Source organism: Desulfuromonas sp. (assembly GCA_002869615.1).
GTDB lineage: Bacteria > Desulfobacterota > Desulfuromonadia > Desulfuromonadales > UBA2294 > BM707.
Genome location: PKUH01000106.1, coordinates 57,672 through 115,342, shown reverse-complemented (window position 1 = coordinate 115,342; position 57,671 = coordinate 57,672). Strand labels below are relative to the sequence as shown.

Genomic DNA, 57,671 nt, shown 5'->3' with positions numbered 1-57,671 from the left:
TTGATAGAGTTTCCCTCTGGGCTAATGCCGAGAGGCTATGGCAGGATAATGTTTCAAAAGTGCCAACCTCTTCCCGAGCCAGGTACTGGTTGGCCCGGGAATATCTGAAAAACAATCAATTCGCAAAAATTGTCGAACTACTGCAACCGGCTGAAACTGTTTTTTTGGATGAGAACAACCTGTTCCCTCTGCATATTCTTAGTGAGGCATATTTGCAACTAGGACTTCATGGCAAGGCGCTTGACCTGATGACCGAAGCTCAAAAAAAGTCCCCGGGGGATGCAACCGTCGAATTTTATAAAAGTAAAATTGCATACGATCAATCGGATATGGATCGAGCTCAAGAGCTAATCGAAACAGCGCTCAGAAAAAATCCAGGCAATATTCGTTTTATTCTTTTCAAGGGTAAAATACTTCGAAGTCGTGGACGACTTATCGAGGCTGCTGCCAGCTTTAACAAGGTATCCAGAGAGAAGTCTTGTCCAATTATACTGCTGGACAGTTGTAGGGAATATGTCGATGTGGCAAAAGCAGAATACGAAAGCCTGCTTCCCGAATTGGAGGGGATACGGGCAAAAGCTCGAATCAGGGCAGATGCTGAACCGAACAATCCAACAAGAAGAGGTGAGTATGCTGTTCTTTTGCAGCAGTTGGGCTTCTATGACAAAGCGATTGAGCAGTATGGTTTGCTTGAACGTCATTTCGGCGAGAATTGGCAGATATATTACAACTATGCGCAGATATACACTATTCTTGAACGTCGAGATTTAGCGGAGGCGAATTTTAAAGCGAGTTTACGATTGAATCCGGAGAGTAGCAGAGTCCTTAATAGTTATGGTTTGCTGAGTAAAAATATGGAAAAATATGATCAGGCAGTAGCTCTTTTTTTAAATGCGATCAAACAGCGTCCGGATTTCGCTTATGCTTATTTTAATTTAGCTGAAACATATTTTAAAATGGGCCAAAAAGAAAATGCTCGAAAATATTTCGGTATAGTTTTCAAGCGCTTCCCTGAGCTGAGGCCTGTTGCATCACCTTATCTCGAGTTCCTCTAGGGTGATATGGTTCACGTAAACTTTCTTTCGGTTCTGTCATGATTTGCTGCAAAAGGCTTCTTGATTATCCATGAAAACCATGTTTGTAACACCACCGGTATCGTTTCGGGAGCGCTATGGGAAACTTTCCGGAGCTGGAAGTTCAGCGCCGGCATTGGGCATCCTTCTTCTTGCGGCGGTCGCGAGGGAAGCTGGCCATGAAGTCGCTGTTATCGATGCTGCCGCAAGGAACATGGATCTGAATGCAACACTGCACGAGATCAATGCTTTTTGCCCCGAAGTTCTGGGAATATCTTCTACGACGCTTTCTATCAGTCATGCAAAATCTTTAGCAGCGATCATCAAAGAGGCGTTTCCCGATATTATTATCATATTGGGTGGACCGCATGTTTCCGCGGTTCCTGAATTAACTCTAAACAGGTTGCCTGATATCGATATTGCCGTCCTCGGAGAAGGCGAGGAAACAATTGTTTGTCTTTTGCAGGCTATCAAAGAGAGTAAGCCGTTGGCTGACGTCGAGGGGATTGTTTACAGGGACACAGCTGGTGACCTGATCCGAACGAAAGCGCGCAGCCCTGTCAATGAACTTGACTCATTACCTTATCCGGCGTGGGATCTACTTGAGGGTTTCCCTGAGAAGTACACATCTCCGGCTTTCAAGGTTCGAAAAAAGCCATCCGTCTCACTGGTCAGTTCAAGGGGATGTCCGAATGAATGTATTTTTTGTGATAGATCTGTTTTCGGGAAAAGCTGCCATGCTTATTCCGCAGAATATATTGTCCATTTAATAGAGTACCTGTATGTTGAGTTTGGGGTTCGCGAGTTCAGTTTCGAAGATGATACGTTTATAACCTTTAAAAAAAGATTGTTTGAAATTTGCCATAAACTTATTGCTTTGAACTTAGATATTTCGTGGTCTTGTCTTGGACGGGTGGATCATGTGACCAGCGAAGGTTTGAGATTGATGAAAAAAGCCGGCTGCTGGCAAATAAGTTATGGCATTGAAAGTGGTAGGGATGAAATACTCAGAATTATAAATAAAAACATAAACCTCAGCCAGATAAGAAGTGCGGTGGAGTTGACTCGAAAAGAAGGCCTGAACGCGAAAGGATTTTTTATCGTTGGAAATCCTGGAGAAACGCGTCAAACACTTCAACAGACTCTCTCTTTGATGTTGGCTTTACCACTCAATGACATTAGTGTTGCCATGTTGACTCCTTTCCCGGGGACTGAAATTGAAGCGCGTGTTGAAGAGTTCGGAAAGTTTTCCGGGGATTGGGAAAAGATGAATTTGTTGAATACAGTGTTTGTTCCGTACGGTCTTGAGGCGCGAGATTTGAATGCTGCGCAACGGGAGATGCTCCGGCGTTTTTATCTGCGTCCCCGTGTTTTTTTTGATTATCTGGGCCGACTGATTAGTAATCCGAGATTATTTGGGGTGGTCTTTTCCGGGTTCTGGTCTTTATGGTCAAGTGTCAGGTCGTCGAATACCAAGAATTTATAGTTTGTGGATTTTTGTGAGGTATTAATTGCAAAGAGAAGGGTCTTTAAAGAACGAACGTGTACTCGTCATCATCCCGGCTTTTAATGAAGCGCTGAACATCAGTCGGGTCGTTGCTGGAGTTAAGACAACCATCGGAACGGCCGATATTCTGGTCATTGATGATGGCTCCCAGGACGATACGGCCGAGTTGGCTCGTAGCGCCGGAGCAAGAGTGGTTTCGCATCCCTTTAATATGGGATACGGAGTAGCAATTCAGACCGGTTACAAATATGCCTTGATGAATAATTACGAATATGTTGTTCAGGTTGACGGTGATGGGCAACATGAACCTGATTCGATTCTGGATGTTCTTCATCCGGTTATCCTTGGTGAGGCTGATTTTGCTCTCGGCTCAAGATTCCTGGGAACCAAGTGTTATGTACCTTCATTTTCCCGCAAGATCGGCATGTTTGTTTTCAGGAAAATCGTTTCAATTATTATCAGGAAACGTATCAGTGATTGCACCTCCGGGTTTCTGGCTTTTAATCGGCATGTTATGTTGTTTTTTGTGAAGGATATCTTCCCCTGCGATTATCCGGACGCAGATGTTTTGATCAGTCTCCACAGGGCTGGTTTTAAGATAAAGGAAGTTGCCGTGGAAATGCATGAGAACACTCAAGGGAGATCTATGCATAGCGGACTTAGCCCACTGTATTATACATTTAAAATGCTTCTCTCAATCTTGGTAGTTCTGTTAAGAAGCCGAACATTTTATCGGGGAGAAAAGAATGACTCCTGATCAGAAAGTATTCGCATTTATTGTTTCGATCCTTATTTTTGTTTTTGTCATTGAGCTTGTCCGCCGGCGAAAAGTACGAGAAGAATATGCTGTTTTATGGTTATTGACGGCAGTAGTCATGCTTCTAATGGTTGTCAGGTATGATTGGCTTGTTTCAATTACCAATTTGATAGGAGCGGTTTTGCCAACAACCACGCTCTTTGTGTTTTCAATCATCTTCCTCTTATTGATTTCGGTCCAGTTTTCGATCAAGCTCTCGGAGCTGTCAGACAAAGTCAAAAACCTTGCCCAGGAAAATGCTCTTCTAGGTGAGCGCATTGAGCAGCTGTCTGAAAGAGAACCATAGCAGAGATCTATAACCATCAGGAAACGTTGTGGAAGATTTTTTAACCACAGTAGTTAAGCTGGGCTTCAATAAAATACGTGGTATCCTGATCGCGCAACTGTGTCAGTTCAAAGTTGAATTGGCGATTAATAATTGCAAACACTCATCTCAGCCAAAATCAGAATACGGAAATAAATAGTGAAGTCACTTCCATAAAGGTTTTTATTTACATGAAACTATCAATTGTTACGACTTTATATTGCTCAGCTAACCACATTAGTGACTTCTATCAAAGAGCAACCGCTGCGGCCAAGGAACTGGTTGGTGAAGATTTTGAACTGGTATTTGTAAACGATGGCTCACCCGATAACAGTATTGAATTGGCCATATAAATATCAAGGCAGGACCAACATGTCGTCGTTGTTGATCTCTCGAGGAACTTTGGCCATCATAAAGCAATGATGACTGGCTTGTCTTATGCGAGAGGAGATAAGGTGTTTCTTATAGACAGTGACCTGGAGGAATCTCCCGAATGGCTGCTTAGCTTTGATGAACAATTAGAGAAAGAAAAATGTGACGTTGTATATGGTGTTCAGGAAAGCCGGAAGGGCAGTTTGTTTGAAAGGTTAACCGGATCATTTTATTACTGGGTTCTTGATAGAACGATCAACATTGATCATCCCAAAAATATTACTACCGCAAGGCTTATGAAAAAACCTTATGTAGAGTCCCTTATGCTGTACCGTGAAAGGGAAATCGTTATGTCAGGATTGTGGGTTTTGACGGGGTATATTCAAAACCAGCAATTCGTACAAAAAGAATCAACCAGTGCAACGACCTATAGTTTAGTGCATAAACTAGCCCATCTTGTGAACGTTGTAACCTCATTTAGCAGTAAACCTTTAATGTCTATTTTTTTTACAGGTTCTTTAATTTTTTCGGGTTCAGTAATGTATGCCTTGTTTCTGATAATAAACAGGCTCTTTTTTTCGATCCCGGTAGATGGGTGGACATCGATTATGGTTTCGATTTGGCTTCTTGGCGGCCTGATTATCTTGTTTGTCGGTGTAATTGGGATTTATTTGTCGAAGGTATTTATCGAAACAAAGCAAAGACCTATTTCCATTGTGAAAAATATTTACGGTCTTAAAAGACCAGAATAGTCATTCTCAGCTTGGCGTATGGCCTTTCTGGAAACTTAGGTAAGTGTTTATAAGGAGGCTCCGGAGCAACTTTTATGAAACTTTCAGACTATGTTATGTCTTTTATCCATGAGCGCGGGATAATGCATGTCTTTGGCTATCAGGGGGGGGCGGTCACTCACCTTGTAGATTCATTACACAAAATTGATGGTCTTTCATACGTGCAGAATTACCATGAACAAGCTTCGGCTTTCTGTGCTGACGCCTATTCAAGAATTAATAGAAATTTTGGAGTTGCGCTTGCCACAAGTGGCCCGGGTGCAACTAATTTAATCACGGGGATTGCTAATGCCTATTTCGACTCAATCCCATGCCTTTTCCTGACCGGGCAGGTAAGTACTCACGCTATCAAATCGAAATCAGAAATAAGACAACAAAGCTTTCAGGAAACAGATATCGTTTCGATTGTATCGCCAATCACCAAGTTTGCCAAAACCATCGTTGATCCCCAAACCATTCGGTACTATTTGGAAAAAGCTGTTTTTACGGCAACTACTGAACGTCCAGGTTCCGTGCTTCTTGATCTGCCACATAACGTACAGGCAACCGATATCAATCCGGAAAGCCTCGATAGCTTCTTTGATTCAAAGGAATATAAGGCCTGTGACAGAAATCAAAATAGTCGGATCCCGGATGTGCTTAGGGAAATTGCAGGATTGTTGTCAGGGGCCAAAAGGCCATTGGTGTTAGCCGGGGGGGGCGTCGCCGCACTAAAAGACAGGGAAATCTTCAAGCAAATGGTTCGAGCTTTTGATTTGCCTGTTGTTTGTTCTTTGATGGGACTTGGCGCAATTGATCACTCCGAAAGACACTACTTCGGTTTTATCGGTTCTTACGGAAATCGTCATTCAAATATGGCAATAGCCAAGTCCGATTTGCTGTTGGTTTTGGGATCCCGATTGGATGAACGCCAAACCGGTCCCAGGAGGGACCTGTTTGCGAGAAATGCGCGTGTCATTCATGTCGATATTGATCCTGACCTGTTGGACCATCATGTTGACACGGATATTTGTGTCTGCGCTGATTTACAATCTTTTCTGTCGGATCTTCTTGGATTGGCCCCTGCAGAGCCACCGGATAACGGAAATTGGATTAATCAGGTCCATTTAGTTGCAAAAGAATTGGCGACGGAGAGTGCACATGATCAAGATTATATAGATCCGAATCATTTTATCCGTTATTTAAGCACGAAACTGTCGAAAGACGCAGTCGTATGTTCCGATGTTGGGCAAAATATGATGTGGGTAGCTCAATCTTTGGACATGACAGTAGATATGAGATTACTCAACTCCGGTGGGCATGGTGCAATGGGGTATTCTTTGCCTGCAGGCATAGGAGCTTATTGTGCAGACCAAAACAGGCAGGTGGTGTGTATAGCCGGGGATGGTGGCATTCAAATGAATATTCAGGAACTGCAAACCATAGCCCGGGAAGGCTTGCCGATAAAGATTATCGTAATGAACAACCAGTCGCTAGGGATGGTCCGCGGTTTTCATGAGAAGTATTTTGATAATAAATGTTATGGTACGGCGCTCGGCTATTCAAATCCTGATTTTAGTAAGGTTGCTTGTGCCTTCGGGCTTGAATATACGAAAATAGAAAGCAAAGACAATTTCAACCTTCTTGATGACGGGTTGAAAGGCGCCAGCCCTCACTTGATCGAAGTCATTTTGTCTCCGGAATCACAAACGATTCCGGAACCGGCGCCAGGACCTCGAGGCATTGAAGACCAGTTTCCTTTGATTGACCGGGAAAAACTTGCACGGCTTCTTTCTGATTGAAACTCGAAATATATGTTGCGAGATTTTTGTTAAACAAGCTCTGCCGTAAATGTGTCGTGGCGAGTATTTTGAAAGCGATTCTGCCAAAGTGAAAACCTATAATGTTCTGGTGACAGCCGTTGGTGCAATTATCGGTTACGGAATTGTTCGAGCCTTGAAGGCGGGTCGATATTCTGTGCGGGTTGTCGGCATGGATGTTTTTGCCGATGCTGTTGGTAGGCAGTGGTGTGACGATTTTATAGAATCGGTCCCTGCAGTAGATCCGGATTACCCCGGGTTCCTGTTAGAGGTTATGCGCCGGTTTGATATCGACCTGGTCTGTTTTGGAGTTGAACAAGAAGTCTTGCGGGTCATGTTCGAGAGACAGGTTTTCGGCGATAAATTTGCTAAAATGGTTATGAATGCCGAACAACTGGTCACATTGTCGCAGGACAAATGGCGTATGCATGAATATTTGCAGACGCAAGGTTTTCCGGTCATTCCTAGCCGGATTTCCGGGTCATATAATGACGCCGTTGCTGAACTTGGCTCCCCGTTTTTGTTGAAACCGAGATGTTCTACCGCATCGAAAGGTATTTGCGAAATTCAATCGTCGGAGGACTATGAGTACTGGAGAAGGAAAACTGCTGAGGATTTCATGGTCCAGCGCATAGTTGGTAGCATTGAAAGTGAATATACGGTTGGTGCTTTTGGTCTCGGCGACGGGTCAATTTCCCAATCTGTCACATTTGTTAGAAAGTTGGGGCGGGACGGATCGACCGTTAAAGCGGCCACAATCGAAAACGAAAATATCGATCAATGTGTCATGGAACTGTGTCATTTATTCAAACCCGTCGGTCCGACCAACTTTCAATTCAGGGAACACGAAGGTGAGTTTCTATTGCTCGAGATAAACCCGCGTTTTTCATCTTCCCTTTCATTGCGTGCGGCTTTCGGGTTTAATGAGCCGGAAATGTGTATAGAATATTTCATCGAAGGTAAAAAGCCTGAGGTGGCCAGGCTGTCCAAAGGAAAGGCGGCCAGGTATATTGAAGATGTTGTTGAGTTTTCATGATTGCTGTTATTTCAGATGTTCATGGGAATTTTCCGGCCCTAGAAGCTGTTCTGGGAGAAATAGACAATTTCGGTTGCCAGCGGATTGTCTCCCTTGGTGATGTTGCCGGCTATTACTGCTATATCAATGAATGTATTGATATCCTCAGGGAAAAAAATGTCCAGAACGTTCTGGGGAATCATGATTTCTATCTGGTCTGCAACGAAAAATGTCCGCGTTCGAACTCAGCAAATCTTCTACTTGAGTCCCAACGGAAAATTATTAGAGCAGATAATCTGGAGTGGCTTCGGAGATCGGTAGCAACTTTTCGGATTGATGCTGCCTCGTTTGTCCATGGTGGATGGGATGATCCACTAGATGAATATATGCTGGATGTCAACGAAGAATATTTCCAGAATCGTGGATCACGTTATTACTTTTCCGGGCACACCCATATTCAAACTTTGAAGATTTTTAACAATGCTCTATACTGCAATCCCGGTTCAGTCGGTCAGCCGAGAGACGGAGACCCCCGGGCCGCTTTTGCACTATATGACGGGCAAAATGTATTTTTGAAAAGAGTGGACTACGATATAGACCGCGTTGCATCAAAAATGCAGGAGTATGGGTACGATGACTATTTCTACAAAGGTTTATATACCGGCGACAAAATAGGGCATCAGGTTTAATAAAGAGCTGAAAATTGCAGAGGAAAATTTATGAAGTGGAGAAAGCTGGGTCGAATATATTGTCTTGAAAATGTTGCAGATTGGGCTGTCTCCCATTGTGCAAATCCATTTCCGGAACATCTCCAAGATGATGTTTTCAGGATATATTTCAGTTGCCGTGATGCCGAAAACCGCTCGAGTATAACGTGCCTTGATTTTGATGTCGTAAAATACGAAATCATTTCCCACCCCTCCGTGCAGGTTCTTGGCCCGGGCGATCCGGGACTGTTTGACGATAGTGGCTGCTCAATAGGTTGTATCGTTAATATGCCCGGAAATAAAAAGTACCTTTATTATATGGGGTGGTGTTTGAGCGTAGTTGTCCCCTGGAGGAATACTAATGGGCTGGCGATTTGTGAAAACGACAGGAACGAGTATGTCAAATATTCGACAAGACCGATTATGGGGCTGACCGAAGAGGACCTTTACACAATATCTTATCCGGCCATTTTGAAGGTCGGGGATACTTACAAAATGTGGTACGGTTCTAACCTGAAGTGGGGAAAAGCCAAGGAGTCCATGAATCACGTTATCAAATATGCTGAATCGCGTGACGGTATCCACTGGGATACCTCCAATCATGTTTGCATAAAAGGCAAAGACGAATCGGAATATGCTTTCGCCCGATTCTCTGTTTTGCATGAAGACGGCATTTATAAAATCTGGTATTCCTATAGAGGCCAAAAGTATCGAATTGGTTATGCAGAATCGAAGGATGGTTTAGAGTGGGAACGTATGGATGACCTGGTTGGGATTGATGTTTCTGATGAGGGTTGGGACTCCGAAATGATCGAATATCCGGCGGTCTTTGATCATAAGGGGAAAAGATACATGCTTTATTGTGGTAATGAGTTTGGCAAGACCGGTTTCGGAATGGCAGAACTGGTGCAAAAATAAATAAAGCTCGAATGATCTGAGACGAAATAAACATCGCATATTCAAGCTAATAGAATTAAAGGAAGGCCATGATTACCAAGGAATACGCAAAACGTTACGCCGAAGACAAAACCTCCGCAGTTTATCCGGTTGAATTTGTTGTAAGGGCTTTTCTGGGGAACTATCCTGCAACATGTATTAACGACGACAACTTCGAAGGCAAAAAGATTCTTGATATTGGGTACGGCGATGGACGGAACATGCCACTTTTGAACAATATCGGAATGGAGATCCACGGGATTGAAATTGCTGACGAAATTAACCAACATGTTAGAGACCGCCTGGATGCTCTGGGTATTAATGCGACCTTGAAAAAAGGTGCCAATGCAAATATACCATATGAAGACGGTTTTTTTAACTATGTGTTGGCATGTCATGCCTGTTATTACGTTGAGCAGGGAGATACATTCGACACCAACCTCGACGAAATTTCTCGTGTTCTGGAACCCGGAGGGAAATTTATAGCTTCTTTGGCAATGACCGGGTCGTACATTTTGAAAGATGCGAAACAACTAGACCCCGGCCACTATGAAATTACCAATGACCCTTATGGCTTGCGGAATGGGACAATCTTCAGAGCATTTGATTCCGAAATAGAGATCAAAGAAGCCCTCTCACCTTTCTTTAATGATATTGTGGTCGGTTATTGTGATGATCTATTCTGGGGCTTACATCAGAAGGTTTGGACCGTAATCTGCAAAAAAAAATAATTTCATATTTAATGAAGCACTTTTGCGTAACGTCTTAAACTGTCTATCGACTCCAAATATCATGCTGATTGAAAAATTTTCAGGTTTGCCTTTAGGTCAAATTTTTCGATATGGAGCTGTGGGGCTTTTTTCGAATCTGTTGGGTTACTTAGTCTATTTATTTGTGACTTGGCAGGGGGTTGACCCTAAACTAGCTGTAACTATTCTGTATCCTGTCGCTGCAACAATTGCTTATATTGGCCATTCCCACTATTCATTTTCTTATGAAGGTGAGCATATAAAGGGGATTGCTAGATATGTTGCAGCGCATTCTTGCGGGTATTTATTGAACCTTGCTTCACTATTCTTCTTTGTTGATATGTTTTCTTTCCCTCATCAGCTCGTTCAATTTTGTAATATCTTTTTGGTGGCTGGTTTCCTTTTTATAACTTTCAGGTATTTTGTTTTTGCTGATAAACGCAAAAAAGAGTTTTTAAATTAATGACCTTGTAATGTATTTCTTCTTGTTATTTTTGAGGACTGGAAGGACACAAACATGTTGCTTGCTCTGGATATTGGCACAACCTCAATAACCGCAAGAGTTTTAAGCGAAAGTGGTTGTTGTCTGCTTGAAAAACAGGTATTGAATCCACAAATTCAATTTGGATGTGATGTTTTGCGACGAATTGATGCTGCGCTTCATGGTGAGTCAGAAAAGCTTCAAAAAGTATTGGTCGATGGCATAAATAATCTGGTTATTACATTGCTGGAAGAGGCTCAAATCAGGCCTGATTTGATTTCGGCTTTTGCTGCTGCCGCTAATCCGGCAGTAAGCATTCTTATTCAAAATAAGTCGGTTAATTCGATTCTCACCCCACCTTATAAACCAATCGATTGCTCGGCAATTATGATGAAACCAGACGAGATAGGTTTAGATCTGCCGGTGCCTCTTTACCTTTTTCCTTTGGTTAATGGATTTGTCGGAGGAGACCTTGTCGCTTTTCTTTTTGGGCAAGACATGCCGAATGAAAATACACTCTACATAGATATAGGAACAAATGGTGAAATTGCCCTTTTTTCCAACGGGAATTGGTGGGTCACTTCGGTTGCCGCGGGTCCAGCTTTCGAGGGGGGCGATATCCGCGCTGGAATGTTATATGGTTCTGGCGCGATATATGGTTGTAGGTTAAATAATGAACGGTTTGATTATGAAGTCGTTGGAGATATTCCCCCGAGAGGGATATGTGGCAGCGGTCTGGTTGAGATTATTGCGACATCACTTGAGAGTGGTTTGATCGATCGGCATGGCAGTATTGTTGAACCTGAACATGTAAAGACCAATCTGTCACGTTACATTGTCTCTCTAGATGGCAATCTAGCATTGCAGCTTTACCGGGATGCGAAAACTTCTATCCTCTTGGAACAAAAAGACATTCGCAACTTCCAGCTGGCCAAGGCTGCTGTCTTTTCCGGAGTTAACTGTTTGCTGAAAAAGGCCGAAATAGAGGCGGGTGAAATTGCCGATATTGTCATCACCGGAGCCTTCGGTTTTTCACTAACGAAAAAGACCCTGAAAAGAGTTGCCATGCTGCCGGAAAACATGATAGATAAGGTGCGTTTCGAGCCGGGCGGCGTGCTGCAAGGGGTCCAGCGGATGTTGATGCTCGATGATGGCCCCGAGCGTGTCGAAAATTTAGCCAAAAAGCTGAAGCCTTACCCACTGTCCGGGACCCCGGCCTTCGAAAAAGCATTCTTGTCTGCAATCGATTTCTAATGCCGTAAACTGCGGCATTTTCTGTTTTTAAATAGATACGGATAGCGAAAGGAATGAAAAGATGGCAGTGATTCAACGGGCCCTGATCAGTGTGTCGGACAAGGCCGGTATCGTCGATTTTGCAAAGGAGCTGAGCCGGTTCGATATCGAAATTCTCTCGACCGGTGGAACCGCCAGGATGCTGCGCGAGGCCGGTCTTGACGTCAAGGATGTCTCTGATTTTACCGGTTTCCCGGAAATGCTCGACGGCCGGGTCAAGACCCTGCATCCGAAGGTGCATGGTGGTCTGCTAGGGATGCGGGAAAATCCCGAGCATGTTGCCAAGATGGAAGAACATGGCATCGAGCCGATCGACATGGTTGTGGTCAATCTCTACCCCTTCGAGGCGACTGTCGCCGATCCCGACTGCTCCCTCGAAGATGCTATCGAGAATATCGATATCGGTGGCCCGACCATGCTTCGTTCGGCTGCCAAGAATAACAGGGACGTGACTGTTGTGGTTAACCATAACGACTATGCGGCCGTGCTCGAGGAGATGAATTCAAGTGATGGGGCAGTCTCGCGTGAAACCAATTTCAAGCTGGCGGTCAAGGTTTATCAGCACACCGCTGCCTATGATGGAGCCATCTCCAACTGGCTCGGCTGTCGCACCGGAGATGAGCCGACCACCTTCTCCGACACCCTGACCGTTCAGTACAAGCGCAATGAAGTGATGCGCTACGGCGAAAATCCGCATCAGAAGGCAGCCTTTTACGTCGAGAAAGATATCTCCGAGTCCTCGATTGCCACAGCCCGGCAGCTTCAGGGCAAGGCGCTCTCCTACAACAATATTGCCGATACCGATGCGGCGCTTGAATGCGTCAAGCAGTTCGATGAGGGGCCGGCATGCGTGATCGTCAAGCACGCTAACCCCTGCGGCGTCGCCTACGGCGCAACTCTGCTCGAAGCCTATGAGCGGGCCTTTAGCACCGACACCGAGTCGGCCTTCGGCGGGATCATCGCCTTTAATCGTGAACTCGATGCGGCAACCGCGCAAGCGATTGTCGACCAGCAGTTTGTCTAGGTGATTATCGCTCCCGCGGTTTCGGATGAAGCGGTTGCTGTCGTTGCCGCCAAGAAGAATGTCCGGCTGCTTGCGTGCGGCGAATGGCCGCAAGAACCGGCTGCCCGGTTCGACTACAAGAAGGTCAACGGCGGCATCCTCGTTCAGGATTGCGATCTCGATCTCTACAGCGAGCTCAAGGTGGTCAGCAAGCGCCAGCCGACCGAAAAGGAGATGGAGGATTTGCTCTTCACCTGGCGGGTCGCCAAGTTTGTCAAATCGAACGCCATCGTCTACGGCAAAGACGGTATGACTGTCGGCGTTGGAGCCGGTCAGATGAGCCGGGTCAACTCGGCCCGCATCGCTGCGATCAAGGCGGAACACGCCGGGCTCGAGGTCAAGGGCTCGGTTATGGCCTCCGATGCCTTCTTTCCGTTCCGCGATGGGATCGACAATGCGGCCGAAGCGGGCATCGCCGCGGTTATCCAGCCGGGTGGCTCTATCCGGGATGAGGAAGTGATTGCCGCCGCGGATGAGCATGGCATGGCGATGGTGTTTACGTCGATGCGCCATTTCAGGCATTAGTTCTTTCTGTTCGAAATTTTCAGAGATTGGAATGTTTTTTCAGGGAAAGGAGAGTTTAGGGCGAGATAACAATCATTTATGGTTGATGGTGATGTTGCTTTCGCTATATTCGCTGGTCATTTACGGGTTGACCCTGAAAAATGGTTTCGTATGGGACTCAAATGGTGTTTTCGTTGATAACGCCCAAATCAAGTCCTTTTCAACCGCAATAAAATCGTTTTTCGGCTCTAAATTTATCGGTGAAAATTTCACTTATGCGGGTGCAGAGGTGAAAACACTTGAATATTATCGACCACTCACCACGCTATTTCATTATATTGAATACAGTGTTTTTGCTGACAATGTATTCTGGTATAAGTTCGTAAATCTCATACTTAATTCATTCGTTGTTGTCGCAGCATTCTTCCTGGTTCGCGAACTGACTCAAAGTAATAAGCTTGCATTCGTTTCCAGTTTGTTCTATGCATCTATTCCCGCCCGGGGTGAGGTCGTCTACTGGGCCTATTCCGACTCTCATATCTTTGCCGCATTGTTCATTCTTTTGGCACTTATCCTTTATATCAAGAAAAGGTATGTTGTTGCCTGCCTGGTCTTCTTGGCAGGCATATTATTCCAGGAAGCTGTTATTCTCCTTCTGCCTATATTGATCACATATGAATATTCATATGTGAAATTTTGCGATTTGAACATTCTGAAAAGGCTGGTTCCTTTTAGTGCTCTTGTGATCATCTATTTGTTTGTAAGGGCGGTATTCGTCGGTCAGATCCCCCTGAAAGACTTGCATGCCCTAGGGTATTTGAACCTTGCTTCCGAAGTTGTTTACAGGCACATCAAAATTTTTTTTCTGCAGGACAATGCCGTTACTATCTATCGCTATGACCAGAGTTTATTCTCATCACAAATCCTTCTTTTCAAAGTGCTTTTATTGTTTTTTGTCGGCGGAGTTCTCCTGTATTTTTTTCTAAAAAATCGACAAATGTTTTTTTGGCTCGTTTTGTTTTTCGTGGTCCTGCCGCTCTCGGTAGTTGGTGGTTCTTATTATTATTATGCTGAAAAAGCACTGTATCTTTCTTCACTCGGGCTGGCTGTTTTCCTTGTCTTTGGCGCGTACAGGATTAAATCGAACATTGCTCTCTGCTCCATTGCTTTTTTGATAGTGATCAATAGCGTCTCGATTGTTAATAATGCCGCATATTGGACGGATACGGTCACCTATCTCAAGGAATTGGTTCGTTTTGATCCTGACTTTGATATCGGCATCATGCAACTCGGCAACGAACATTTGGCACAAAAGAATTATGAACCCGCAATTGATTCTTTTGATAAAGCCCTGAAAGTTAGGCCCGATCTCGGGAAGTTTCTGCAGAATAGAATTTTATCTGCCTATCAGGCGAGAGCTTATGAAAAATACTCCAGTAAAGAATATTTAGAGTCGATCTCAGGATTAGAGAATTATGTTGAAAAATACGGAGACCATCCGGAAGTTTTTAATTCGATTGGCAATAACTTTTTTGCTCTCAACGAATATGCTCTGGCAGCCAGTTATTATGAGAAGGCTCTGGAGATGGCCCCTGGTAACAGACTTTACGAGGCTAACCTGTCAGCAGTAAGACGAGCACAGCATGGAGAAAAATAATGAATAGAGGGGGTACCCAGTGCCTTATCAACTCAAAATAAAAGCTTCTTTAGTGTTGTTGATATTTAAGATATGTTTTATTCTTTCAAATTCTTTGAGAACAACAAATTAATTTTTCGGGAGAACTAGCTGTGAAGGTTCTGGTTGTAGGCGGCGGTGGCCGCGAACATGCGTTGGTCTGGAAGATTTCCCAGTCGCCGCTGGTTGGAAAGATTTACTGTGCGCCGGGCAATCCAGGAATCAAGGAGTTGGCTGAATGTGTTTCAATTGCAGCTGACGATATCGATGGCCTGTTCGTTTTTGCGCAGGAGAACGCTATCGACCTGACCGTTGTCGGGCCGGAAATCCCGCTCACCATGGGGATTTGTGACCGTTTTCGTAACGCCGGTCTGGACATCTTTGGGCCGAGCAAGGCAGCGGCGCAGATCGAAGGAAGTAAAGGTTTCTCGAAGGATTTGATGGCGCGATATAATATCCCGACCGCAGCCTATCAATCTTTCACCGATCGCGATGCGGCCGTTGCCTACATCAAAGAGCAGGGTGCGCCGATTGTCGTCAAGGCCGACGGTCTGGCCGCCGGCAAGGGGGTCATCGTCGCCATGGATGAGGAGACGGCGATTGCTGCTATCGAAGACATCATGGTTGAGTCGGTGTTCGGTGATGCCGGGAGCTCGGTTGTTATCGAGGAGTTCATGGAGGGTGAAGAAGCATCCTTCTTTGCCTTCACCGATGGCAAGAACATCCTGCCGCTCGACTCGTCCCAGGACCACAAGCGGGTGTTTGATAACGATGAAGGTCTTAATACCGGCGGCATGGGGGCCTACTCGCCGGCGCCGGTGGTTAATGCTGAAATCAACGCCCAGATCATCGACAAAATCGTCAGGCCGACCATCGCCGGCATGGCGAGTGACGGCTGCCCATATTCCGGCATCCTTTACGTCGGCCTGATGATCAAGGACGGCGTCGCCCGGGTCGTTGAATTTAATGCCCGTTTCGGTGATCCGGAAGCACAGCCGTTACTGGCGCGGATGAAATCCGATATCGTCCCGGTTCTGCAGGCCTGCGCCCGGGGGCAGCTCAACGTATCCGAGCTCGAATGGCACGACAAGGCGGCGGTATGTGTTGTCATGGCCTCGGGCGGTTATCCCGGTTCCTTCGAGAAGGAACTGCCGATCGGCGGCCTTGATGCCGCTGACGAAATTGATGACCTGATCGTATTCCATGCCGGGACGACGGAGAAGGATGGCCAGGTTGTTAATAATGGCGGCCGTGTCCTCGGAGTCACCGGTCTCGGCGCGACGGTTGAACAGGCGATTACCAAGGCCTATGAAGGTGTTGAAAAGATCAGTTGGGACAAGGTTCACTACCGTAACGATATCGGCCAGAAGGCCCTGAAATATTTCAAGTAAGGAGTTTGTCAAATGGCAGAAAAACCCCTCGTCAGCATTCTCATGGGTAGTGACAATGACTATGAGGTCATGGTCGAAGCAGGAAAAATCCTCAAGCAATTCAATATTCCGTTTGAAATGACGGTTTCGAGCGCACACCGGACTCCGGAGCGGACCGCGGAAATTGTCGGTTCGGCCCGTGGCCGCGGAATAAAGGTGCTGATCGCCGGGGCCGGCGCAGCCGCTCATCTGGCCGGCGTGGTTGCCGCCGAGACGACCCTGCCGGTGATCGGCGTACCGATCGACAGTTCGTGCCTTGAAGGGCTCGACGCCCTGATGGCCACCGTGCAGATGCCGGCCGGAATTCCGGTTGCGACCATGGCGATCGGCAAGGCCGGGGCCCGCAACGCCGGGATTTTTGCCGCGCAGATTCTCGGTGCAGAAGATACTGTTATGGCCGGCAAGCTGGCTGATTTTAAAAGAGAGATGGCTTCCGGCGTCGAGAAAAAAGCCGAAGCTCTTGCCGCGCAGCTGAAAAAAGATGGTCTCGCCTGATTTGGAATTAATGTAAAAACTGTGCGGATGCACATTGACTAAAATTAAGCTTCGGTTTAAGTTGTGCCTCAATTAAATTTAAAACTGCTTTGGTAATCTTTGCCAGGGCGCATCAGGAGAAATGACTTGAGTAAAAGGAATCAAGATAGCCCAGTCACTGTGATGTGGGATTTTTTCTGTTCGCTGAAACTGACCATAGTCACCTTGATTCTGTTGGCTGTTACTTCAATCATCGGAACTGTGATTCAGCAGGGAAAATCGCCGCAGGAGTATATGCAGCTTTACGGCGAAAAGATGTATCGTCTGTTTGATACCCTCGATTTCTTCGATATGTATCATTCCTGGTGGTTTGTTTCGCTGCTCGGCATCTTCGCGATGAATCTGATTTGTTGTTCGATTAAGCGGCTGCCGAAAGTCATGAAGATCGTCAATGAGCCGAATCTGACCCCGGATGACCCCTTCTACAGGTCACTTTCTAATGTTGATGAGATCGTCACCGAGCATTCAATCGAGGACGTCCGCGGGAAAGTCTCAGAGTTTCTCTCCGGCAATTTTGCCAAACCGGTTGTCAGTGAAGACGGGGAAAAGATACATTTCTTCTCGCAAAAGGCACCGTATGCCCGTTTTGGCGTCTACGTCACCCATATGTCGCTCCTGATCATTCTGCTGGGTGCGATTATCGGTGTCTGGTTCGGCTATAAGGCTTATGTCAATGTTCCTGAAGGACAGGTTGTTGATCAGGTCTGGCCGCGGACCGGCCGGGAGCCGATCAAGCTTGATTTCCAGGTGCGATGTGACGACTTTACCGTCACTTATTATCCTGGGAGTACCCGTCCCAAGGATTTTACCAGCGATCTCGTTGTCCTTGAAAACGGCACCGAAATTCTCAAGAAAACGATTGAGGTCAATGATCCGCTGACTTACAAGGGAATCACCTTTTACCAGTCGAGTTACGGCCCGGCCGTTGATAAGATTTACCGCTTTCGGGTTGAAGAACGTGCTACCGGTGAGGTTGCCGAGGTTACCGGCAAAGAGGGCGGGCATATTGAGATACCTGGAGGCAATCGCCTGATTCCGATGCAGCATGTAGATAACTTCAGGAACTTCGGGCCGGCCGCCCAGGTCAATATTGACAAGGGAACAGATGGCCAGCATCAGCATGGTACGCCTTTTGTTGTTATGCAGAATTATCCGCAGTTTGACGCCAAAAGAGGTGGCGAGTATATCGTCACACTTCTTGGGGTTGAACAGAGCTTCTATACCGGCCTGCAGGTTGCCAAAGACCCCGGAGTCTGGGTCGTCTGGCTCGGGTGTGCCCTGCTGGTTGTCGGCAGCATGATCGCATTCTTCCTTTCGCACCGGCGCCTGTGGGTGACGTTGCGGCCGGTCGGCGATAAAGTCGGAATCATGGTAGCCGGCAATGCGCACCGGAATCAACCGGCCTTTGCTATCTGGTTTGATGAATTCAGGGATAAACTGAAAGAGGAGCTTTCCCGCTAGGGAGGGTTTTCAGGAGAATAATTATGGACAGTACTCAGCTTTTTAATTTGGTAACAATCGCATACTTCGCTTCGATGGTTCTTTTTATCGCCTATCTGGCCACCCGTAATGGCAAGGTGGCAATCGGCGGCAACATCCTCGCTTATATCGGTCTGCTTGTTCATACGGCGGCCCTTGGCCTGCGCTGGTATGAGTCATACCAGCTGCTCGGTGCCGACGGCCGGGCGCCCCTGTCGAATCTTTACGAGTCGGTTGTCTTTTTTGCCTGGTCGATCATCGTGGTCTATATCCTGATCGATTGGAAATACAAGCAGAAGGCAATCGGTGCTTTTGTCGTTCCTTTTGCTTTTCTCGGCATGACCTGGGCCCAGCTGAACCTGAACGATGCAATTGATCCACTGGTGCCGGCCTTGCAGAGCAACTGGCTGACCTATCACGTTATCACCTGTTTTCTCGGTTACGCTGCTTTTGCGGTCGCTTGCGGGGTCTCGATCATGTATTTGATCAAGGCGGGCAAGGAAGATAAAAGCGAAGGTGATTCGCCGGCCGGGGGGATTCTTGGTCTTTTCCCGAGCACCAAAATTCTCGATGACATCAACTATAAATCGATCATGATCGGTTTTCCGCTGCTCTCTCTCGGAATTATCACCGGCGCCGCCTGGGCCAACTATGCCTGGGGTACCTACTGGAGCTGGGATCCGAAGGAGACCTGGAGCCTGATCGTCTGGTTTATTTATGCAGCGTTCCTGCATGCCCGTTTTACCCGCGGTTGGGCCGGAAAGCGTGCGGCAATCCTTTCGATAGTTGGTTTTGCTGCCACCATTTTCTGTTACCTTGGCGTTAATCTGGTCCTCTCAGGACTGCACTCTTACGGTGGCAGCTAGTTTGGTCTTCGATCAGTTGGCGGGCTTTTGTTTTGTCCGCTGTTAAGTAGTTTAAAACCGGCGCCTGATTATCCTGCGCCGGTTTTATTTTGTTCGGAAAATCGCTTGTGACCGTTATTTTTTAAGTGGTGGTTGCTTGAGTATTTTCAATGATCCTAATGTTTCCATGCTGGCCTGCTTTTTGCAATTTTCCCTCTGGATTTAGTATATTCATGCGGATTACTTGAGGTCTGTCAGTGCATCGTGTCGTTTGCCACTTGCGGCAATGATAACGTCCTGGAACAAAATACGGCATTGCGCTTGATCTGTTTCGTGTAATCACCGTAGTGCCGGGGCGCGGAGGGCAGCTTTGATTTCAAATTCATTCAGGTTTTTTTATCTTTTTGGTGTTATCCAACTGGTCTTTTTTGCTGGTACGGCCATGGCCGAGGGGTGTGTTACGTCCTCGTGTCACGCTGTTATGGGCAAGGCCAGGTATGTGCACGATCCGGTCGCCGGCGGCGAGTGTGACAGCTGCCACGAAGCGACCGGCAAAAAACATCCGGAAAGCCGCGGCGCTTTCACTTTTCCCGAGAACGGGAGCCAACTTTGCCTGATGTGTCATGATAATATTGCGGCGGGGCAGGCGCATATCCACCCGGCCGTTGAAGATGATTGTGCCGGCTGCCACAGCCCGCATCAGAGTAATCAGGAAAAATTTCTTTATCAACCCGACGACAATCTTTGCTTCATGTGTCATGAGGAAAAATCTGAAGGGGAACATATCCATCCGGCTCTTGATGATGGCTGCACTTCGTGCCACGATCCGCATGCCGGCCCGGCCGAAAACATGCTTCCGGTTTCGGGGAATGCTCTTTGTCTTGAGTGTCATGATGATCCGACCTCCGGTTTGGCGCATATTCACACAGCCCTTGAGGATGGTTGTGTCTCATGTCACAATCCGCATTCCGGGCCGGCCGGAAACATGCTTCCGGCGGCGGGGAATGACCTTTGCCTTGAATGTCATGATGACCCGACCTCCGGGCTGTCCCATGTTCACTCGGCCCTGGAGGATGGTTGCACCTCCTGTCATAATCCGCATGCCGGTTCCGCGGCCCTGATGCTACCGGCTGAAGGAAGCCGACTCTGCTACGAATGTCACGAGAGTAAGGCGGATGGTAGGTATGTACACGGGCCGGTTGCGGCCGGTGAGTGCGGTATCTGCCACGATCCGCATGCTTCAAATGCTGAAAATCAGTTGCCCGAAGAAGAGACCGCTCTCTGCCTGATGTGTCATGAAAGCAAGGCAGAAATGACCACTCGCGAGAACGTACATCCGATAATTGAAGATGGTTGTGCGAATTGTCATAACCCGCATAGTGAAGAGAATGAGTTCATGTTGCCGGAGACGGGCGATAAGCTCTGCTTTATCTGTCATGGTGGAGTACTGAAGGCGACAGGTGAACCATTCAAGCATGATGCACTCGAGGATGGTTGCAGCTCATGTCATGATGCACATGGCACCGGTGAAACCAATATGTTCACCATGGGACCGACAGAGATATGTGCTTCCTGTCATGAAGATAAGATCCTCGAGTTTTCAGCTTACAAGTTTCAACATCAGCCGGTTTCCGATGCTGAATGTTGGGCTTGTCATGCTCCGCACGGATCGAGGCGGGTGAAACTACTTAACGGCAACTGGCCCCGGGGTTTTTATGCACCCTATTCGCCGACAATGTACAGCCTATGTTTACAGTGCCATGATCGAAATGCTTTCGAATATCAAAGGACATCCGAAGCGACCAACTTCCGTAATGGCGACCGGAACTTGCATTTCATTCATGTCAATAAGAATAAAGGGCGTACCTGTAATGTTTGCCATGGAGTGCACGGCGCCAAGCAAGACCACCTCGTATTAGACAATGTCCCGGGTTTCGGCAAATGGCAAATCCCGATTGAAATGACCAACACAGATACTGGGGGGGCTTGTCTGGCCGGTTGCCACAAACCGAAATATTATGATCGAGAGCGTCGAGTTCTGAACGATTAGTCTATTATTGTTAGGAATTTATGTTGTTTGTCAGGATGATATTTATAGCTATTCCGATGTTTTTGTTTTTTGGATGTGCACCCAGTCAGGAAGTCACTAAAAGGTACTTCTGGCCGCTTTTGTCCGATGATCCCAAGATTGAATACATAAGTTCTTATCAGTCCGACTATGACATTGAGAAGGAGACTGTAAGTGCAATTGAATTGGCTATTTTTGGCAGAGAGGCTCCTGTATCTGTTTTTTCCCATCCGTACGATGTCTTATCAAACGGTGGTGGGAAGTTTTATGTCTCTGAGCCTGTTGGCGGGTTTGTTCATGCTATCGATTTAGTCACGGGGCAATTGGAGAAATTAAGAGATAGAAAAGGAAACATAAAGTCTTTTGTGCAACCAATGGGCTTGGCTGGTGACAGCATTGGGCAATTGTATGTTGTTGATGCCAAAAAGAAAAAAATATGCATTTATAACTCTGAAGAAAAATTGCTTGACGAATGGTTTCTAGATGGGATCAATCGACCGGTTAATCTTGCGGTCGATGAATCCAGAAGCAGGATTTACGTCGTATCGCCTGATGACCATCAGGTGTTTGTTTACTCTGCAAAAACCAGGGAAAATGTTTATAAGATTGGGCGGCGAGGCACGGCTCAAGGAGAGTTTAATTTCCCGGTTGACCTTGATCTTGACATGAATGGAAATCTGTTTGTTTTGGATGCATTAAATGCACGAGTCCAGGTTTTTGATGCCGATGGCAAGTTTCTAAGATCATTTGGTGAAAGAGGTACTGCACTGGGTTCTTTCCAGATGCCGAAAGGGATAGCCGTTAGCCCCTCTGGACATGTTTATGTTACGGACTCCCTTGCACACCGGATTGTTGTTTTTAGTCACGACGGTATTTTTCTGACAACTATCGGCGGTAAATACCCTGCTGAAGAGGGGGGCATAGCCCCCGGGGGATTTTATCTGCCGGAAGGTGTTGATGTTGATAAACAAGAAACGATCTGGATCGTTGACACGTTAAACAGAATGATTCATCGCTTTCAATATTTGACTGAGGACTACCTGAAAGAGAATCCGGTGTTGCCGGGACAGGCAGTGATCCCGCAGATGTTTAAACCCCAACAATGAATGACTGAACGGTAACCAGGTATATAGACCTTTTGGAGTTGCTCTGATGTATAAAACTAGAATAATTATTTTTGGTTTCTTTTTCTTTTTGTTCATGCCTTTATTGGCTCATTCTCTGGTGATGATTTATCCGGAAGATAAAACATTTCTGAAGGGGCCCGGGTATATTATCTTGAAAGGAGGCTCTCAACCTTCGATCGAAGCAGTTGTTGTCGAAATCAATGGCCTTCGAAGCAGTCCGATTGATATTTCAAGCTCTGAGTACAAAGCGGTATTTAAGGACTTTCTCATTTTGCAACCCGAATACGCGCCGGGAAAAAATTCAATCAGGGTCGAGGGGTATGTGCAGGGTAAATTGGTCGATAACGTGGACGCAGAGATTTATGTATTGTCAGATGCTTATGAATTGCCACCAGATGGGTATAGACCTTTCGTAATGCATGTAACGCAAAAAGAGCAGTTGTGTACCCCATGCCACAATATGAACCCATCTCCTGATCAATTAGCACTCTCGACGGTTGATGGAAATCCCTGCGGTTCTTGTCACAAGAACCTTATAGCCAAGAAATATGTTCATGGTCCTGCCGGGGTATTTCAGTGTGTTTACTGTCATGATCAATCGAGTCGACCGGCAAAATACAAAGTTAAGAATGACAATGATAATGATCTTTGTAACGGGTGCCACTTAGGCAAGGTAAGGGAGTTTCGGGATAATGAGTTTGTACATGGTCCTGTTGCTGTCGGAATGTGTCTGATATGTCATGATTCACATGCCTCTGATCATCGATCTCAGCTTCATTTCGAAGTCAACGATTTGTGTATGAAATGTCATGAAAGACTGGAAGTCCTTAAGCACTTTACTCAAGGGACAGGAAAGGGGCACCCTGTTAGTGGTAAGCCAGATCCCAGTTCATTAAGTGGCAGAGAACTAAGCTGTGTGAGTTGTCACAAGCCGCATGGAGGAATGACCCAACAGTATTTTCCCGAAAAAGTATCGGGAATGATGATCTGCTCCAAGTGCCACACTAAATAAATATTAAGATTGCCTTGAATATAAAATGCAGTGAAATAACTTTGTTTGGTCAGTGCTATTTGGCCGATTTTTTGCCCGGAATGTTGCGTTGATTTGTCTTGCATACCAAGTCGGCAGGGTCTAGCTGGAGGCATAATAATTGCAGGTTAATCGTGAGTTTGTCAATCCGTAATGGGTTGGCAAGGGTTCAATCTGGAGTTTTTTGCAAGATATTGAATGGATTCGATGTTTGTAAATAGATTAAATATTTGTTTTGCCCTGTCATTAATCATTCTGATTTCGATGGTTATTGCGCCTTGTGCTTCTGCGAGGGTGTCCGGTTCACTGGATTGGAGTGCTGGCCATTATGATGCAAGGGAGGCTGGTGCTTCAGTCGAAGAGGCAGATTATTTTTCTCAGAAGTACTCCCTTTGGTTCCATTCAAAAGGAAGAATTCTCAATGGTCGGGGCGGTGAGTACCAAATTGCTCTTGGCGGCGAATGGACAGACTTTAATACAGATATTACAGTTGCCGGTATTCAATCTGAGCTTGAAGTAGATACCTCGAAGGTCCTTTATGAGGGCGATTTCGTATTCGCTCCAGGGGGGTTGCCTTTCCGTATGCATCTTTACTCTCGCGACATGAACAAAGCGCGGTTTGAATATGATAACAACTTCTTTTCAGATGGAAGCTTCAATGAATTAATAATCACTGAAAAGAATGGCCGAATTTTGACGCCCGATATTGTTACGGATACCGATGATGGAACGCAAATCGTAACTGGTGTCTCACTTGTTCTTGGTATCCGGAATGGTAGTTATCTCGGGCGCTACAGGGACATACTGTCACATTTCCCTAAACTTTTTCTCGATTACAAAGAAACCTATGTAAAAGATCTGGAAACTTTTAATCCTAGTCATTATAAGGACAGGGAAATGGCTTTTGTTTCTCTGAACAAAAAGCACAATTGGTTACACTACAGATTCTTTGATCACACTGATGAGCTGAATCCCGCCGAAAATGAAGAGCGTTCGATGATTGTCCTCGGCAATATAAACCAGTTCATGGTCAGGGAATGGGTTAATCTGACGAATTGGATTAAGATATCGAGTGACGGAAGCTATGTGAAGCAGGTTACTCCGAACCTGCCCTCTGAACGCGAAAAATCTTATTCTTTGAATTTTTTCCTGAAAACATCTCAGTCAAATTGGAAATCAAACCTGTACTCTTCATTAACTCGAGTCGAAGAAACCGACTCATTGAAGAGGGAAGCTGTCATACCCTTTTTCGCACATGGAGATATCAATCGGAACAGTTCGTTTAGGACGACTCTGATTGGTTCGATGGAGAAAGAGAACAGGCCGTTTGCCCTGATCAGTCAGGAAAGGGCTGAAAATAATTTTTATTCATCTACGAGATTCGATCTTAACAAGACCGGTAAATACAAGCTATCTCCTGTACTTGAGGTGGAGACTGTTAATGGCAACTGGTATGGCAATGGATCGGCGTTTAAGGCGGGTGTGGCTGTAACAACTAATAGAAAGATAGTTAAAGATTTTCATTTTTTAACTGAACTCGACTTTTCATATATTTCTGAAGAAGATAATGCAACCCTTCTGAGGGACTTGAGCTATTGGCAGATCACATGTGATAACAGGTTTACAAAAGATCTGAATAGTCGATTGCGCTATGGCGTTGAAGCAGACTTTTCATACGGGAGTGGCGAGACAACAGATGGTGTTGTAAATTATATTAAGGCAAGATCAATAAGTGGCATTACTGGGAATTCAAGCGGTTCTGGCAGTGGGCTTTATATCTCCGATAGTTTGTTCCGTTCTGATATTACTGTTTTTGTTGATCACGTTTCAGTTAATCGAATGAAAAACCGGATTGCGGTCACATCAAAATATCTCGAATTTGACAATGAGAATTTTGAGCAATATAGCCTCGAACACCGTCTCGATTATTCGGAAAAGGCAATGTCCGTTTCGATCCTAAATGTTTTGGGCATGGGCGACAATCTAAGTACCAGTATGCTTGGTTTTTCAGGTGATTCTACGAAGAAAATGGGTAGTTATTTCGATGGCTACGCATTGAACAGCAGTGCTCTGGTCGGTTACTCTCTCTCGCGAAACTGGGGGGCTAGTTTAAAGTTTATATTTGATATGGTCAATTCAGATAGAGCAAATGAGGGAGGAATTCACTATGAACTTGAACAGGAGCAGTTGTATCAGAAATTTGTAGTCAATGGCCGGGTCAGAAAGCTTTATTCTGTTGAACAAATCCTGAAATATGAAGTTTTTGAACCAGAATTGGGTGAAACCTCTGAAAAATGGATGTTGGCAATCATTGGCAATTATTATCCAAAAATCTGGTCTCGATTGGGAGCAAAGACGCGGTTGCAGCAAGATGTTGAGACTGGCACACTTGAAGCAGGTTATGGTCTTTACTCTGACTTTATTTTCAGTAAATTGACAGCTGGAATAGAGTATGAGTACGGCATGCGAACCGAAGATGATCTGGGTCTGGTCATGGATCGCGATGAACAGCGCTGGCAGGTTAACATCAAAAAAACATTTTGATTAACAGCCAATCATTTTATTTTTCAGGCGCCTTTCGGCGCCTTTTTTGGTTTTATAAATATGGACAATGAAAATATTGAAACAATCTTTTCCGGTCAATTAAAGGTCAAGAAGTCTGCCGAGGGTTATCGCCATGCGATCGACCCTTTTCTGCTCTGTAGCTTTGCACAAATCAAGCAGGATGAATCGGCCGTTGATCTCGGCTGTGCAGCCGGGATTATTCCCCTGATTCTTGCCACAACAACAGATGTTAATCAAGTATGCGGTGTCGAAATTCAGCCGGACCTGTCCGATCAAGCCAGGGAGAATATTGCCCTGAATGGTTTGCAGGAGAAAATCAATATTATGAATGTGGACCTCAGAGATATTAAACAAGAGGAATTGATTTCGGATCAATCCTTTGATGTTGTCGTGAGCAATCCACCTTATCGTAAAATCGGGAGTGGGAAAATTGCCCCGGATGATCAGCGGGCGACATGCCGGCATGAGGTGCAAGGAACGATCAATGATTTCCTGAAGGCAACAGCCTATCTCCTTAAAAGTGGTGGACGTGCATACTATATTCATCTGCCGGAGCGGTTGCCCGAACTGTTGCGGAAAATGGAAGTATTGCACCTTGAACCAAAACGGGTTCGTTTTGTCCATTCAAAAGTTGGTGAGCAGTCGGTGATGGTGCTGATTGAATGTCGCAAAAATGGCAGGCCGGGACTTGTTGTTGGCCCGCCGCTCTATATTTATTCCGGAGAAGATTATTCAGATGAAGTCAAAGCTATTTTCCGAATGACCTGAGGCTCTAGTCCTGCGAATCGTTGTTTTCATGGCGTGAGGCGACAGCCAGGAGCTCACGCAGCCGGTGCTGCAGCTCGCGATCATCGATTTCCGCTGTGATCCGATTTATATTTTCTTTCTGCTCGCCGGAAAGTTCGGGAAGCGGCCGCTGTTTCGGTTGTACCGGTTCCTGCTCGATGCTGATGTCGCCCCGCTTCCAGTAAATATCGCTCAGGGTTTTATCGCCGAGCCGGTCATTGAGTTCTTTGAGGATTCGCGGTTTCAGGAGCTGTAACTGCTGCATCCAGGTGGCATGGGCAACCCGTACCTCGAGAACTGAATCACGGATACGCAGTGGTTGCGCGTGCCTGGCTATTTGCGGGCCGACAACATCATCCCAGATCGACCAGGTTTTGTATTTCTTAAGTTTACTGTCGAGCCCTTTATCGGCCAGGATCTGTTCAAGAAGGCTGTTGATTTGTAAAACCTGCTTCGATTTGGATGGTTTACCCATTGTGCTTATGTCTCCGGTAGCGACTGCCGGTCATCTGGCCGATGACGGCAGCGGCAATCGAGAATGGGATCACTTCCCAGCCGAAATCGAGGGCGAAGCGCAGGGCAATGATAAACGGGATCGACAGGTGGATGTAGACAAACCAGCTGATCGAAAAACGTCTGGCGGTTTGACGCAGATAACCGAGCGGGATATTTGCAAGCAGGGCGAAGGAGAGCAGAATAAAAAGCCCCAGGGGTGAATTGGTGAACACGTATGACCTTTCAGGTTCGGTTTATGTTCCGACTGTGAATTATGACCGGAGAAGTATGTTACTTCTTTGTCTTGCAGGTGTCAACGGACCCTAGTATTGTGAGGTAATATTTTTCAGGAGAATAACAGCTTATGGTTCGTTTGCATGATATTGTTGCCATCTTTCACTCAATCCACAAGGTCATGAAGGCTGAAAAGGAGTTGAAGCGGAAGCGTTTTACGATTCTGCTGATTCCGGTGCCGCGACAGCTGACCTCGGATTGCGGCCTGGCGATCCGTTACGCGGAGTCGGATCGTCAGGAAATAGAGGCTTTTTTGAATGAGCAAGGCCTCCCTCCGGAGGAGCTCTACCTGAAAACGGAAGAAGGTTTTGATTTACTGGAAACCGGGGAATGAAAGGCTGCATATAGCGGATTTTGCTTGACAATCGGACCGCGGCTTCACTATATTTCTATCCTTGCGGTTTTCGGGATATTAGTGAGGCAGGATGTTCGATAATCTGACGGAAAAGTTTGACTCTGTATTCCGTAAACTGCGCGGCCACGGCCGTCTGACAGAAGAAAATATTCAGGACGCGCTTCGGGAAGTTCGACTGGCATTGCTGGAAGCAGATGTAAACTTCCGGGTTGTCAAGGATTTCATCGAGGCTGTTCGCGTTCGGGCGGTTGGCCAGGATGTTCTGAAAAGTCTGACCCCGGCTCAACAGGTCGTGAAAATCGTTCGCGACGAGCTTGGCCGGTTGATGGGTGAGGCCGAGAACGCTGAGCTCAATCTGAAAGCTGCACCTCCGGTTGCCCTGATGCTCTGTGGCTTGCAGGGAGCCGGCAAGACGACGACCTGTGGCAAGCTGGCGCTCAAGTTGCGCCGGGACAAGCGGAACCCGTTACTGGTTCCGGCTGATGTCTATCGTCCCGCAGCGATTGATCAGCTCAAGGCACTTGGCCGACAGATCGATGTTGCCGTATATGATACGCAGCCCGGTCAGGATCCGGTCGATATCTGTCGCGATGCTCAGGTTTTCGCCGGACAGAACGGCTACGATACGCTTATCCTCGATACGGCCGGACGGTTGCATATCGATGAAGAGTTGATGCAGGAACTTCAGCGGATTGAATCTGTACTTGATCCGCAGGAGGTCCTTTTTGTCGCTGATGCGATGACCGGTCAGGACGCGGTGACCGTCGCCAAAAGCTTTGATCAGCAGCTGCCTTTAAGCGGCATTATTCTGACCAAGCTTGATGGTGATGCGCGAGGGGGTGCAGCCCTTTCGATCAAGGCGGTTACCGGCAAGCCGATCAAGTTGATCGGTCTCGGTGAAAAACTTGACGCACTTGAGCCGTTTCATCCGGACAGGATGGCCCAGCGGATCCTCGGGATGGGCGACATGCTCACCCTGATTGAAAAGGCTGAGGCGGCGATTGAGCAGGAAGATGCCGAGAAGATGGAGCAGGCGCTCCGTCGCGATGGATTTAACCTTGAGCAGTTTCGCGACCAGCTCAAGATGGTTAAGAAGATGGGGTCCATGGAGTCGATGCTGAAGATGATTCCGGGGGCCGGTAAAGCTCTTAAAAAAGCTGGCAATATGCAGCTGCCGGACAAGGAGCTCGGAAAAATCGAGGCGATCATCAATTCGATGACGCGCCAGGAGAGACGGAATCACAAAATTCTCAACGGTTCGCGGCGCAAGCGGATTGCCTCGGGAAGTGGAACTTCGGTGCAGGATGTGAATCAGTTGGTCAAACGCTTCACTGAAGCCCAGAAAATGATGAAAAAAATGCAGAAGCTCGGTCCGAAAGGCATGAAGAACATGCTCGGTCGGGGCGGCTTGCCGATGTAAACAATACATGCTTAGCCGGAATGGCCGGCTTGGAAGCAGGAGGAAAGAAATGGCAGTAAAAATCAGACTGGCCCGCGGTGGCGCCAAGAAGAAGCCCTTTTACCAGGTAGTCGTCGCCGACGAACGGTTTCCCCGTGATGGTCGTTTTATTGAGAATCTGGGCCAGTACGATCCCAAACAGGATCCTCCCATGGTAAATCTGAAGGAAGATCGTACCCTTGAATGGTTGCAGAAAGGCGCCCAGCCGACCGATACCGTCCGTAAAATGTTGCGCGACAAGGGTCTCTGGAGCAAGTTCAAGCAGCCCAAGGAAGCGTAACTAACCCCTTCGGTTTGCCCGGAGATCCTCCCTGACGCGAAGGACGGACTCCATGAAAGAACTCATCGAATTCATCGCCAAGTCTCTGGTGGAAAATCCCGATGCAGTACAGGTCTCCCAGGAGGAAGACGGGGAAGGGGCTATCCTTGTCAAGCTGGCTGCGGCGTCCGAAGATATGGGCCGCATTATCGGCAAACAGGGCCGCACAGCCAAGGCGATGCGAACCTTGCTGAATGCCAAGGCTACCCGGGAAAACAAGAGGGCCAGCCTCCAGATCATGGAGTAATGAGCGTTTCAGACAACGATTTATTTCATTTCGGGACGATCATTGGCACCCACGGCATCAGGGGTGACCTGAAGGTCCGGCCACTGACTCGGGGTTCGACGGAACTGTGTAATGCTGATGAGGTCTTCATCAGACCTGAAATCGGTGCGGTCACGGCCTTTACTCCGGTCAGGGCGGTGGTTCATAAGGGCAACATTCTTTTGCGGCTCAAGGGTCAGGAAAATATCAACCTGGTCACCCGTTTTATTGGCCATGATGTTCTGATGGGGCGTTCGACAAATACCGGTCAGGAAAACATTCACAGCTCCTGGCAGGATATCCGCGGCCTTGAGGTGATTGATCGGAACTGCGGAGCCTTGGGCCAAATAGAAGATAAGTTTACAACGGCTGCTCATGACATCTATGTTGTTCAGGGGCCGTTTGGCGAAGTGCTTATACCGGTTGTTGATCAATTCATTGAAGAGGTTGATATAGCCGGAAACCGGATGATGGTTGATCTGCCGGAAGGTCTGGTTCCTGAATCCGATGAAAATTGACATCCTGACTTTATTCCCCGGCCTCTTTGATTCGCCATTTTCCGAAAGTATTATCGGCAAGGCGCAGCAAAGAGGGCTGCTGAAAGTGCAGACACATTTTCTGCGTGACTGGGCCGAGGGGAAACATAAAATAACCGATGATACCCCGTACGGGGGTGGTGATGGCATGGTGATGAAGCCGGAACCGATCGGTCGAGCGCTCGATGATTTACGCGTCTCATCATCCGGGTCACCGGTTTTACTGATGACGCCGCAGGGGAAGCAGTTCCGGCAGGAAGACGCCGAACGTCTTGCCGGGCACGATGGCTTGATCTTCGTCTGTGGTCGATATGAAGGATTTGATGAGCGGGTTCGGTATCTGGTCGATGAGGAATTTTCGATTGGCGATTATGTCCTGACCGGTGGTGAGCCGGCGGCGATGGTCATGATCGATGCTATCGGTCGTTTGCTGCCAGGAGTTCTCGGTTGCGATACCAGTGCTGCCGGTGATTCATTCTCGGACGGATTGCTTGAGTATCCGCAGTACACTCGGCCGGAAGATTTCAGGGGGTGGCCGGTTCCCGATGTTTTACGCTCCGGCAATCACGCAGCGATTGCCCGCTGGCGTCGTCAGGAGCAGTTGCGGCGGACTTATCAGCGGCGGCCCGAGCTTCTTGAAGCGACTGATCTTGATGCCGAAGACAGGCGGATGCTTGAATTTATTCGTCAGGAAGCGGGAGAGGAAGAATGAGTCTGCAGCCGCTCGCTGCAGCTCTGGTGCACTCGCCGGTTATTGATCGGCGTGGGGACCAGGTTACGACCGCCGTCACGAATCTCGATTTGCATGACATCGCGCGGAGCGCCAGAACGTATGGCCTCAAACGGTTTTATGTCATTACGCCGGTGGCTGAGCAGCAGCGACTGGTCGATAAATTGCTGGCACACTGGACCGAAGGGTTTGGTGCCGGATACAATCCGAAGCGGCAACAGGCGATGGAGTTGATCCGGGTTTTTCCGACGATCGAGGAAGCGCTGGTCGACTGGCAAACCGTTACCGGCGGCGAGCCGTTTCCGGTGCTGACAGGCGCAGCGCGTGACGACGGCGGATCCTTTGCTGGCTGCCGGGAGAAGTTGAAGGAAAAACCGGGGCTGATCCTTTTCGGTACCGGGTGGGGGCTGGCTCCCGAGCTTTTTGACCGGGGATGGTTTGTGCTTGAACCGGTGCAGGGAGTTGATCGATACAATCACTTGTCAGTTAGGGCCGCCGCCGCTATTATCCTGGACAGATTAGCGGGGCGCCCGGGCAATAACTGATCAGAATATAGATATAAATCACAGAATCCGAAACTTTGAAAGCATAATAGACAGTCGCAAGGAGGACATTATGAATATCGTCGACCAGATCGGCATGGAACAGATGAAAAAGGGCCTTCCCCAGTTCAAGGCGGGAGATACCCTGCGTGTCCATGTCAGGATTATTGAAGGTGACAAGGAACGTGTGCAGGTTTATCAGGGTGTTTGTATCAAACGGGTGAACCGGGGCGTCGGCTCAACCTTTACCGTCCGGAAAATATCCAACGGGTTTGGTGTCGAGCGGATTTTTCCGCTGCATTCGCCAAGCATCGAAAAGATCGAGGTGATGTCGATTGGTCAGGTACGCCGGGCCAAGCTCTACTATCTGCGTAATCTGCAAGGTAAAGCTGCACGTATCCGCGAGAAGCGGCACAACTGATCCGCAAAAAAGGCCCCGTTCAGACGGGGCCTTTTTTTTGCCAGAGAGGGAGCTGTTTATCCGGGTACCGTTCCGATTTCTGAACATCGGCGTCCTCTTTGCCGTTCCATCAACGCGCTCCCGGTTTTTCTTGTGGAACGGCATGGCTTTTATCGCTTTTCGTGCTATCCTTCGTGAAATTCCGAATGGTATGGATAGTTATGACCGAACCCCTTTTTCCCCTGGAAGATTTCAATCCACTTGTATTTGAGCAACGTGCCTGGGCAAGTGGTTATCGATTTGTTGCCGGCATCGACGAAGCCGGCCGTGGTCCTCTTGCTGGCCCGGTAGTCGCCGCGGCGGTTATCCTCCCTGAAACATTTGATCTTACAGGTTTGACCGATTCCAAAAAGCTGAGCGAAAAAGCGCGTGAAAAACTCTATCCTTTGATTCGCCAACAGGCGGTTGCTGTTGGCATTGCTCTGGCGACGCCTTGTGAAATTGATCAGCACAATATTCTGCAGGCAACTCTGCTCAGTATGCAAAAAGCTGTTGCAAGGCTTCCTATAGCTGCAGACTGCCTGTTGATTGATGGCATATCACCGATTCCGTCAGCCCTTCCACAAAAAACAATCAAAAAAGGTGATTCTCTCTCTCTTTCAATCGCAGCCGCATCGGTTGTCGCCAAGGTCGTTCGTGATCGAATCATGATCGCTTATGATCGTCATTACCCGGGTTTTGGATTCTCGAAACATAAGGGTTATGGCAGCAAAGAGCATCGCCAGGCAATTGAGCAGCTCGGGCCGACGCCAATTCACCGTAAGAGTTTCCGGTGTGTCCGCGAGTTTGTCGAGGGGAAATGACCGAAAAACGGCTGAAACTTGGGGCCTGGGGAGAGGAACAGGCGGCTTGTTGGCTGCGCCGCCAGGGTGCCAGGATACTTGAAAGGAATTTGCGCACTCCGGTCGGTGAGATCGATATTGTGGCGCGGCTGAAAAAACAGATCCTCTTTGTCGAAGTAAAAACCCGCACCAGCCTCGAGTTCGGTACACCGGCTGAAGCGGTCGGGCCAAGGAAGCAACAGCAGATTATCCGCACTGCGCAGTGGTTTTTGCAACAGGAGAAACCGAATAATCTGCAGCCACGCTTTGATGTCATCTCGGTTCTGTGTGAGAACGATAAGATCCGGATTGAGCATTTTCCGAACGCTTTCGAGTTGTAGCGAGCTCTTTCGTTTCTTTTCTTTTGTCAGTGATTACGGTAAAATATCGTGATTTCCTGAAACCATTGATCAGAAACCGGAAGGCGCCATGACTCAATTCACCAAAAATCTTCTCGAGCTTGATTTTGTGCGCGTTGCTGTGGTTTCACCGGAAGTCCGGGTCGCCGACGTCGACTTCAATCTCTCGACGATTGAAGCCGAGATCCACCGATTGGCCGGGCAGGGGTGCCAGCTTGCCATTTTCCCCGAACTCTGCCTCACTGGTTACACCTGTGGCGATCTGTTTTTTCAGGAACACCTTCTCGCTAAAGCCCGCGCCGCTGTCAAGAAAATTGCCAGACTGAGTGCCGGATCTGGCATGGCGCTGGTCGTCGGCTCTCCCGTGTCGTCGGATGGGCGGCTGTTTAACTGCGCTATCTTTGTCGCCGCCGGCGAGATCCTTGGCATTGTTCCGAAGACCTACCTGCCGAACAGTCGTGAATTTTATGAAGAACGCTGGTTCTCCTCTGCCTTCGACGTTATCTCCGAGCAGGTGACCTGGGACGGTGTTGCGATACCGTTCGGTGCCGATCTGTTATTTCAGGCTGAAAACCTGCCGGGATGTATTGTCGGTCTCGAAATTTGCGAGGATGCCTGGGTTGCCAATCCGCCAAGCGGGCAACAGGCATTGCAGGGAGCGACGATACTGGCAAATCTTTCGGCAAGTCCCGAGATCCTCGGCAAGGAGGATTATCGGCGTGAACTGGTCAGGGCCCAATCGGGACGATGTCTGGCCGCCTACGTTTATGCGTCGGCCGGGCCGGGTGAGTCAAGTACCGACCTGGTCTTCTCCGGGCATTCCCTGCTCGCTGAAAATGGCATGATTCTCGCCGAAAACGAGCGGTTTTCGTTTGCCACGGATTCGGTCATGGCTGATATCGATATTGGCCGCTTGCTTAATGAGCGGCGCCAAAATAACGGGTTTGCCGATGGTTTGATTGAATCACATCGACGCATGATTTCTTTTGCCCTCCGGGATGCTGCGGCAGATGAGCTCAGGCGGCCGTTGACGCAGACACCTTTTGTCCCCCGACGCGAAGAAGAGAGGTGTCGGCGCTGTCGGGAGATTTTCGATCTGCAGACAACAGCGCTTGCCAAGCGCTTGCGACATACCGGCTCGGTCAATGCCGTTATCGGGGTTTCCGGAGGGCTCGATTCAACCCTCGCCCTGCTGGTAACGGCCCACGCTTTCGACAAAATTGAACTGAACCGCGATGGAATTATGGCAGTGACCATGCCCGGTTTCGGAACGACCAAAAGAACCCGGAACAATGCGACCGAACTGGCCGGAATTCTTGGATGTTCGCTGAAGGAAATCCCGATCAATGCTGCCGTCACGACCCATTTTCAAGACATCGGACACGACCCGGACAGGCATGATATTGTTTTTGAAAATGCCCAGGCGCGTGAACGGACACAGATCCTGATGGATCTGGCGAATCAGAACGGTGGCCTGGTGGTCGGCACCGGCGATCTCTCCGAACTGGCTCTCGGCTGGTGTACTTACAACGCCGATCACATGTCGATGTACGGGGTCAACGCCGGCGTCCCCAAAACCCTGGTTCGCTATCTGGTTGAATGGTGCGCCGACAAGGTCTTCAGCGGCAAGGCTTCGGATATCCTCAGGGATATCTGTGCAACGCCGGTCTCTCCCGAGCTGCTGCCGCCCGATGCCAACGGTGAGATCGAACAGAAGACGGAGGAGACTATCGGTCCGTACCTGCTGCATGATTTTTTTCTGTATCAGGTTGTCCGGATGCAGTTCGCCCCCGGCAAGGTATTTTTCCTCGCCAGCCGGGCGTTTGCCGGGACCTATGACCCGGAGACGATCATGAAATGGCTGGAAAACTTCTACCGCCGTTTTTTCAGCCAGCAGTTCAAACGCTCCTGTCTGCCGGATGGCCCGAAAATCGGCAGTGTGGCTTTGTCGCCGCGGGGCGATTGGCGCATGCCGAGCGACGCCAGCCCTGATCTCTGGTTGCAGGAGCTGGCCATGATCAAGGATGAAATAGGTTTGCAAGAGTCATAAATGGCTGATTCGGACCAGGAGAAAACGCTCGACCCGGGAACCCTTTACGTTGTTGCGACCCCGATTGGCAACCTCGAGGATCTGACTTTTCGGGCGTTGCGGGTATTGCAACAGGCTGACCTGATTGCTGCCGAAGATACCCGCCATAGTCGTAAGTTGTGTAATTATTACGCGATCAACACGCAATTGACGTCATATTATGCCCACAATGAAGCGGGCAAGGGTGCGAAAATAGTTGATGAGCTCAAAAAAGGGAAACGGGTTGCGCTGATTTCGGATGCCGGAACACCGGCGATTTCGGACCCGGGGTATCTACTGGTCAGGCGTTGCCGTGAAGAGGGCTTGCCGGTGGTGTCGGTTCCCGGACCTTCGGCGCTGGTCGCCGCAGTCTCGATCTCTGGCCTGCCGTCGGACAAGTTTTTCTTTACTGGCTTTGTTCCGACCAAATCCGCGCAGCGGCGTGCTTTTATTGAGAATATATGCGACCTTGAACAGACGGTTGTCTGTTACGAAAGCCCGCGCCGGCTGGTTAAAACCCTGGAGCTGATGATCGAAACGCTGGGATCCGGTCGGGAAGTCGCGGTGGTCCGCGAATTGACCAAACTGCACGAAGAGGTTGCCTCCGGGAATTTGGCGGATGTCTGCCGGTATTTCAGTGAAAAAGGGGTTCGTGGTGAAATCGTGCTTCTGATTGCGCCGTCGGCACAAAAAGTGCAAACTGAAACGGTACGTGAAGCTTTGATCCGGGTACAAGGGGAGACCGGCATGCCGATGCGCCAGGTTGTAAAGCAGGTCGCTCGTGATTTTGGTTTGTCGGGAAGCGATGTTTATCGTGAAAGCCTGACGATTCGCCGAATGGAGGGGGTTGATGAAAACGGGTAAAAAAATTCTTCTGATTGACGACCACGATTCGGTTCTGAAACTGCTTGACGCCATTCTCAAGGTCCGCAACTATGAAGTCTGTTATGCTTCAAGCGGCCCGGAGGGTCTGGAGAAAGCCCGAAACGAGAAGCCGGACCTTGTCCTGCTTGATGTTATGATGCCGGGGATGGACGGTTTCAAGGTTTGTCAGGCGCTTAAGCAGAGTGAGGTGACCAGCCATATCCCGGTTGTGTTCCTGACGGCGCGGGGTGAAGATACCGATCGCGAGATGGGACAACGGGTTGGTGGTCAAGGTTTTATCAAGAAACCGTTCCGGAGTGTCGACCTGATGGAAACGATCAGCAACCTGCTCGCTTAGTGTCATGTCATGCGCCAAATGTCGAGTTCAGAGCCGCCCAAACGCATCAAGACAAGGCGCAGGCCGCAGCGAATGGCGTCACCCTTGGCAAGGGCTGCAACGCCGTATTGGTGTGTTGGGGCGACTCCCGCAGGGCGAGGTGAGAAACGCCCATCTGCGGTGTTGCGTTCACTTGAATTAACCTTGTTAGTCCTGCGCTCACGCGCCTTGCAGCTGAGCATTTCTCATCTCGCTGAATCGACAGTTGCCGCGTGACAGGACACTAGTAACGAATTTCAAACGTAGTAAAAGCTCCGCTCGCTTCCTGCCAGCGGGTTTCAATGTTTTCTACCGATGCCGCCGGCGGTCCTTGTCGGCATTTTTCGATAACGCCTTGTATCGCGCTTTCGCTCCCTTCGAACAGCGCTTCTACTGATCCGTTCGGCAGATTTCGGACCCATCCGGTCAGCCCGGCCTTCTGCGCCTGCTCCCTGGTGAAAGCCCTGAACCAGACTCCCTGGACACCGCCGCTGAAAACAACATTGGCCTGTCTAGTCATTGGTCTCATCTCCGCCATAGGTTTTCAGAAACTCTTCCTCAGTATAAACCGGGATGCCGAACTGGCGGGCCTTTTCCAGCTTGCTTCCGGCTCCCGGGCCGGCGACAACGAAATCGGTTTTTTTGCTGACCGAACCGGCAGCACGTCCACCCAGGGTTTCAACCAGATGTTCGGCATCCTTGCGGGTAAGGGATTCAAGGCTGCCGGTTATAACGACAACTTTTCCGTTGAGTGGCCCATCGCTCCGGATATGGGCTTCGGCTACCGGGCGGACTCCGGCAGCGAGAAGTTTTTCGATCAGGGCGAGGTTTTCGGACAGGCTGAAATAATCGGTTATCGATGCTGCGACCTTGTCGCCAATTTCATGGATGTTTTTCAAGGATTCGACATCGGCTGCCCTGAGCTCGTCCAGAGATTCGAAGTGGTGCGCCAGTATTTTTGCCGTATGTTCGCCAACGTGGCGGATGCCGAGGGCAAAAATGAGTTTTGACAGTGGCCGGTTCCGGCTCTGATCGACGGCTGCCTGCAGTTTTCCGGCGAGGGTCTTGCCCATCCGCTCCATGGCGAATAAATCCTCCTGCTCGAGCGTGTAGAGATCGGCGACGTCCCTCACTTTGCCAAGTGCAATGAGCTGTTGCAGCTGCTTCTCGCCGAGCCCCTCGATATCCATGGCATTCTTCCCGACAAAATGCCGGATGCGTTCCATGGTCTGGGCCGGACATTGCGGGTTGGTACAGCGCGGAACAACTTCATCCGCCGCCTTGACAACCGGCGTATGGCAGACCGGACAATCGTTCGGTAGCGGGATGTCAATTTCGTCACCGGTCCGACGTTCGGTCAGCACCTTGACTACGTCGGGAATGACGTCGCCGGCCCGTTCGATGATAACGTGATCACCGATCCGGAGGTCGAGTCGTGCGATCTCGTCCCAGTTATGCAGGCTGGCCCGCGATACCGTGACGCCGCTGACGTTGATTGGCTTGAGGTGCGCCACCGGGGTGATGGCGCCGGTACGTCCGACCTGCAGGCCGATATTTTCGACCACGGTTGTTGCCTGGCGCGGCGGGAACTTGAAGGCGATTGCCCAGCGCGGCGCCCGGCTGAGGCTGCCGAGTTCCTGTTGCAGGGGCAATGAGTTAACCTTGATCACCACCCCGTCAATTTCAAACGGCAGGTCATCCCGATTTTTCAGGCAGTCCCGGTAAAAATCAAGGACACCGTCGACGCCGGTAACCTGCCTGGTTCCTTCACGGTTGATGCGGAATCCGATATTCTCGAGGCTGCGGAGCAGGGCTGACTGGGTTGCAACATCCCGTTGTTCATAACGGCCGGTGCCGTAGCAGAACATATTCAGCGGTCTGCGGGCCGTAATCACGGCGTCAAGCTGCCGCAGGCTACCGGCGGCGGCATTGCGTGGATTGGCAAATATCGATTCGCCATCTTCCTCGCGTTGCCGGTTAAGTGCACGGAAATCGGCGAGATCAATGTAGATCTCACCGCGGATGTCGAGCGTATTGTTTTGGTCGTTATCGATCCGGGTCGGAATGCTCTTGATGGTCCGGATGTTTTCGGTGACATCTTCGCCGGTCTGTCCGTCGCCGCGGGTTGAGCCGACGCTGAGCAGACCGTTTTCATAGGTCAGTTCGATGGCGACGCCATCAAGCTTCATCTCGCAGAGATATTCGACATCATCATCGGTTGCCAAAAGTTTACGGATGCCGCGATCAAACTCCCGAAATTCGTCTTCGTTCTTGACATTGCGCAAGGAGAGCATCGGGACCGCGTGTTTAACCGGTCTGAATTTTTTCTGGGGGGCGGCGCCGACCCTCCGGGTCGGTGAATCATCCGTCTGAAGTTCAGGATACTTTTGTTCGAGATCGACCAGTTCCCGGAAAAGCTCATCGTATTCCGCATCCGGAATTTCCGGTTGGTCAAGCTCGTGATATAGACGGTTGTGGTAATTGAGAAGCTTGCAAAGCTCCTGGTAGCGGGATTTTCGAGTCTCTTCCATGGCGGTCCGATTCTGATCAGGTTTGAGCAGAACCTTTATACCATGCAGGTCATGCGCTATCAATCCTGATTAAAATTGTTTTTGTAATATCATTGGGATACAATTAGCACAGACTATCAATCCGGGTTCTGATCCTCTATGACTGACGAACATATATTATATCTTTTCGGGCTGTTGATTCTTTTTTTTCTGTCAGCCTTTTTTTCCGGCTCCGAAACCGCTCTGATGGCACTGGACCGTCTGCGGCTGAAATACCTCGTTGAAAAAGGTCATCCCGGCGCCGCAAGGCTCGAGACCGTGCTTGAGGTTCCGGATCGTCTGCTTTCAACTATCCTGATCGGCAACAACCTGGTCAATATCGCTGCCTCGGTTTTCGCAACAGCATTGCTGATCGAGATCTTCGGTGAGCATGGAGAGCTTCTGACCATCCTGATCATGACCCCCCTGTTGCTCATTCTTGCTGAAATAACCCCGAAAACATACGCCGCCAAGAATCCCGAGCGAGTCTCTTTTTTCGTTATCAGGCCGATCCTTCTGTTTATGTGGATTTTGACTCCGGTTATCTGGGTCATTTCCGGGGTCTCGATGCTGCTCAATAAAATCCTGCGGTCAGATCGGGAAGCTTCGGTTATCAGTGAAGATGAAATCAAGTCGATCATCTCCGTCGGCGAGCAGAGCGGAACTGTTCATAAGGACAAACGTAAAATGCTGCACGGGATTTTTGAACTCGCCCAGATCAGGGTCAGGGATGTGATGATTCCGCGGACCGAGGTCGTCGGTATCGATGCCGAACTTCCGTTCAGGGAGATTCTGCAACTTGTCCAGGCGGCCTGGCATTCGCGTTTTCCCGTTTACGAAGAGAACCTCGATTCGATTGTCGGGATTATTCACTCCAAGGATATTCTCAACTTTGTCGATCAATCGGCCGCTTTCGATATCCGCGAAGTGGCGCGTCCCCCGTTTTTTGTCCCGGAATCGCAACTGATCGAATCGCTGCTGCAGTCTTTCCGTGAAAAGCGGGTTCATCTCGCTATTGTCGTCGATGAGCATGGCGGGGTTGAAGGGATCGTAACCCTGGAAGATGTTATTGAAGAGGTTTTCGGCGAGATTGTCGATGAATATGATCTTGAAGAGGCCCTCTTCCGGAAAGTCGCGCCAGGCTATTATGTCGTCGACGCCAGTGCCTCTCTGAAAACAGTCAATCAGAAATTTTCTCTCAACTTTTCCGAGGAACATGCAACGACGCTTGCCGGCCTGGTCATGCAATTGCTTGACGATATCCCTGCCGAGGGTTACCGCTGTGAGGCTGAAGGTGTCACCCTGGTTGTCGCTAAAATGATTGACCAGCGAATCGATCAGGTCGAACTGCATTTTACAACCGATCCCGATTCTCCTCCTCCCGCCACCTAGATTCTCCTCCTCCCATTTCCATCATTGCCGGGTATTTGGTTTTGTTCCGCCGGGTATGCTTGCGGCATCGGCTGATTTGCGCTTTTTTGCTGAGGTTGCCCCCGAATTTTCCAGGAGATTATTCTTGACATAATGTTGACGCGCCGCTATATTTTGTCAAAATAGTGTAAAAAAGTGTCAAATTGGGACAAGGACGTAAAGTGAATTTCCAGGGTGTCTACAATAATTCGATCGATCCGAAGGGGCGGGCCAGCATCCCGGCGCAGTTTCGCGAGAAGCTGTCGGCCTCTTTTGCGGCCGATAACCTAGTCGTCACCCAAAAGGATGGTGGGCTTGCGGCCTATCCCGAGTCAGAGTGGGAAAAAAACCAGGCGAAGGTTGAGGCGATGGAGCCGGGCCCGCTGAAGGAGGCACTGTATCTGGCATTAATTTCACCGGCAAAGCCCTGCTCGTTCGACAAGCAGGGGCGGATTCAGCTTTCGCAGGCGCATCGGGATTATGCCGGCCTCGATAGTGAAATCCGCGAGATTGTCGTTGTCGGTGTTGATCGCAGGATAATGATCTGGAGCAAGGCCAAGCATGCGGAGATGCAGGCGCAGGCAGAAACGCGTATTGTTGATGACCCGCAGGTTCTGGCCAATCTGGGTTTCTGATCTTTGGCAGTCGAAGGATTCAGGCACACGTCAGTGATGCCGGATGAGGTGCTCGAGCTGCTCAATCCGCAGCCGGGTGGTATTTACCTCGACGGGACGCTTGGCGGCGGCGGGCATGCCCGCCTGATTCTCGAGGCAACGGCGCCGGATGGTCGATTGATCGGTCTCGATCGTGACCCGGAGGCGCTGGCAGCGGCGGCGGAGATGCTTAAGCCGTATGCTGCGAGGGTGGTCCTTGAGCAGGCCAACTTTAGTGAGCTGGCGGAGGTTCTGGCTCGCCAGGATATAAACGGAGTTGATGGTATCCTGCTCGACCTCGGGGTCTCCTCCCGGCAACTCGATACGCCGGAGCGGGGTTTTTCATTTCGCGATGACGGGCCGCTCGATATGCGGATGGGCCCGGACGCCGAAATGACGGCAGCCGATGTCGTCAACAGCTATAAACCGGAGGAACTACGAAATATCTTCCGTGAGTTCGGTGAAGAAAGGTTTGCCGGGCGGATCGCCAACCGGATTGCCGAGCGGCGGCAGGAAGAACTGTTCAGGACAACTGCTGATCTGGCCAGCGTCGTCAAGAAAGCGATCCCGGCGAAGCACGGCGCCAGACAGAAAATTCATCCGGCAACCAGAGTGTTCCAGGCTCTGCGGATTTTTGTTAATGATGAACTCGGGCATTTGACGAAAACGCTGGAAGAGGCGTTGCAGGTCCTGAATCCTGATGCCCGATTTGTAGTGATCAGTTTTCATTCATTGGAAGACCGGCTCGTTAAACGGGCTTTTCGACAAGCAGCAAAGGGTTGCATCTGTCCACCAAAAGTGCCGATATGCGCTTGCGGCAGGACATCTCAGGCGGAGATTGTGACCAGAAAGGGCGTGCGGCCGACGGCGGAGGAAGTCGCACATAACCCGAGAGCTCGCAGTGCAGTAGTCAGGGCCATACGTAAATTGCCTTAACCGATTGCACATTGTCGATATATTACAGAGGGAGGGTGTCATGTCCGATGCAGTTGTCAGGCCGATTCCGAAAATAAACGGATTCGCTCTGCAGCGTCCCCGGCTATTTCCACTGATAGCTTTTGTCGTTGTTCTGATGGTTGTTTCATTGTTCTTTGTCTGGTCGCGGCTTGAGATGGTTAATCTCGAGTACGAAATCTCGACCTACGAAGTACGACTCCGCTCACTGCAACAGGAGTCGAGACAATTGAAACTTGAAGCAGCCAGTTTGCGCAATCCCGGGCGGATTGAGCGAATGGCACGGACCAGGCTTGGTCTCAGAATGCCAACACCGGAACAGGTCATTACGATCAGATAATGGAAAACCGGGAAAAATGGATGCGGGTACGAATCAGGCTGATTGGCTTCTGCTTTATTCTGGCTTTCGGCTTTATCGTTGCGCGCGCTTTTCAACTTCAGGTTGTCGGCCAGGATCTCTGGGCAGAGAAGGCTGTCCGGCAGCACCAGAAGACCATTGCACTGACCCCTCAACGTGGAACCATTTTCGATCGAAACGGTGAATCGATGGCCGTCAGCGTCGAAGTCGATTCGGTCTATATCGAACCGAACAAGGTTTCCGCGACCTCCCGGACCGCCAAGGCTCTTGCCGAAGTGCTTTCAATGAAACGCTCGGTGGTCAAGGCCAAACTACAAGCGAAAAAAAGCTTTATCTGGCTCAAGCGACAGGTGACACCGCGCGAAAGCGAACTGATTCGTGCTCTTGATATCGAGGGCGTTCGGTTCATCAAGGAGCATCGACGTTATTACCCGAACTCGGAAATCGGTGCCCAGGTGATCGGTTTTACCGGGCTCGACCCGAAGGGTCTTGAAGGGCTTGAGTTGGAATATGACAATCTGATGCTCGGTCGTGGCGGTTATCTCGTTATGGGACGGGATGCTCTCGGACGTGGGCTGCTCAACAGTTCCGATGACCAGATCCAGGCCGGAGAAAAAGGGCGTGACCTTTACATGACGCTCGACAAGAACCTGCAATACATTGCCGAGAAGGAACTTGCGCGGGCGGTCAGCGAATCGAATGCCAAGTCAGGAACAGCGGTCGTGCTTGATCCGCGGACCGGTGAAGTGCTGGCGATGTCGAGTCAGCCCGACTACAACCCGAACGCCTTTTTCAAGCATCGTCCGGGTGACTGGCGCAACCGCGCACTCTGTGATTCGTTTGAGCCGGGCTCAACCATCAAGGTGTTCCTGATGGCGGCAGCGTTGAATGAGGGGGTAATAAACAGGCGGCAAAAGATTAACTGCGAAAACGGCTCGATAGAGGTCAGTGGCAAAATCGTTCATGACCACCGCCCGTATTCACTGTTGACGCCATCTGAAATCATAAAGTTCAGTTCGAATATCGGCGCATACAAGATCGGCCGGGCTCTTGATCGAAATCGCTACTACAATTATTTAAGGGATTTCGGCTTTGGTCAGAAAACGGAAATCGGTCTGCCCGGCGAAGTCAGTGGCTTGATTCACCAGCCAACACGCTGGTTTGACGTCGATCTGGCGGCGATTTCATTTGGTCAGGGATTAACCGTGACACCGCTTCAACTGGCAACCGCAACTGCCGCCATCGCCAACGGTGGCTACCTGATGGCACCCTATGTGGTCGAGAAAATTGTCGACAGCTACGGCCAGGTGACGATGAAACAGCAGCCGCGGATCCGGCGCAAGGTCATCAGCAGCGAAGTTGCCGACCAGGTGCGCGACATGATGGTCAGGGTCACGGAAAAGGGTGGAACCGGCATGCTGGGGGCTGTTCCCGGGTACCGGGTAGCCGGAAAAACCGGCACCGCGCAGAAAGTCGACCCGGTGACCGGCGGATATTCTGTCGATAAATCGGTTTCTTCCTTTGTCGGTTTCGTTCCGGCCGATGATCCGAGGCTGGTTATCCTGGTGTTGATCGATGAACCGCAGGGTAAAGCTTATGGTGGTCTGGTCGCGGCACCGGTGTTTTCACGGATCGCCAACCAGTCGCTCCGATACCTGAAGGTCATGCCGACGGAAAAAGCGACGGTACCGGTGCTGAACACGATTGCCGATTTGATTGAAGCTCCGATCCAGCCGCCAATCTACGATATCCGGGTGTCGGGAGTCGAGATGCCGCAAATGCCCGATTTTTTCGGCATGAGTTATCGTCAGGTGATGCAGGTGATGCAGAAGTCTGGGCTCAATATCAAGTTGAAGGGGACCGGGCGGGTGATAGCTCAATCACCGGATCCGGGCCGGCCAATCAGCTATGGCAATGAAATCTGGGTGAAGCTGGCACCGGCCAGCTAGGATATATGGATGATGATAACAACGTCTAAAATAGGTACCGACCAGTTGATTGCCAGCATGCATCCATTGGATGTTGCCGGCAACAGCCAGGGCGTTATCCGGGATCTGGTGTACGACTCGAGGAAAGCCGGGCCGGGGTGTGCCTTTTTTGCCCTGCGCGGAATCAGTGATGATGGTCATCAGTTTATTGCCGATGCGGTTGACCGTGGTGCCGAGTTAGTGGTCATGGAAGAGCCGCATCCGGTAAAGGGTGCAACCGGTATCGTCGTCGCTAATGCCCGCCAGGCACTGGCAGAAGCTTCCGCTCTTTTTTTCGGTCAGCCGACCCGGACGATGCGTGTCGTAGGGGTGACCGGGACCAACGGCAAGACGACCGTTACCTATCTGATCGAAGCGATGCTGATCGCTGCCCGGCAACGGCCGGCTGTTGTCGGGACCGTCAATTACAGGTATCAGGGTAGTGAAACACCGGCCTCACATACGACGCCGGAGTCGTATGATCTGCAAAAACTTACAGCCGATTTTCTCGGGCAGGGTGCCGATTCACTGGTGCTCGAAGTCTCTTCGCATGCGCTCGAGCAGAACCGGGTTTCCGGCATCAATTTCGAAGTCGGTATCTTTACCAATCTGACACCGGAGCATCTCGACTATCACCAGACGATGGAATCCTATTTCTCAAGCAAGAAGAAGTTTTACGATGACTATATTGTGCCTCAGGGGAGTCGGGCCGTCGTTAATATAGACGATCCCTATGGCCGCAGAATCGCCGATGAACTTGACGATGCCCTAACTTGCGGGCTCGCGGCCGAAGCCGATGTCCGGGCCGAAAACGTGACGCTGAGTCGGCGCGGCATCGAAGCTGATGTCGTCATTCCACATGGTCGATTCCGGCTGCAATCGGCTCTGCTCGGAGGATTTAATCTCAGTAACCTGCTCTGCGCTATCGCGGGCGGAGTCGCTCTCGATTTACCTCTGGACGCAATTGTTTCCGGAATTAAAGCGGTCCCGGTCGTCCCGGGGCGGATTGAAACGATTGAGAATAATCGCGATGCCCTGATCCTTGTCGATTACGCACACACCGGCGACGCCCTCGAAAACGTTTTGCAGGCCGTGAATGAACTTGCTGGCGGCCGGGTTATTACCCTGTTCGGTTGTGGCGGTGATCGTGATCGGAGCAAGCGTCCGGTTATGGGTGAAATTGCTGCCCGGTTCAGCGATCTGGCGATTGTCACATCCGATAATCCGAGAACCGAAGATCCCGATTCCATAATTAATGAGATCCTGACCGGAGTTAAAAAACATTATGCATCACCCTTGATGTTAGAACAGCTGCAATCATCGAGCAGCAAAGGGCATGTTGTTGTTCCTGATCGCCGGGAAGCGATTCAGGTGGCGGTGGAGATTCTTTTGCCGGGCGATCTTTTGCTGGTCGCCGGCAAGGGGCATGAAGATTATCAGATCATCGGTAAGGAAAAGGTCCATTTTGATGATCGGGAAGAGATCCGGCAGGCGCTTCGGGCGTCAGGGAGGGACTGATGGAATTTAACATCAGGGATATCGCCAGAATAACCGAAGGTACGTTGTATCCGGCCGATGCCAGAGGCATGGTTGACGGGATCTCGACCGACAGTCGAACGATCGGTTCAGGTGAGCTGTTCGTACCGCTGCGCGGCCCGAACTTTGACGGCCATGACTTCCTGACGCTTGCCGTGAAAAGTGGTGCCGCCGCCTGTCTGAGCGAGGATGTCGTCAATGGTCTTCCGGTTCCGGTTATTGTCGTCGACGACACACTCAAGGCGCTTGGTCGTCTGGCGGCCGATGTGCGGAACCGATTTGCCGGACCGGTCGTCGGCATCACCGGTTCCTCGGGGAAAACGACAACCAAGGAGATGCTCGCCGGAATTCTGTCACTGACCAGGCCGGGACTGCTCACGGCCGGGAATTTCAATAATCTGATCGGCCTGCCGTTGACGCTTTTTCGGAATCGGGATGAATGTGAATGGATGGTTCTCGAAATGGGGATGAGTGCCCGGGGTGAAATCGCCCGGTTGAGTGAGATTGCCTCGCCGACAGTCGGTATTATTACCAATATTGGACCGGCTCACCTGGAAACCCTGCACGGAATGGAAGGGGTTGCCCGGGCCAAGGGGGAATTGTTCGAAGCTTTGCCGGAAGACGGGTTCGCGATCGTCAATGCTGATGATGACTTTGTCGTCAATCTGCCGGTCGCCAACAAGGTTCGACGTATTCTTTACGGCTCCGCCGAATCTGCGGAAATCCGGGCCGAGTCAATTATTGCCCGCGGCAGCGGCGTGACCTTCCGTCTCGTGACCCCCGAAGGCAACTGGCCGGTACAGTTGAAGATAGCCGGTCGACACAATGTCTACAATGCCCTCGCCGCAGCGGCAGCAGCACATGTACTCGGTGTTGATGGCCGGACCATTGTGCGCGGGCTCGAACAGTTTCAGCCCTGTTGCGGCCGCATGGAAACGATCAGCCTCGGTTGCGATGTTCTGCTGCTTGAAGACAGCTACAATGCCAACCCGTTGTCGGTCAAGGCGGCGCTGCAGACCCTGTCGGAGATGAACGGTCTCGGTCGCCACATCGCTGTTCTTGGCGATATGCTCGAACTGGGAGAACAGTCGGCTGAACTGCACACCGAAGTCGGCAGGCAGGCTGCTGATCTGGTCGACATCCTTATTGTCATGGGTGAAATGAAAGATGCTGTTGCAGCCGGCTATGGAACGCAAGAGACGGCGGCGAAGGAGATATATCTGGTCAACTCACACCAGGAAGCGATCGACATTCTGCGCGATATGATTCAACCCGGGGATCGGATTCTGGTCAAGGGGTCGCGCGGAATGCGTATGGAAAAGGTCAGCAAGGCACTGCGCGGAATGCATTTTTGCATGGCGGCAAACGGGTAAATAAGAAGCCGGAGTCAAGAGGTAAGGAATCAGAAATGTTATATCATCTGCTATATCCGCTCCATACCGAGTTTTCGGCGCTGTATGTTTTCCGGTTTATCACCTTCCGGACAATCTACGCGGCGATAACGGCTCTGGTTATCTCTTTTATTCTCGGCCCCTGGCTGATCCGGACGCTGTCGGAAATGCAGATTGGGCAAAGCATCCGCAAAGTTGGACCGGAATCACATTTTCGCAAGGAGGGGACACCGACCATGGGCGGCACATTGATTCTGCTGGCCATCGTCCTGCCGACGCTGCTCTGGGCCGACCTGACCAATATCTATGTCTGGATCACCCTGTTTGTAGCCGTCGGCTTCGGCGCCGTCGGCTTCATCGACGATTATCGAAAAGTCAAGCTCCGCAGCAGCGATGGGCTTTCGGCCCGGGCCAAGATGTTCTGGCTGATGCTGATAACCGTGGCCGCCGGGACAATGCTCTACTACTACCCGCTATTCGAGACGACCCTCGCATTTCCGTTCTTCAAGGGATTGCGGCCGGATCTCGGCTGGTACTACATACCTTTTGTTGTCCTGGTCATCGTCGGATCGGGTAATGCGGTCAACCTGACCGATGGTCTTGACGGTTTGGCGATCGGGCCGATGATTATCGCATCGGGAACCTACCTGTTGTTCGCTTATCTCGCCGGTAATGCCAAGCTCTCGTCCTACCTGCAGATCAGCAGTGTTCAGGGCGCCGGTGAACTGTCGATCATCTGTGGTGCGATGGTCGGCGCCGGGCTCGGTTTTCTCTGGTTCAACACCTACCCGGCCCAGGTGTTTATGGGCGATGTCGGGTCGTTGTCACTCGGCGGCGCCCTCGGGACGATTGCGGTGATTACCAAGCAGGAACTGGTGCTGGTTATCGTCGGCGGGATTTTCGTGGTCGAGGCGTTGTCGGTTATTTTCCAGGTGCTCTCCTTCCGTTTATGGGGCAAGAGGATTTTCCGGATGTCACCGATTCACAATCATTTTGAGCTAAAGGGGTGGCCGGAACCGAAAATTATCGTCCGGTTCTGGATCATCAGTATTATCCTCGCCCTGATCGCATTATCGACTCTGAAGCTGAGGTAGGATGACAAACCGCTACGCAAATAAAAAGATTGTTGTTGTCGGCGCCGGCAAGAGCGGACTCGCGCTCTGTCGATTCTTTGCCCGCCGCAACGCCCGGGTCATCCTCTCCGATATCCGTCAACGAGCGGATATCGGTGACCTGAGTGACCTGTCCGGGTGCGATGTTGCGTTCGATCTGGGTGGTCACAACCCGGAGCTGTTCCGGAAAGCCGACCTGATCGTTCTGAGCCCGGGGGTGCCGCCAACAATCGCCCCGGTTCAGGCCGCAGTTGAACAGGGAGTCGACCTCAGCGGCGAGGTGGAAATAGCTTCCCGTGAGTTGACTGCACCGATGATCGGTATTACCGGAACGAACGGCAAGTCGACGGTCACGGCACTGGTCGGAGAAGCGTTAAAGGCTTGTGGTGCGAAGACCTATGTCGGCGGCAACATCGGAACGCCATTGACCGAAGCGGTCGATCAGGAGGAATTGGAATGGCTGGTAATCGAGCTTTCGTCATTCCAGCTCGAAACAGTAACCAGCTTCCGGCCGCGCTACAGCATGTTGTTGAATATCAGCGCCGATCATCTCGATCGCTATCCCGATATGCGGGCCTATATCGAAGCGAAGAAAAAAATCTTCAGCTGTCAGACGGCCGCTGATTTCATGATTCTGAATGCGGACGACAAACTTGTTATGGAGGCAGCAGTCGGAGCGCCAGCCCGGGTCGTCTGTTTCTCCTGTAATAGTAAACTTGATGAAGGAATGTTCCTTGATGATGACCATATCGTCTGGCGCTGGCAGGGAACCGAACAGACTTTTGCAGTTAAGGAACTGAGGCTTAAGGGGCTGCATAATATTGCAAACGTTATGGCCGCTTGCATCCCGCTCTTACTTGAAGGATATCAGGCTGAGACCATCTGGCCGGCCATGACCCGCTTTACCGGTCTGCCGCATCGGATGAACCTGGTCAGAAGCCTTGACGGGGTCGAGTGGTACAACGATTCAAAAGGGACAAATATTGGCAGTGTGATCATGAGCCTGGCAGGGCTTGATGCCCCGGTGACTCTGATTGCCGGCGGCAGGGACAAGGGGGGCGACTTTGGTGAACTGAGTGGCCCGGTCAAGGAGAAAGTCGCGCACCTGATCCTGATCGGCGAAGCGACCGAGCGGATGGCGACGGAAATCGGACCGGTGACCGATATCAGCAAGGTCGATTCTCTTGATGCGGCTGTTGTCAGGGCCCGCGAGCTGACCCGGCCGGGCGGCACGGTCCTGTTGTCACCCGGTTGTTCGAGTTTTGATCAGTTTGCCAATTTTGCCGTTCGCGGCGAGCGTTTTTGCGAGCTCGTCGAACAGCTTGAAGATGGAAAGGCCGTCAGCAATGGAACTCCGTAGAGGATTCGATACCTCGATCCTGTTGCTCAGCGTCGTGCTGACCTGTCTCGGAGTTGTCATGGTCTATTCCGCATCGTCGATCATGGCTGAAAAGAGATATGCTGACGGATTCTTTTTCCTGAAAAAACAGGGTGCTTTTGCCCTGCTCGGATTTGTTGTGATGCTGGTTGCGATGCAGTTTGATTACCGCCATTACAAAAAACTGGCAGTACCTGTTTTCTGCGGATCAATCCTGTTGCTCGTCCTGGTTCTGGTCCCGGGAATCGGTTCACATGTCGGCGGGGCTGCCCGCTGGATCCGGTTGCCCGGTTTCTCGATCCAGCCGGCCGAAGTCACCAAGCTGGGACTGGTTATATTTATGGCCTACTCGTTGAGTAAAAAAGAAGAGAAGCTGCAGACATTCAAGCAGGGTTTTCTACCCTATATCCTGCTGCTTGTCGTGGTTCTTGGCCTGCTTCTGGCGCAGCCGGATCTCGGCAGTGCCCTGACCCTGGGTGGGGTTGCGATTGTGATGATGATGATCGCCGGCAGTCGAATCCGCTATCTGTTTTTTGTTGGCGTTGCAACTTTGCCGGTTCTCTATTTCGTTGTCATGAATGTCGATTACCGGCGACGAAGGATCATGTCATTTCTTAACCCCTGGGATGATCCGACCAACAGCGGGTTTCAAATTATCCAGAGCTGGATCGCCTTCGGCAGCGGTGGACCGTTCGGGCAGGGCCTGGGAGAGAGCAAGCAGAAACTCTTTTATCTGCCGGAGGCGCACACCGACTTTATCTTTTCGGTAATCGGTGAGGAACTCGGATTCGTCGGTGTGCTGATTGTCAGCGCGATGTTCCTGGTCCTTATTCTGCGTGGCATCAGAACGACGCTTGGCGCGCCCGACCTGTTCGGACGGAACCTGGCCTTCGGCATTACCCTGCTGCTCGGGCTGGAAGCTTTCGTCAATATCGCGGTCGTCCTCGGCATGCTGCCGACCAAAGGGCTGGCGCTGCCGTTTCTGTCGTATGGCGGAACGAGCCTTTTGACAACGCTTTTTGCCATCGGAATCCTGCTCAATATTTCCAGCCAGGTTCCGGGAGAGTTGCGCTGATGCGGGTGATACTGGCCGGCGGCGGCACCGGCGGACATCTTTTCCCGGCGGTTGCGCTGGCCGAAAGACTGTTGGCTGAAAACGAAAAGGCGGAAGCCCTGTTTGTCGGAACCACCAGGGGCATCGAGGCCGGAGTCATTCCGAAACTCGGGTTCAAGCTGGAGTTTGTTGATGTTAAAGGATTTATGGGCAAGGGGATAATAGCGAAACTCGGGGTCATCATTATGCTGGGCAGGAGTGTCAGACAGGGTTTGGCTGTACTCGACCGATTCAAACCTGATCTGGTGATCGGAGTCGGCGGCTATGCTTCGGCGCCGATGGTGATTGCGGCAAAACTCAGGCGGTTGCCGGTTGTTCTACACGAACAGAATGCCATACCGGGCCTGACCAATCGCCTGCTCGGGCGCTGGGCAGACAGGGTCTGTGTCTCCTTTGAAGAAACATTATCGGCTTTCGCTAATGCTGAATTGACCGGCAACCCGTTACGCAGTGGCCTTGACGATTGTCCCGAAATTGAAAACGGGAGACCGTGCCTGCTTATTTTCGGAGGGTCGCGCGGTGCCCGGGCGATCAACGAGCGGATGACCGCAGCAATTGAACTGCTGCATGAATGGCAGGGGCAGATCGACATTATTCATCAAACCGGTGAAGAAGATGTTGCCTGGGTCAGCGACAGGTATCGTCAGGCTGGCTGGAAGGATGCCAGGGTAACGTCTTTTATCGACGATATGGCGAGTGCCTACCGGCAGGCCCACCTGGTTGTCTGCCGGGCCGGGGCGACGACTGTCGCTGAATTGACCGCCTGTGGCCGGCCGGCGATTCTGATTCCGTTTCCACACGCGGCCGGCGATCACCAGAGTGCGAACGCCAGAGCGCTGGCGGTTAAAGGCGCCGCCTTGATGCTGGCCGAGGAAGAGGCCGATGCTGACAAACTTGCAGCCCTGATCGCGAACCTGATTACCAGGCCTGATGAGCTGAAAAGTATGGCCCGGATCGCAAAAAGCCTCGGTCGCCGCGGTGTCGCTGAAAAAATAATTGCTACCTGCCACCAGGTGATGGACGAAAAGAGAGCAGCCTGAATATGTACGGAAAGATCAAGAAAATTCATTTTGTCGGGATCGGCGGCATCGGTATGAGCGGGATTGCCGAGGTTTTGCTCAATCTCGACTACCAGGTCTCCGGTTCGGATCTTGCCAAATCAGAGACGACATCCCGGCTCGCCGAACTCGGAGCTGAAGTTGCGTTCGGGCATGATGAGAAGAATCTGCAGGACGTAGATGTCGTCGTTACCTCGACCGCCGTGCGCGCTGACAACCCGGAAGTTGTCGAAGCTCATCGGCAGCTGATTCCGGTCATTCCACGGGCCGAAATGCTGGCCGAGCTGATGCGGATGAAATATGGCATCGCCATCGCCGGAACACATGGCAAGACGACAACGACAAGTATGGTTGCCACTATATTGTCGCACGGAGGAATCGATCCGACGGCAGTTATTGGCGGCCGACTTGATTCTCTCGGGACCAATGCCAAGCTCGGGCAGGGCAAGTTCCTGGTCGCCGAAGCCGATGAGTCGGATGGTACATTTATGAAACTCTCACCGACCATCGCTGTGGTGACCAACATTGATGCCGATCATCTCGATTATTATGAGGATCTCAACGAGATTCGTGAAACGTTTATTGATTTCATCAATAAGGTCCCCTTTTATGGAATGGCCGTTCTTTGCCTCGATGATGCGAATATCCAGGCGTGTATCCCCCGGATCAAAAAGAGATTCATCAGTTACGGTTTAACCGGGCAGGCAGATTTCCAGGCAAGCGATATTGTCCATGATGGCGAAAAAACCGCGTTCAATGTCTATCACAACGGGCATAAGCTAGGCGGCATAACCCTGCACATGCCGGGGCGGCACAACGTTCTGAATGCCCTGGCCGCTGTTGCCGTCGGCATGGAGGTGGAGCTGCCGTTTGCAACCATTGCCGAGGGCCTCGATGAGTTCGGTGGAGTGCAGCGGCGTTTTCAGGTCAAGTATGACAAAAATGGAATCATGGTGGTTGACGATTACGGACACCACCCGGTTGAAATCATGGCGACCCTGGCGGCGGCCCGGAACGGCTGGGACCGGCGGGTTGTTGCTGTCTTTCAGCCGCATCGCTATACCCGCACCCAGGCCTTGTTTGATGAGTTCCTGACCGCTTTCTACCAGGCTGACAAACTGGTGGTCATGGACGTCTATGCTGCGAGCGAGGATATTATCCCCGGTGTTGAGGCGAAAGACCTTTGCGCAGGGATTGCCGGCCATGGCCACAAGGATGTTACCTATATCGCTGATAAGGACGCAGTCGTCAGGCACCTGCAGGAGCAGGTCCGGTCGGGAGATATGATTATTACCCTCGGCGCCGGTAACGTATGGCAGGTTGGTGAAGAGCTGATCCGGAAGCTGGAAGAGGAATAAGCGGAAGATGACGCGAGACGAACTCAAACAGAAAAAAATCGGGGTACTGCTGGGCGGTGTCTCGGCTGAACGCGAGGTCTCACTCCGGACCGGCAAGGCGATCAGCCAGGCGCTGGTTTCCTCCGGTTACAACGTAGTTGAAATCGACGCCGCTACCGATCTGCCGCAACAGCTCAAGGATTCAGGGGTCGAGATCGCATTTATTGCTCTGCATGGCCGCGGCGGTGAAGACGGAACGGTCCAGGGTCTGCTCGAAACCATGGCTATCCCTTATACCGGCAGCGGCGTTCGCGCTTCGAGTATGGCCATCGACAAGGTGATGACCAAGAAAATTCTGCTCTACCACGAGTTGCCGACACCGCAATACATGGTGTTTCGAGCTGGAGACGATATCGATGCATTCGTTGAAAAATGTCGTCATTTTCCATTGATCGTCAAACCGGCCTGTGAAGGTTCGACCATCGGCATGACCATCGCTGATGACGCTGCGGAACTGCGCATCGGGTTAATCGAGGCGTTGAAGTATGACCGGCAGATACTGGTTGAGGATTTCATCAAGGGGAGTGAAGCAACCGTCAGCGTGCTGAATGGCGAAGCGCTGCCGATCATTGAAATCGTTCCGAAAAGCGGATTTTACGATTACGAGGCCAAGTATACAGCCGGCGCTACCGAATATATCCTGCCGGCACCTTATGCTCCGGTGCTCTATGAAAGGTTGCAGCAGGCCGCGGTCGAGGCCTGCCGGTTAACCGGCTGCACCGGGGCGGTGCGGGTCGATTTCATGGTCCGGGAAAAAGATTTTTCCTGCCTTGAAATCAATACGATACCGGGAATGACAGCGACCAGCCTGCTGCCGAAAGCGGCGGCCGAGGCGGGGATAGCGTTTCCGGAGCTGGTGCAGAGGATTCTCGAAGGAGCGGGGCTCGACAAATAATAGCCCCTGGAATTGGATGCGCGATCTGAAAGGACATAAAAAGCGCCGGATTAAAGGCAATCGGCGAATCGGCAGTAAAAAGAAGCGTGACTGGAAAGGTATTTTCCATCGCTCGTTACGGCTTCTTTTGTTCAGCTGCAGTACCGTGCTGATTCTGAGCGGCGCCACGCTGGCGGCCCAGATCCTTTTTGAGTCGGGATACTTTGGTGTTGAGCAGGTCAAGATCCTCAACCTGAAACGGCTCGAAGCGGACGAAATTATCGCCGAATCAAATATCAGCAGCGGCGACAATATTTTCCGTCTCGATCTTGAAGCAATCGGCCGCAAGATTGAAGAGAATCCCTGGGTTGCCAAGGCCGAAGTCGGACGGGTTTTCCCACGTGAGATCGTGATCCGGATCACCGAGCGGGAGGCGCGGGCAATTATCAATCTCGGCTACCTCTACTATGTTGATGGCAACGCCGAGATCTTCAAGGTGCTGGCAGCCGATGACCGTCTCGACTACCCGGTCATAACCGGCATCGAGCGGAGCTATCTGCTCGACTTTCCGGAAAATGGGAAAAAACTGTTGCAGGAGGCAATGGCGATAATCGATCGTTTGGCTGAACGGACAACTTTTACACTTGACCAGGTTTCGGAAGTGCATGTCGACAGGGAAAACGGTGTGATCCTGACAACCTACAGATCCGGGGTGCCGGTTCAACTCGGATTCCGGCAGTATGACCGGAAGCTTGATCGGCTCGAGCGGATATATCCGGAGCTTGAACCGAAACTGCCGATGCTTAAAGGGATTGATCTGAATGTCAGTGATCGCGTAATCGTTAAAATAGATCAGAAATTCACCTCAGGTAAAGGCTAGATAGAGAAGGGGAGAAGCGATGAGCAGCAAAAAAGAAAATCTGATTGTCGGACTCGATATAGGCACCACGAAAATTTGTGCGATTGTCGGCAACCTGACTGACGAAGGACTCGATATTGTCGGGATCGGGACCAGCCCGTCGAAAGGGCTGCGCAAGGGTGTCGTCATCAATATCGAAAGTACAGTTGAGGCGATCAAGACTGCACTGCAGGAAGCCGAATTGATGGCCGGATGTGAAATCAAGTCGGTCTTTGCCGGCATTGCCGGCGGTCATATCAAGGGTTTCAACTCGCAGGGCGTCATAGCCATCAAAAACCGCGAGGTGACCAAGGAGGATATCCGGCGGGTGATTGATGCTGCCAAGGCGATTGCAATTCCGATGGACCGTGAAGTGATCCATATCCTGCCGCAGGAATTCATTATCGATGATCAGGACGGCATCAAGGAGCCGCTCGGGATGAGTGGTGTCCGCCTCGAATCGAAAGTTCATATCGTAACCGGTGCGGTCGCCAGTGCCCAGAATATCATCAAGAGCTGCAACCGGGCCGGAGTCGATGTTGCCGATATCGTACTCGAACAGCTCGCATCTTCAGAGGCGGCCCTGGCCCAGGATGAAAAGGACCTCGGCGTCGCCATGGTCGACATCGGCGGTGGAACAACCGATATCGCCATTTTCGTGGATGGCGCTATCAAGCATACGTCGGTTCTGTCGCTCGGAGGCAACCACTTGACCAACGATATCGCCGTTGGCTTGCGCACACCGATGAACGAAGCCGAGAAGATCAAACAACAAAGCGGCTGTTGCCTGACCTCGATGGTCAGTCGCGACGAGACGATCGAAGTCCCATCGGTCGGCGGGCGGGAGCCGCGAATCCTGTCACGGCAGCTGCTGACCGAAATACTCGAGCCGCGGGTCGAAGAGATCTTTACCCTGGTCAACCGAGATATCGTCCGCAGCGGTTATGAAGATCTGATCGCCTCCGGGGTCGTCATTACCGGTGGCTCCTCGATACTACCGGGGATGCCGGAGTTGGCCGAACAGATTTTCAACCTGCCGGTGCGGCGTGGGGTGCCGATGGGTATCGGCGGTTTGACCGATGTGGTGAATTCGCCGATCTACGCCACCGGGGTTGGGCTCGTCAAGTACGGCAGCCGTAACCTGAGCACGAAAAACTTTTCGATCGGCCAGGATAATATTTTCGACAAAATTACGAACCGGATGAAGGAATGGTTCGGCGAGTTTTTTTAAGTTCATAAACAAGGCAGGCCGGGACGCGGAGAAGCCCGGCATTAACCAGATGGAGGGAGTTATGCCAGTATTCGAATTTGACGACAGTATGGAACAGATCGCCAAGATCAAGGTGGTCGGAGTTGGTGGCGGCGGCGGCAACGCCGTAAACACCATGATTAATGCAGAGGTCGGAGGGGTCGAGTTTATTGTCTCGAACACCGATGCCCAGGCGCTGCGCAACAGTCGGGCACCGATGAAGATGCAGCTCGGTTCAAAACTGACCAAGGGACTTGGTGCCGGTGCCGATCCCGAAGTCGGACGTGAAGCGGCCCTCGAGGATCGCGCCAGGATTTATGAGTCGCTGGAAGGTGCCGACATGGTATTCATCGCCGCCGGGTTGGGTGGCGGAACCGGAACTGGCGCTGCTCCGGTCATCGCCGAAGTCGCCAGGGAGACCGGCGCCCTGACCGTCGGGGTTGTGACCCGTCCGTTCAGCCGGGAAGGGAAGCGGCGCGCTACCCAGGCTGACGAAGGAGTGGAAAACCTCAAGGAAGTGGTCGATTCGCTGATCGTCGTTCCGAACGACCGCCTGCTCGGATTGGCCGGCAAGAACATGAGTATTCTCGATGCCTTCAAGCCGGCCGATGATGTCCTGCGCCAGGCGGTCCAGGGGATTGCCGATCTGATTACAACCAGCGGCCTGATCAATGTCGACTTTGCCGACGTTAAGGCGATCATGAGTGAACGTGGCATGGCGATGATGGGAATCGGCTTTGCTGCAGGAGAGCGCCGTGCCGCCGAGGCCGCGCATGAAGCGATTGCCAGTCCGCTGCTCGAAGATATCGACATCTCCGGTGCCAGGGGCGTTCTGGTCAACATCTCCGGGTCGTCGTCTATGACCATGGAGGATTACGAC

Annotated in this window: 52 protein-coding genes and 3 pseudogenes (2 of these 55 cut by a window edge); 51 read left to right on the top strand and 4 right to left on the bottom strand. The window is 50.5% G+C overall.

Going from position 1 to position 57,671, the window contains the following annotated elements:
* From C0623_11945 to C0623_11840, 22 genes and pseudogenes are all read left to right on the top strand, one after another.
* On the top strand, nucleotides 1–1,055 hold the 3' portion of the coding sequence (locus C0623_11945; GenBank protein PLX98707.1) for a hypothetical protein. 1,240 nt of this gene lie to the left of the window's left edge; 1,055 of the gene's 2,295 nt are visible here — the last part of the coding sequence; the start codon falls outside the window, past its left edge; the stop codon is at nucleotides 1,053–1,055.
* A gap of 70 nt (nucleotides 1,056–1,125) precedes the next feature.
* Nucleotides 1,126–2,559 (top strand): hypothetical protein, encoded by a 1,434-nt coding sequence (locus tag C0623_11940; GenBank protein PLX98706.1) that lies wholly within the window; start codon nucleotides 1,126–1,128, stop codon nucleotides 2,557–2,559.
* A 25-nt stretch (nucleotides 2,560–2,584) separates the two neighbouring features.
* Nucleotides 2,585–3,337 carry a glycosyl transferase family 2 gene (locus C0623_11935; protein ID PLX98705.1) on the top strand — a complete coding sequence of 251 codons (753 nt, stop codon included), beginning with the start codon at nucleotides 2,585–2,587 and terminating at the stop codon, nucleotides 3,335–3,337.
* Entirely contained in the window at nucleotides 3,327–3,683 is a 357-nt protein-coding gene (locus C0623_11930) for a DUF2304 domain-containing protein (GenBank protein ID PLX98704.1), read from the top strand. Before C0623_11935 ends, C0623_11930 begins: the two co-directional genes overlap by 11 nt.
* A gap of 209 nt (nucleotides 3,684–3,892) precedes the next feature.
* Nucleotides 3,893–4,825: pseudogene (locus C0623_11925) on the top strand (glycosyl transferase).
* A 74-nt stretch (nucleotides 4,826–4,899) separates the two neighbouring features.
* Entirely contained in the window at nucleotides 4,900–6,645 is a 1,746-nt protein-coding gene (locus tag C0623_11920; protein ID PLX98703.1) for an acetolactate synthase, read from the top strand.
* Between the two features lie 49 nt (nucleotides 6,646–6,694).
* Nucleotides 6,695–7,699, top strand: a complete 1,005-nt coding sequence (locus C0623_11915; protein ID PLX98702.1) for a carbamoyl-phosphate synthase subunit L — start codon at nucleotides 6,695–6,697, stop codon at nucleotides 7,697–7,699.
* On the top strand, nucleotides 7,696–8,367 hold the full coding sequence (locus tag C0623_11910) for a metallophosphoesterase (GenBank protein ID PLX98701.1): 672 nt from the start codon (nucleotides 7,696–7,698) through the stop codon (nucleotides 8,365–8,367). Before C0623_11915 ends, C0623_11910 begins: the two co-directional genes overlap by 4 nt.
* A 30-nt stretch (nucleotides 8,368–8,397) precedes the next feature.
* Nucleotides 8,398–9,303, top strand: coding sequence for a hypothetical protein (locus C0623_11905; protein ID PLX98700.1), 906 nt, complete (start codon nucleotides 8,398–8,400; stop codon nucleotides 9,301–9,303).
* Between the two features lie 68 nt (nucleotides 9,304–9,371).
* The gene (locus C0623_11900) at nucleotides 9,372–10,052 is read left to right on the top strand and encodes a hypothetical protein (protein PLX98699.1); all 681 of its coding nucleotides are present in this window, start codon (nucleotides 9,372–9,374) and stop codon (nucleotides 10,050–10,052) included.
* Between the two features lie 61 nt (nucleotides 10,053–10,113).
* The gene (locus C0623_11895) at nucleotides 10,114–10,533 is read left to right on the top strand and encodes a hypothetical protein (protein PLX98727.1); all 420 of its coding nucleotides are present in this window, start codon (nucleotides 10,114–10,116) and stop codon (nucleotides 10,531–10,533) included.
* 54 nt (nucleotides 10,534–10,587) lie between these two features.
* Entirely contained in the window at nucleotides 10,588–11,805 is a 1,218-nt protein-coding gene (locus C0623_11890) for a hypothetical protein (GenBank protein PLX98698.1), read from the top strand.
* Between the two features lie 61 nt (nucleotides 11,806–11,866).
* Nucleotides 11,867–13,432: pseudogene (gene purH, locus C0623_11885) on the top strand (bifunctional phosphoribosylaminoimidazolecarboxamide formyltransferase/inosine monophosphate cyclohydrolase).
* Nucleotides 13,380–15,068, top strand: a complete 1,689-nt coding sequence (locus tag C0623_11880; protein PLX98697.1) for a hypothetical protein — start codon at nucleotides 13,380–13,382, stop codon at nucleotides 15,066–15,068. The pseudogene purH and the gene C0623_11880 overlap by 53 nt, the downstream one beginning before the upstream one ends.
* Before the next feature lie 131 nt (nucleotides 15,069–15,199).
* A pseudogene (locus C0623_11875) lies at nucleotides 15,200–17,011 on the top strand (phosphoribosylamine--glycine ligase).
* Between the two features lie 162 nt (nucleotides 17,012–17,173).
* Nucleotides 17,174–18,511, top strand: coding sequence for a cytochrome c biogenesis protein ResB (locus tag C0623_11870; protein ID PLX98696.1), 1,338 nt, complete (start codon nucleotides 17,174–17,176; stop codon nucleotides 18,509–18,511).
* A gap of 23 nt (nucleotides 18,512–18,534) precedes the next feature.
* A complete protein-coding gene (gene ccsB, locus C0623_11865; protein ID PLX98695.1) occupies nucleotides 18,535–19,395 on the top strand; it encodes a c-type cytochrome biogenesis protein CcsB in 861 nt (286 codons plus the stop codon).
* A 349-nt stretch (nucleotides 19,396–19,744) separates the two neighbouring features.
* Entirely contained in the window at nucleotides 19,745–21,424 is a 1,680-nt protein-coding gene (locus tag C0623_11860; GenBank protein ID PLX98694.1) for a hypothetical protein, read from the top strand.
* Between the two features lie 20 nt (nucleotides 21,425–21,444).
* Nucleotides 21,445–22,548, top strand: coding sequence for a hypothetical protein (locus tag C0623_11855; GenBank protein ID PLX98693.1), 1,104 nt, complete (start codon nucleotides 21,445–21,447; stop codon nucleotides 22,546–22,548).
* Nucleotides 22,549–22,594: 46 nt separating this feature from the next.
* Complete coding sequence (locus tag C0623_11850; GenBank protein PLX98692.1) at nucleotides 22,595–23,581, top strand: cytochrome C; 987 nt, start codon at nucleotides 22,595–22,597, stop codon at nucleotides 23,579–23,581.
* A gap of 216 nt (nucleotides 23,582–23,797) precedes the next feature.
* Nucleotides 23,798–26,143, top strand: a complete 2,346-nt coding sequence (locus C0623_11845; GenBank protein ID PLX98691.1) for a hypothetical protein — start codon at nucleotides 23,798–23,800, stop codon at nucleotides 26,141–26,143.
* A gap of 60 nt (nucleotides 26,144–26,203) precedes the next feature.
* Complete coding sequence (locus C0623_11840) at nucleotides 26,204–26,932, top strand: SAM-dependent methyltransferase (protein ID PLX98690.1); 729 nt, start codon at nucleotides 26,204–26,206, stop codon at nucleotides 26,930–26,932.
* 4 nt (nucleotides 26,933–26,936) lie between these two features.
* On the opposite strand, the gene C0623_11835 is transcribed toward C0623_11840, so the two are convergent.
* Nucleotides 26,937–27,425 (bottom strand): hypothetical protein, encoded by a 489-nt coding sequence (locus tag C0623_11835; protein PLX98689.1) that lies wholly within the window; start codon nucleotides 27,423–27,425, stop codon nucleotides 26,937–26,939.
* A complete protein-coding gene (locus C0623_11830) occupies nucleotides 27,418–27,660 on the bottom strand; it encodes a hypothetical protein (protein ID PLX98726.1) in 243 nt (80 codons plus the stop codon). The genes C0623_11835 and C0623_11830 overlap by 8 nt, the downstream gene beginning before the upstream one ends.
* 149 nt (nucleotides 27,661–27,809) lie before the next feature.
* Here C0623_11830 and C0623_11825 point away from each other — a divergent pair, with 149 nt between their 5' ends.
* The 13 genes from C0623_11825 (at nucleotide 27,810) to C0623_11765 (ending at nucleotide 36,875) form a co-directional block, all read left to right on the top strand.
* Nucleotides 27,810–28,073 (top strand): hypothetical protein, encoded by a 264-nt coding sequence (locus C0623_11825; GenBank protein PLX98688.1) that lies wholly within the window; start codon nucleotides 27,810–27,812, stop codon nucleotides 28,071–28,073.
* Nucleotides 28,074–28,164: 91 nt separating this feature from the next.
* The gene (locus tag C0623_11820) at nucleotides 28,165–29,514 is read left to right on the top strand and encodes a signal recognition particle protein (protein PLX98687.1); all 1,350 of its coding nucleotides are present in this window, start codon (nucleotides 28,165–28,167) and stop codon (nucleotides 29,512–29,514) included.
* A gap of 49 nt (nucleotides 29,515–29,563) precedes the next feature.
* Nucleotides 29,564–29,833, top strand: a complete 270-nt coding sequence (locus C0623_11815; protein PLX98686.1) for a 30S ribosomal protein S16 — start codon at nucleotides 29,564–29,566, stop codon at nucleotides 29,831–29,833.
* Between the two features lie 52 nt (nucleotides 29,834–29,885).
* A complete protein-coding gene (locus C0623_11810) occupies nucleotides 29,886–30,119 on the top strand; it encodes an RNA-binding protein (protein ID PLX98685.1) in 234 nt (77 codons plus the stop codon).
* Nucleotides 30,119–30,655: a 16S rRNA processing protein RimM gene (gene rimM, locus C0623_11805; protein PLX98684.1), complete on the top strand. Its 537-nt coding sequence runs from the start codon at nucleotides 30,119–30,121 to the stop codon at nucleotides 30,653–30,655. Before C0623_11810 ends, rimM begins: the two co-directional genes overlap by 1 nt.
* On the top strand, nucleotides 30,645–31,385 hold the full coding sequence (locus C0623_11800) for a tRNA (guanosine(37)-N1)-methyltransferase TrmD (GenBank protein PLX98683.1): 741 nt from the start codon (nucleotides 30,645–30,647) through the stop codon (nucleotides 31,383–31,385). Before rimM ends, C0623_11800 begins: the two co-directional genes overlap by 11 nt.
* On the top strand, nucleotides 31,382–31,948 hold the full coding sequence (locus C0623_11795; protein ID PLX98682.1) for a hypothetical protein: 567 nt from the start codon (nucleotides 31,382–31,384) through the stop codon (nucleotides 31,946–31,948). Before C0623_11800 ends, C0623_11795 begins: the two co-directional genes overlap by 4 nt.
* A 70-nt stretch (nucleotides 31,949–32,018) precedes the next feature.
* The gene (locus C0623_11790) at nucleotides 32,019–32,366 is read left to right on the top strand and encodes a 50S ribosomal protein L19 (protein PLX98681.1); all 348 of its coding nucleotides are present in this window, start codon (nucleotides 32,019–32,021) and stop codon (nucleotides 32,364–32,366) included.
* 200 nt (nucleotides 32,367–32,566) lie between these two features.
* Entirely contained in the window at nucleotides 32,567–33,208 is a 642-nt protein-coding gene (locus C0623_11785) for a ribonuclease HII (protein ID PLX98680.1), read from the top strand.
* Nucleotides 33,205–33,567 (top strand): YraN family protein, encoded by a 363-nt coding sequence (locus C0623_11780; protein ID PLX98679.1) that lies wholly within the window; start codon nucleotides 33,205–33,207, stop codon nucleotides 33,565–33,567. Before C0623_11785 ends, C0623_11780 begins: the two co-directional genes overlap by 4 nt.
* A gap of 88 nt (nucleotides 33,568–33,655) precedes the next feature.
* Nucleotides 33,656–35,635 carry an NAD(+) synthase gene (locus C0623_11775; protein ID PLX98678.1) on the top strand — a complete coding sequence of 660 codons (1,980 nt, stop codon included), beginning with the start codon at nucleotides 33,656–33,658 and terminating at the stop codon, nucleotides 35,633–35,635.
* Complete coding sequence (gene rsmI, locus C0623_11770; GenBank protein PLX98677.1) at nucleotides 35,636–36,517, top strand: 16S rRNA (cytidine(1402)-2'-O)-methyltransferase; 882 nt, start codon at nucleotides 35,636–35,638, stop codon at nucleotides 36,515–36,517. It begins immediately after the preceding gene.
* A complete protein-coding gene (locus C0623_11765) occupies nucleotides 36,504–36,875 on the top strand; it encodes a two-component system response regulator (GenBank protein ID PLX98676.1) in 372 nt (123 codons plus the stop codon). Before rsmI ends, C0623_11765 begins: the two co-directional genes overlap by 14 nt.
* Nucleotides 36,876–37,137: 262 nt before the next feature.
* Here C0623_11765 and C0623_11760 read toward each other — a convergent pair whose 3' ends face one another.
* A complete protein-coding gene (locus C0623_11760; GenBank protein PLX98675.1) occupies nucleotides 37,138–37,431 on the bottom strand; it encodes an acylphosphatase in 294 nt (97 codons plus the stop codon).
* Nucleotides 37,406–39,424 carry a DNA ligase (NAD(+)) LigA gene (locus tag C0623_11755; protein PLX98725.1) on the bottom strand — a complete coding sequence of 673 codons (2,019 nt, stop codon included), beginning with the start codon at nucleotides 39,422–39,424 and terminating at the stop codon, nucleotides 37,406–37,408. The genes C0623_11760 and C0623_11755 overlap by 26 nt, the downstream gene beginning before the upstream one ends.
* A gap of 138 nt (nucleotides 39,425–39,562) precedes the next feature.
* Here C0623_11755 and C0623_11750 point away from each other — a divergent pair, with 138 nt between their 5' ends.
* The 16 genes from C0623_11750 to C0623_11675 all read left to right on the top strand — a co-directional run.
* Nucleotides 39,563–40,834 (top strand): transporter, encoded by a 1,272-nt coding sequence (locus C0623_11750; GenBank protein ID PLX98674.1) that lies wholly within the window; start codon nucleotides 39,563–39,565, stop codon nucleotides 40,832–40,834.
* 182 nt (nucleotides 40,835–41,016) lie between these two features.
* A complete protein-coding gene (locus C0623_11745; protein ID PLX98673.1) occupies nucleotides 41,017–41,487 on the top strand; it encodes a cell division/cell wall cluster transcriptional repressor MraZ in 471 nt (156 codons plus the stop codon).
* Between the two features lie 3 nt (nucleotides 41,488–41,490).
* Nucleotides 41,491–42,441, top strand: coding sequence for a 16S rRNA (cytosine(1402)-N(4))-methyltransferase (locus tag C0623_11740; protein PLX98672.1), 951 nt, complete (start codon nucleotides 41,491–41,493; stop codon nucleotides 42,439–42,441).
* Between the two features lie 40 nt (nucleotides 42,442–42,481).
* The gene (gene ftsL, locus C0623_11735; protein PLX98671.1) at nucleotides 42,482–42,799 is read left to right on the top strand and encodes a cell division protein FtsL; all 318 of its coding nucleotides are present in this window, start codon (nucleotides 42,482–42,484) and stop codon (nucleotides 42,797–42,799) included.
* Nucleotides 42,796–44,766, top strand: a complete 1,971-nt coding sequence (locus C0623_11730; GenBank protein ID PLX98670.1) for a penicillin-binding protein — start codon at nucleotides 42,796–42,798, stop codon at nucleotides 44,764–44,766. Before ftsL ends, C0623_11730 begins: the two co-directional genes overlap by 4 nt.
* A gap of 12 nt (nucleotides 44,767–44,778) precedes the next feature.
* Nucleotides 44,779–46,302: a UDP-N-acetylmuramoyl-L-alanyl-D-glutamate--2,6-diaminopimelate ligase gene (locus C0623_11725; GenBank protein ID PLX98724.1), complete on the top strand. Its 1,524-nt coding sequence runs from the start codon at nucleotides 44,779–44,781 to the stop codon at nucleotides 46,300–46,302.
* A complete protein-coding gene (locus C0623_11720; protein ID PLX98669.1) occupies nucleotides 46,302–47,693 on the top strand; it encodes a UDP-N-acetylmuramoyl-tripeptide--D-alanyl-D-alanine ligase in 1,392 nt (463 codons plus the stop codon). The genes C0623_11725 and C0623_11720 overlap by 1 nt, the downstream gene beginning before the upstream one ends.
* 35 nt (nucleotides 47,694–47,728) lie before the next feature.
* Nucleotides 47,729–48,805, top strand: coding sequence for a phospho-N-acetylmuramoyl-pentapeptide-transferase (locus C0623_11715; GenBank protein PLX98668.1), 1,077 nt, complete (start codon nucleotides 47,729–47,731; stop codon nucleotides 48,803–48,805).
* A gap of 1 nt (nucleotide 48,806) precedes the next feature.
* Entirely contained in the window at nucleotides 48,807–50,183 is a 1,377-nt protein-coding gene (gene murD, locus C0623_11710) for a UDP-N-acetylmuramoyl-L-alanine--D-glutamate ligase (GenBank protein ID PLX98667.1), read from the top strand.
* Entirely contained in the window at nucleotides 50,170–51,276 is a 1,107-nt protein-coding gene (ftsW, locus tag C0623_11705; GenBank protein PLX98666.1) for a putative lipid II flippase FtsW, read from the top strand. Before murD ends, ftsW begins: the two co-directional genes overlap by 14 nt.
* Nucleotides 51,276–52,355 carry an undecaprenyldiphospho-muramoylpentapeptide beta-N-acetylglucosaminyltransferase gene (gene murG / locus C0623_11700; GenBank protein PLX98665.1) on the top strand — a complete coding sequence of 360 codons (1,080 nt, stop codon included), beginning with the start codon at nucleotides 51,276–51,278 and terminating at the stop codon, nucleotides 52,353–52,355. Before ftsW ends, murG begins: the two co-directional genes overlap by 1 nt.
* Nucleotides 52,356–52,357: 2 nt before the next feature.
* On the top strand, nucleotides 52,358–53,731 hold the full coding sequence (locus C0623_11695) for a UDP-N-acetylmuramate--L-alanine ligase (protein PLX98664.1): 1,374 nt from the start codon (nucleotides 52,358–52,360) through the stop codon (nucleotides 53,729–53,731).
* Nucleotides 53,732–53,738: 7 nt separating this feature from the next.
* Nucleotides 53,739–54,665, top strand: coding sequence for a D-alanine--D-alanine ligase (locus C0623_11690; protein PLX98663.1), 927 nt, complete (start codon nucleotides 53,739–53,741; stop codon nucleotides 54,663–54,665).
* A 16-nt stretch (nucleotides 54,666–54,681) separates the two neighbouring features.
* Nucleotides 54,682–55,524, top strand: a complete 843-nt coding sequence (locus C0623_11685; protein ID PLX98662.1) for a cell division protein FtsQ — start codon at nucleotides 54,682–54,684, stop codon at nucleotides 55,522–55,524.
* 19 nt (nucleotides 55,525–55,543) lie between these two features.
* Entirely contained in the window at nucleotides 55,544–56,773 is a 1,230-nt protein-coding gene (gene ftsA, locus C0623_11680) for a cell division protein FtsA (protein ID PLX98661.1), read from the top strand.
* 61 nt (nucleotides 56,774–56,834) lie between these two features.
* Nucleotides 56,835–57,671: the 5' portion of a cell division protein FtsZ gene (locus tag C0623_11675; GenBank protein PLX98660.1), read on the top strand. It continues 318 nt past the right edge of the window; the window shows 837 of its 1,155 coding nt (coding positions 1–837); it begins with the start codon at nucleotides 56,835–56,837; the stop codon falls past the right edge of the window.

What these genes read in the sequence shown, in the direction of transcription:
- C0623_11825 (PLX98688.1), top strand. Translation starts at nt 27,810, where the DNA reads ATGGTTCGTTTGCATGATATTGTTGCCATCTTTCACTCAATCCACAAG.
- C0623_11920 (PLX98703.1), top strand. Translation starts at nt 4,900, where the DNA reads ATGAAACTTTCAGACTATGTTATGTCTTTTATCCATGAGCGCGGGATA.
- C0623_11930 (PLX98704.1), top strand. Translation starts at nt 3,327, where the DNA reads ATGACTCCTGATCAGAAAGTATTCGCATTTATTGTTTCGATCCTTATT.
- C0623_11900 (PLX98699.1), top strand. Translation starts at nt 9,372, where the DNA reads ATGATTACCAAGGAATACGCAAAACGTTACGCCGAAGACAAAACCTCC.
- C0623_11755 (PLX98725.1), bottom strand. Translation starts at nt 39,424, where the DNA reads ATGGAAGAGACTCGAAAATCCCGCTACCAGGAGCTTTGCAAGCTTCTC.
- C0623_11795 (PLX98682.1), top strand. Translation starts at nt 31,382, where the DNA reads ATGAGTCTGCAGCCGCTCGCTGCAGCTCTGGTGCACTCGCCGGTTATT.
- murG (PLX98665.1), top strand. Translation starts at nt 51,276, where the DNA reads ATGCGGGTGATACTGGCCGGCGGCGGCACCGGCGGACATCTTTTCCCG.
- C0623_11855 (PLX98693.1), top strand. Translation starts at nt 21,445, where the DNA reads ATGTTGTTTGTCAGGATGATATTTATAGCTATTCCGATGTTTTTGTTT.
- C0623_11880 (PLX98697.1), top strand. Translation starts at nt 13,380, where the DNA reads ATGAGCATGGCATGGCGATGGTGTTTACGTCGATGCGCCATTTCAGGC.
- C0623_11775 (PLX98678.1), top strand. Translation starts at nt 33,656, where the DNA reads ATGACTCAATTCACCAAAAATCTTCTCGAGCTTGATTTTGTGCGCGTT.
- rimM (PLX98684.1), top strand. Translation starts at nt 30,119, where the DNA reads ATGAGCGTTTCAGACAACGATTTATTTCATTTCGGGACGATCATTGGC.
- C0623_11845 (PLX98691.1), top strand. Translation starts at nt 23,798, where the DNA reads ATGGATTCGATGTTTGTAAATAGATTAAATATTTGTTTTGCCCTGTCA.
- C0623_11835 (PLX98689.1), bottom strand. Translation starts at nt 27,425, where the DNA reads ATGGGTAAACCATCCAAATCGAAGCAGGTTTTACAAATCAACAGCCTT.
- C0623_11720 (PLX98669.1), top strand. Translation starts at nt 46,302, where the DNA reads ATGGAATTTAACATCAGGGATATCGCCAGAATAACCGAAGGTACGTTG.
- ftsA (PLX98661.1), top strand. Translation starts at nt 55,544, where the DNA reads ATGAGCAGCAAAAAAGAAAATCTGATTGTCGGACTCGATATAGGCACC.
- C0623_11815 (PLX98686.1), top strand. Translation starts at nt 29,564, where the DNA reads ATGGCAGTAAAAATCAGACTGGCCCGCGGTGGCGCCAAGAAGAAGCCC.
- C0623_11685 (PLX98662.1), top strand. Translation starts at nt 54,682, where the DNA reads ATGCGCGATCTGAAAGGACATAAAAAGCGCCGGATTAAAGGCAATCGG.
- C0623_11850 (PLX98692.1), top strand. Translation starts at nt 22,595, where the DNA reads ATGTATAAAACTAGAATAATTATTTTTGGTTTCTTTTTCTTTTTGTTC.
- C0623_11840 (PLX98690.1), top strand. Translation starts at nt 26,204, where the DNA reads ATGGACAATGAAAATATTGAAACAATCTTTTCCGGTCAATTAAAGGTC.
- C0623_11905 (PLX98700.1), top strand. Translation starts at nt 8,398, where the DNA reads ATGAAGTGGAGAAAGCTGGGTCGAATATATTGTCTTGAAAATGTTGCA.
- ftsL (PLX98671.1), top strand. Translation starts at nt 42,482, where the DNA reads ATGTCCGATGCAGTTGTCAGGCCGATTCCGAAAATAAACGGATTCGCT.
- C0623_11940 (PLX98706.1), top strand. Translation starts at nt 1,126, where the DNA reads ATGAAAACCATGTTTGTAACACCACCGGTATCGTTTCGGGAGCGCTAT.
- C0623_11715 (PLX98668.1), top strand. Translation starts at nt 47,729, where the DNA reads ATGTTATATCATCTGCTATATCCGCTCCATACCGAGTTTTCGGCGCTG.
- murD (PLX98667.1), top strand. Translation starts at nt 48,807, where the DNA reads ATGACAAACCGCTACGCAAATAAAAAGATTGTTGTTGTCGGCGCCGGC.
- C0623_11870 (PLX98696.1), top strand. Translation starts at nt 17,174, where the DNA reads ATGTGGGATTTTTTCTGTTCGCTGAAACTGACCATAGTCACCTTGATT.
- C0623_11910 (PLX98701.1), top strand. Translation starts at nt 7,696, where the DNA reads ATGATTGCTGTTATTTCAGATGTTCATGGGAATTTTCCGGCCCTAGAA.
- rsmI (PLX98677.1), top strand. Translation starts at nt 35,636, where the DNA reads ATGGCTGATTCGGACCAGGAGAAAACGCTCGACCCGGGAACCCTTTAC.
- C0623_11750 (PLX98674.1), top strand. Translation starts at nt 39,563, where the DNA reads ATGACTGACGAACATATATTATATCTTTTCGGGCTGTTGATTCTTTTT.
- C0623_11725 (PLX98724.1), top strand. Translation starts at nt 44,779, where the DNA reads ATGATAACAACGTCTAAAATAGGTACCGACCAGTTGATTGCCAGCATG.
- C0623_11785 (PLX98680.1), top strand. Translation starts at nt 32,567, where the DNA reads ATGACCGAACCCCTTTTTCCCCTGGAAGATTTCAATCCACTTGTATTT.
- C0623_11760 (PLX98675.1), bottom strand. Translation starts at nt 37,431, where the DNA reads ATGGCGGAGATGAGACCAATGACTAGACAGGCCAATGTTGTTTTCAGC.
- C0623_11895 (PLX98727.1), top strand. Translation starts at nt 10,114, where the DNA reads ATGCTGATTGAAAAATTTTCAGGTTTGCCTTTAGGTCAAATTTTTCGA.
- C0623_11765 (PLX98676.1), top strand. Translation starts at nt 36,504, where the DNA reads ATGAAAACGGGTAAAAAAATTCTTCTGATTGACGACCACGATTCGGTT.
- ccsB (PLX98695.1), top strand. Translation starts at nt 18,535, where the DNA reads ATGGACAGTACTCAGCTTTTTAATTTGGTAACAATCGCATACTTCGCT.
- C0623_11690 (PLX98663.1), top strand. Translation starts at nt 53,739, where the DNA reads ATGACGCGAGACGAACTCAAACAGAAAAAAATCGGGGTACTGCTGGGC.
- C0623_11820 (PLX98687.1), top strand. Translation starts at nt 28,165, where the DNA reads ATGTTCGATAATCTGACGGAAAAGTTTGACTCTGTATTCCGTAAACTG.
- C0623_11915 (PLX98702.1), top strand. Translation starts at nt 6,695, where the DNA reads ATGTGTCGTGGCGAGTATTTTGAAAGCGATTCTGCCAAAGTGAAAACC.
- C0623_11780 (PLX98679.1), top strand. Translation starts at nt 33,205, where the DNA reads ATGACCGAAAAACGGCTGAAACTTGGGGCCTGGGGAGAGGAACAGGCG.
- C0623_11790 (PLX98681.1), top strand. Translation starts at nt 32,019, where the DNA reads ATGAATATCGTCGACCAGATCGGCATGGAACAGATGAAAAAGGGCCTT.
- ftsW (PLX98666.1), top strand. Translation starts at nt 50,170, where the DNA reads ATGGAACTCCGTAGAGGATTCGATACCTCGATCCTGTTGCTCAGCGTC.
- C0623_11890 (PLX98698.1), top strand. Translation starts at nt 10,588, where the DNA reads ATGTTGCTTGCTCTGGATATTGGCACAACCTCAATAACCGCAAGAGTT.
- C0623_11800 (PLX98683.1), top strand. Translation starts at nt 30,645, where the DNA reads ATGAAAATTGACATCCTGACTTTATTCCCCGGCCTCTTTGATTCGCCA.
- C0623_11810 (PLX98685.1), top strand. Translation starts at nt 29,886, where the DNA reads ATGAAAGAACTCATCGAATTCATCGCCAAGTCTCTGGTGGAAAATCCC.
- C0623_11695 (PLX98664.1), top strand. Translation starts at nt 52,358, where the DNA reads ATGTACGGAAAGATCAAGAAAATTCATTTTGTCGGGATCGGCGGCATC.